Raw genomic sequence first — 57,671 nt, forward strand, 5'->3', positions numbered from 1 at the left:
ACTTTTCATTGTAACGTTGGCGGGATTCACTCATCTCGGACACCTCGTAATTTGGATAGATCTATTATCTAACTCCCCAATTCGTTGTGTCCACTATTAAGTCTAAATGCATTTCCGCGCTTATCCCCGTCACCATTCGCCGAAAGCTCCGTTTCGGAGCTTATTCTCCTTCGATACCCTTACTCCCTAACCTGAAATCTCCGAAATCAGTCTTTCATCCTTCAAATGCCAATCTCATCGCGGCTCTTGCCTAACTTAAGCGCGGTTTTCGCGCTTATTTCCGTCACCTATCGCTGAAAGCGCGATTTTAGCGCTTATTCACCTTCGCTCCTTTTACTCCCTTTCCTGTAAGCTCCGAAATCAGCCTCTCAGCCTTCAAATGCCTACTTCACCGCGGCTCTCGCTCAACTTAAGCTCGATTTCCGAACCTATTTCCGTCACCACTCGCCGAAAGCTCGATTTTCGAGCTTATTGTGTCATCATAGTATTTCAACATGAGAATGCCCTTTAAAGGATTAACATAGAACTTTTACGCATATTAATGCCGAAAAAGGCGCTCTACCCCTTAACGGGATAAGCGCCTTTATTTCTTACCTTGTTACATTTTTATCGTTTTCACTAAGCGTTTTGCATCGCCGTTTGGTGTTGCAATCACTTCGTACACGTTGATGCTGACATCGGAACTCAATTGTTCGGATTTGATATTGCCGAAATCAATGAATTGAACGCCGGACATGATCTTCTGCTGCCCTGTGAAGGTCATTGTTTTGGAGCTTAATAGTCGCCCTTCCGAGTCAACAACTTCAAAAGCAAGTGTTGAGAAGTTCGTATCCGTAATTACCTGCTCCTGCCTCTTCACGTCCAAATCCAAACGTAACCTGTAAGCATAGGATGAATCTTTGCTATATGTAGCACTCACAGAGTAATCCTTCAAGTCGATGGTATAAGGGTACAAGGAGATAGCGCCTGTACTTGGTATTGGTTGAATAGCTGTTTTGTATGACCCTACCGCTAGACGATTGGCATCATACACATTAAGTGCAAGCTGGTCGGCTTTCTCGCCGGCAGGCAGCATGTAAGAATAACTCATCACATAGCTAGTGTTTGGTGCGATGGTCTTCGCTATAGCTGACTGTCGAACGCCAGAGTATGTGTATCCTTCAGCGCTTGTCAAATCCGTTTGGAAATCCGGCATTGTCAATGACGTTGTTCCTTTATTCGTCAGCTTATACTTCGCAACAACCGTCTTAAACCCGAAGTCCGAATTCTCACTCATCCCAAACTCCACAAGGGATACATCGACATTCGAATCAATGAGATTACTTGCCGTAAGCTTGAATGGTGTACCTAAGGTGTATGCTTGAGCAGCTGCGTAAGAGGAAACCTCTCCACCGTTTCCTGCACCGGCAAGTGTCGTAACCGAAACCGGCAAAGTTGCCGCTTGCTTACTGCTGTTTGTGTCCGCATTCCCGGTTCCTGTACTCGGCTGAGTCGTCGTAGAAGCAACCGCCTGCTTCTCAAGCACAACCAACTGCAATGCATCTGTGTTCAGCCCTGCAGGCAAAATGCCAGAGAAACGGAATGTCGTAGACTCATTCGGAGATAAATACGACGTGCGTACGGCGTTATCACTAGAGGTAACAGCTACACTGCCTCGAAGTGCTTGGAACTCCGCCGATAAAGTTGGTATGGTCACAATTCCATCGCTTTGATTCGTTAAAGTCACGTTGGCTTGCAAATGCAGTCCGTCCGATTGCTTACTTGCCGCTGCCCATGAGGTTGAGATCGCTAGGCCGTTAACATCCAAGTTCGGGTACTCCGTCTTGTCACCGATTTTACCAATTGAAAAAGACTTCGCAACATTAAGTGAACCCAAAACGGTTGTCTTCACCTTGCCTTTTGGAGAGAATATCAACGCCAAATCTTTGGTCTCAAGCGCTGCTGGAACCGCAGCTTGTAAGGTAGCTTTAACAGGCTGCTGAGGAAGCAAGGATTGCCCTTCCACTTTGGCAAACTGGGCACTGTATGTCAGCCCTTTACTGTCCTGGAAATTGTATTCAAGTCCATCTGGCAGCTTAAGCGTTGAACTACTTAGATTTTCAAGCAGTAAGTCGGTATACACCATCCATGCCCCGTCTTTATATACTTTATAACTTTTGCCTAATTGGGCTGTTACTAACGCATCATCAGCAAGTGTTGAGTCCAGTTCCTTCAAATTAAGAACCGCTTGTTGAAGCACCGATTGTCCCGACTCCGCCAAAGCAGCCTCTACAGACAAAGCACCAATATCTTCCATCGCGTTATAGTTCCATTCGAAAATATCGACCTTTAACTGGGACGGAGTCAAATTCGCAGGAATTTCAGAAGTAAATTTGAACGTGCCGGTTTCTCCTGCTTTCACACGCGCCGTTACTTTCTCACTCAGCTTCGCCGTGTAAGACACTCCATTCGTGTCTATAACTTTGACCCCATAGTTGTTGAAATCAACCGGGGAGCTGCTGTTATTGTTCAGGCCTAATGAGAAGCGAAGTGAGCCATCCTCAGCACCCGCAGACAAGGTAACTTTGTCCAATGTAAAGTAGACGGAATCACTGAGAAACACGCCTTCCTTCCCAGCAAAAGCCGATGTTGCAAAGGGGAATGTTAGGAAGCTTGCTGCAGTTAGCATTAAAGCCGAACGACTGAGCAAGCGTTTCATCTTTCGTTGTTGGTTCACAGGTAGTCCTCCTTAGAGTTTTGCTTTAGCAAAACTGGCATCGTAAGCATAGTCTTTAGTTTTCGTTCGTTAGCATAATCTTGCATTTCTCAAATCAATCAGACCGTAACGCGTCAATTGGTCGCAATTTGGACGCTTTATTTGCCGGATACAAGCCAAAAATAACACCGACAAGCACCGAAAATAAAAAGGCATATAAACTAATATCAAATGACAAACTGGTTGTTTGCTTGGGGCTAAAATAAGGCAGCGCATAGGATAATCCGATTCCGAGCGCAAGTCCGATTAATCCGCCCATACCGCTGATGACGACGGCTTCGACGAGAAATTGCAGCAAAATATTTCTGCGCTTGGCACCAATCGATTTACGGATCCCGATTTCACGCGTTCGTTCACTCACCGTAACCAACATAATATTCATGATTCCGATGCCGCCGACGAGTAGAGAGATTAGCGCAACAGCCACTAATTGATTCGTAAGGGTATTCGTTGCTTCAGTCCGTGCTTTAAGCAGCTCATCTTGATTCGTTAAGACGAAGCCCGTATCGCTTTTGAATTTGTACGTCAAATACTGCTTCATCGTATCTTGAGCGGTATAAATATCATCCTTCGTCGGCGCTTCTACGTAGGTTGTGCGAATTTGTCCCAGCTTGAATTGTCGTCTAGCAGTTTCCAAAGGAACAATCACTGCACTATCGACTGAGGCTCCGCCAATGTTGGAGCCCTTCTCTTTCAGAGTTCCAATAACATTGAACACGACACCGTCGATATTGATATCTTCACCTACAGGGTTTAACTGTCCAAAGAACGTTTTTGCCACTTCACTACCTAGTATGGCGACATTCGAGCGAAACTCTAGATCAGCTGGAGCGAGATTCCGCCCCTTGTCAATATTTGCTTTGATAATGTTAAAATAGCGATCGTTCGTTCCAATAACATTGTATTTCTCCTGCGTACGATCATATTTAACGTTGGATCCGTTCTTCGTCATCGTTGGCGCAATCGACTGGAACTCCGGAAAATTCTCGAAATTCATCAGCTCATCATAATTCAATTGCGTTGCACGTCCGTTTCCGGTCGCGGTGACAACAAGCAGATTCGTCCCCATGTTCTCGTATTGCTTGGCGATTTGTTCTGAAGTGCCTTGACCTATCGATACCAAAGTTACGACTGAGCTCACACCAATAATAACTCCTAGCATGGTCAAAAACGTTCGCAGTGGACTAGATATGATCGTGCGAAGCGACATTCGAATGAGTTCACTTAACTTCATACACTCACCTCATGCTGTGCGCTCATCTGAATGTTATTCCGATAGTCATCAATAATGACGCCATCCTTTAGGGAGACGACACGCTTGGCATTGTCAGCAATGTGATGATCATGCGTAATCAATACGATGGTATTTCCTTGTGCATTCAGCTGTAGGATTAACTCCAATACTTCTTCACCCGTTCTGGAGTCCAGCGCACCGGTTGGTTCATCCGCTAAGATGAGCGAAGGTGATATCGCAAGCGCCCGCGCAATGGCTACACGCTGCTGCTGGCCGCCTGATAGTTCACTCGGCTTATGATGACCACGCTCCCCCATCCCGAGCATCTTCAACATATTATTAGCCCGCTCCCGCCGTTCCTTCCTTGGTATGCCAGCATAGATCATCGGAAGCTCTACATTTTCCATAGCTGACAAACGAGGCAATAAATTAAATTGTTGGAAAATGAAGCCGATCTTCTGGTTTCGAAGTTCAGCAAGGGCATTATCACCCATATTCTCGGTCACAACGCCGTCCAGCGTATAACTGCCTGTCGTAGGCACATCCAATAAGCCAATCGTGTTCATGAGTGTCGATTTCCCTGATCCACTCGGTCCGATAATGGCGACAAAATCACCCTCGGCAACGGAAAGCGATATGCTGCGCAGAACATGAAGATCTTCTTCCCCGCGTTTATATGTTTTGGTAATCTCTTTCAGTTCAATGATATTCATACCGCAATAACTCCTTTCCCTGCCGCATTATCTGGTACCGCCACCGCCGTTAGTCCGAGTAGCCCCCGTATTGCCGTTACCGCCAGCACCTGCTCCACCAGCTCCGCCTTGGAATCCAGCTCCACCCGCACCGCCACCAAATCCACCAGCGCCTCCAGCGCCACCGTTTTGCTGGAACTGCTGTCTCAAACGATTAATTTCATCTTGGCTTAAATTTTGCTGTCTCTTCACGACAGGCAGAACAACTTTATCGCCTTCTTTAAGACCTTCAGTGATTTCGATTTGTGTTTTGGAACGAATACCAATTTTAACCTCGTGTTCATTATCCACTGTACCATCGGCTTTCTTCAAAGAAACAACACGCTTCCCTTTTTGCGATTGCAGTGCTTCTGGCGGTAAATAAATAACATCTTTTTTATCTTGAATTAAAATTTCGCCAGTTGCCGTCATCCCATATTTCAACATATTGTCTTTATTTTCAGCGGCTAGAACAACATCATAGAAGGTTACGCCATTCGTTGTCGTTCCCACCGAAGAGATTTGCGTCACTTCAGCCGGGAATATGCGTCCAGGGTAAGAATCAACTTTGATTTCAGCTTTCATCCCCGTCTTAATATTGGGTAAATCCAGCTCATCCACTTGAACCGGCAGCTGCATTTTCGCTAAGCTAGCGACAGCTCCGAACTGCGTTCCATTGGTTACCTTACTGCCGACCCTGAAATTACTCAAAATATCATTTTTCTTATTCACAAAGTCGGTTGAAAATACGCCGTCAAAGGGAGCAACGATTTTGAGGGCATCCACCTTGTCCTTAGCCGAGTCCACTTTAAGCTTCTGCCGTTCAAGAGCAGACTGTTTCGTCAGAATATCATCGCCCAGCGTATCATTCACGAAGGTTGCGATCGTATCGCCTTGATGTACCATGTTCCCAGTTTTGAAAGGTAATACGGATATACTCCCCGTCGTCCCAGCCAAAATCGTCGTCACCTTCAGATACTGCAAGGCACTCTTGCCTTGTGAATCGACGGTTCGCCCACCAATGGTTACTGAACCCGACACATTCGTTCCTGCATCCATGGAGTTGTCATTCGGGACAACAACTTCGATGTCGATCAGTTTACCGCCTTTTCCATCCGATTTTGGATCTTTGGAGATACTTTGAATCGATCCTGTTTTCGTGATCATAAATCCATCTAATGTAATATCCACCGGATCTCCCTTATGAAGCTGCGAAGCATCTTCCACAAAGAAAGGAAGTGTTACGGTTAAAGTACTTAAATCACCAATCGTGGCAATTTTGGTCGATTTATTGATTGTTGACCCTAAATCGATGTTATTCGCGTATGTAAGTTTACCGGAAATAGGTGCTTTAACACCCATTAATCCTTGCTGCTGCTGTAAGGCATTCAGATCTTTCTCAAGCTGTTCATAAGTCAGCTGGGCATCTTGCAAATCGCTTTCCAAGCTTGTACTCGTTAGTTCAATTAGCACATCTCCAGCTTTAACCGCTTGGTTTCGTGTTAAATTAATGGACTTAATATTCGCATTTTCTGTGGATGAGATCGTTTGTGTATCTTTGGGCTCGAACTGTGCCGTGCCGGAGACGGAGAAGCGGATATTCCCTTTTTTGGCATCGACCGTCACCTCTTTAACGGCAGCAGCTTTTGCTTTCTTCCCTTTTCCACCGAAGTAAGCATACGAACCACCTGCACAAACGCTTACTGCGACAATCACAATGAACCACTTACTGCGATACCATTTCATGAAGTGACTAACCCCCTTAGAATTTTCACCAGAAAACTGGCTTCGAAAGCATATGCTTAACTTTTTTGCTCAACCAAACCTTGCAACGTAAGCTTAAAAGTGTTCCTACATCGCTTGCCACTTAAATTTTAATTATGTTTGGACGTAAGCAGCTCCATTAGCTGCTGTTCTACACTGATTCCCATACTTCTTTGGTCAAAAAGCTGAAATTCACCGTTCCCACGGTCCGTCATGCCTGCTTCAACCTGGCGCTCCGCCTTTCTTTTTTGAATAAATGCATTGATTCGCTTTTCCCGTTCTTCTGAGGATACCTCTTCACCCAGATTGTCCATCCGCTCCGCCATACGTTTCTTCATTTGCTTGGATTGTTCATCCAGAAATGTTCGCTGCGAAAGCGTTAAGCCATTAATGACTTGTTTTTGTTCGGACTCGGTAATGCTTCCTTCATCCATACTTTTGCGAACATAAGGCAGAATAGCCTCAGCTTGCTTGGCCGTAATGGTTAGGGAGTCAAGCCGATCCATTCGAATTAAACCCTGAAACAGCATAACGAGCTGCATCTCTCTAAGGCTTTGGACATCTTCAGCGAGGGGGGCTTCCTGCGGAGTTTTCCCAGATGATGGAGAAGGCGATGTCAATGCCGAAGTGCTGTCAAGCAAAGGCATGTGCCCACTGCAGCCACTTAGCAGGAAGGAAATGAGCGTTAAACGCAGCACCATTTTCCGTATGTATTTCACCTTACATACACCTCCAAAACAAAAAATCCTGTCCAACAGCAACAGGATACGAAATAATGATGAATTAAGTTTGCTTTAGATGTAAAATTATTGTGAATTATCTACGAAATACGAGGAAAAGTAACACGAAATTCGGTCCCTTCGCCTACCCGACTGCGAACATGTATCGTTCCATTCATACCAGTAACCAAATGCTTCACAATCGTAAGTCCAAGACCAGTTCCTGTCTTAACGTCTGACCGCGAAGTTCTTGCTTCATCTGCTTTGTAGAAACGATCCCAAATGCGTTCTAACTCGGCATCTGTCATCCCTTCCCCTGTGTCACGAACATACATATGGACCTCACTCTCCTGCTCTTCTAGAGCTACCGTTAGCGTTCCGCCCTTTGGTGTGAATTTCAACGAATTATAGATTAAATTTTGTACAATTTGCGCAAATCGATCAGGGTCTAAATGAACCTTGGAGGGAACCTTATCCGGCTCAGGAAGAATGAGGTGAAAAGTTATTTCCTTCGCTGCTATCGGTGCCTTCAGCAGTTCCAACGATTCTTCAAGTGTTTCTGCGATGGATACAGGCCTAAGTCGGAACACATCGACCCCATTTTGAATCTGCGCCAAATCTAATAGATCGGTCACAAGACGCTGCAGCCGCTGAACTTCTTGGTCACAGATACGCAGGTAATGCGAATATTTCTCTTCCGGAATGACCTTATCATTCATTGCCACAATAAAACCGCGAAGTGTCGTTAACGGAGAACGAAGCTCATGGGATACATTCGTCAAAAACTCCTGCCTTGTTCCTTCCCATTCCTCCAACTGTTCGACCATGAAGTTGAAGCTAGCAGCAAGCTGCCCTACCTCATCCTGTGAAGTTACCGGAACCCGTGTAGTGAAATCACCATGTGCGAGCTCAAGTGCAGCTCTATTCATCTGTTGAAGCGGACCTGCGAGTTTGCGAGAAATGAAAAACAGAATGAAACCAACAGCTACCAGTGAAAATAAGAGAGGAACCAGAATGTTAACGCGAACTGCGGAAATGGCTTCACTGATATCTCCAGCCGGAAAATGGAGAATGATGACCATAGGTTGTCCGTTTAGTTGGTACGGGGCGTGATACGTAAACAAATTTATAGTCCGTCCATCAGGTGTAGTTAAGCCAACCATTCCATAGCCGGTATGACCGTGAAGGCCATCGATAAAGAGCGTATCCATCTGTTTAGGAATAGCTCTCCCTTCACTATCCGAGGAGCCATTCAGAATGTTACCTTTGTCGTCTACAAGCCAAACTTGTCCATTAATGCTTCTAGCCAAAATTCGTACCGTATATTTCAGCTCTCGAGTTGAGATCGTCCCATCCTGCAAAGAATTCATTAAGCGCGTGACTTCCACATTACGCTTCTCCATCAGTTCGATCTTATCTTTATAAAACAAATCCGTAAAATAGTAGTTCCAGAACAGGAAAAGACCAGCAAAAAAAAGCACACAAGTCGCAAGAAAAGACAGGAAAATTTTCAAATATAAGCTGTTGCTCTTTCCCGTCAACCACCGCTTAAACATGCTGAACCACCTCAAAGGAGTAGCCAATTCCCCACAGGGTCTGGATGCACCACATGTCATGCTGTCCTAGTTTTTTACGCAAATTTTTCACATGGGCATCGACCGTGCGTGTACCGCCTGTAAAATCAAAATTCCACACATAGCCAAGAAGATCTTCTCGTGTAAATACACGGCTTGGATGGCTCGTCAGGAAATACAGCAGCTCAATCTCCTTCGGCGTAAGCTCAACCCGTTTCCCACCGACCGTGACCCGATACTGCTCAAGATCGATAACAATATTGCCGATCTCCAGCCATTTACGGGATGAATTCTGGGTTTGAGACTGTTCCATAGGGACTTGAATCGTGCGGCGCAGCACGGCCTTAATACGGGCAATGAGCTCATTCGGATCGAAAGGCTTGACCAAATAATCGTCAACCCCCAGATTAAACCCTCTCAGCTTATCGATGGACTCCCCTTTTGCCGTGAGGAAAATAATAGGCGTTTGATGAAAAGGGGCCTCCATTTTGCGAATTTGCTCACATAACTCGTAGCCGGATATATCAGGAAGCATGATATCCAGTAGAACCAAGTTTGGTTTTTCGTTTATTATCGTACGAAGCACTTCCTGCCCTCGCGGCAATATAATTGCCTCATAGTTTGAGTGCTCCAAATACAGTCTGACGACTTCAGCAATATTCGGTTCATCATCTACAACTAGAACTTTGCCTTCCGAACTCATCTAGCGCCACCCTTTTCCTTGCGGATCTGCTGCTGCCTTGCTCTCTCATTGATTACTTCTGAACGATCTCTCCGCGTATGTTTTTGGATGAGAAGCTCATCTTCCATCAGGCTCGGCGACTGCCATATCAGCCCTCTTCTGTCGCACTCTTTTAAGCAGAAATCTATAAGTTCCGGGTCCGTAATAGGCAAATTAATATCCTTATATAGGAATTCATCTCGCTCTATAGAAGACCAAACCTGGTTAAGAAGCTCTTGTAGCTTATCGGGGTTAAGTCCCAAAGAAAGGACATGAGGAGCTTCCGCATTCCTTCCTGCGCTTTGCAGCATTTTCACAGCACCATTACGGTTACCTCTACGAATATGATACATACCTACTGCAATTTGAATAAGAGCGACATAGGTTCTGCTGCGTGCATCCCCAGGATGCTCCTTCCAGAACTCCTCCATCACTTCATGGCATTCAAAATAATCCCGTTGTGCATGGAAATAAAGTAAATAATCGATATATGCCTCCGGATACGGCTTCATGATTCGTTCCCCTCACCTTGTTGTGATCACGGTAATGCCTAATTACTTCTCATGTTACTCGAAAGTTGTGCCATCGTCCAACATCAACGAGGGATCACTAACTTTCATTCATTTTGGGCGCAACCAAACTATCATATCCTACGTCCAATTAAGTAGTTTACTAGAAAGAGGCGTGATGAATGAAAATTGGGAAATGGATGCTCACAGGCACCCTTATACTATCGATGAGCGTACCAACTGCTGTTCATGCTGCAGGTACTGTTCAATCAAGTCCGGACAAAACAACGAAATACCGCGTTTATCAGTACAATCATGTACTCATGGAATTTGCTGCTTATGGGCAAGCAGAAGCATTTGCAAAAGGTTTTACGAATAGTCATGTAGAAGAAATAAGCACTCGCAAATGGCTGTGGAACAATTTCCCCCGCTATCAAGTTTTTCAGTTGGATGTATCACTACCTGAGTGGCAATTTGCCTCACTGGACGCGGCCATCGCTGAAGCAAAAAAATGGTCCAACGCAAGTGTTCGGGACCTGCAATCCTCAGGTTGGGTGTGGAACAATTATCCTAATTTCCAAGTCTACCAAAATGAAATCTCACAGGATTCATGGAAGTTTCTAACACTGAACGAAGCCGTTGCCGAAGCGAAGAAATGGGGCGGCGCCCATATTATTGATTTAAACAGCAATAAGTGGATTTGGGACAATATCTCAAATGAGGAAAAGAAATCACTCCGCACTGGTGAGCTTATTTACAAGGTGTATCAAGGTACATTTTCAGCAGACAACTGGGCATTTGCATCCTTAGAAGACGCCATTAACGAGGCTCTCAAATGGGGAAATTCAACCGTCGTCAATAAGAATACGAAAAAAACCGTGTATAGCAATCTTAAAATTTATAAAGTATTTCAGAATGACACGTTTTTGCAGGACTTTGCTTCCTTGAATGAAGCACAAGATTACGCACGCCTATGGGGACACAGCTCTATCTTCAAGGATGGCCATAAAATTTGGAACAACTATGCCTCTTATCAAGTGTTTCAGAATACAGCTCTCATAGGCGAATTTAAGACGATTCCCGAAGCCTTAAGTTACAGTGTGCAGTACAGTAATTCTTCTGTTCAAACGCTCGATCATCGCTTCCTTTGGGATAACTTCAAAAAGCTCCAGGTATGGGGCTGGAACGGCATGGCCGGTGATGATGCGATTAAAGCGCATGTGAATAATACAGTCGGACTTGATGTTGATTCTCCAAGCTATTTCGAGCTTGCGGATTCAGCAGGTAATTTGAAGGATCAATCCAATGCCGATACCGTCAAATGGCTCCAAAAGAATGGATATACCGTGTATCCACTAGTCAGCAACCAATTTAGCTCGACCTTGACAACTCAATTCCTTGCGGATAGCGCTGCCCAAGACAAATTCGTTAAGGCCTTGGTAGACCGCTCTGTGCAGCTTGGAGTTCCGGGAATCAATGTGGATTTCGAAAGCTTGGCTAGTTCGGATCGTAACGCTTTTACAGCCTTCATAGCCAAATTAACCTCATACGCTCACTTGAACGGCCTAGCTGTATCCATTGATCTGCCGCGTGGGAGTGTCAAATGGAACCATCTTTCTGCATTCGATCATGAGAAGCTGGGAAGTCTTGTTGATTACGTCGTCATCATGGCTTACGATCAGTTCTGGCGGGGCAGTACTTCCGCGGGGTCCGTAGCCGGACTTCCTTGGACGGACGGCGGTATTCAAGAATTCCTTTCCTATGGCATTCCGCGGGACAAAATCATTCTAGGTATCCCCTACTATGTGCGCGAATGGAAGCTGGATGCAGCCGGCGCCTTGCAGAGTAATCGAACCTTGCTGATGAAAGATATCCCTGCTTTATTAGCTTCCAAATCAACCAAACAAACTTGGGACCAAACCTTCGAACAATATCGGATCGAGTACCAAGAGGATGGCTTCACCTATGTATTCTGGTTGGAAGATGAGGCTACAGTCAAAGCACGTCTGGACATGGCGAAAAAGTACGACATAGCTGGTGTCGCAGCATGGCGGCTTGGTTATGATCAAGCGGACTTATGGAAATTGATTTTGCAGAATAAATAAGAGGAAGAAAGGACTTCCGCCAATTGGGGAGGTCCTTTTGGTGTCATTGTAATTCTTAACGGAACGACAAGCCGCTAAAGTGGATGAAATGAGCTAAAGCCTACCATGGATAGATAGATGCATGTATCCATGAAGAAGCTGATCATATAAGACCCCATTCGCTAAAAATGGTTTCAGTTCCGCAGCCCGAACAGTATTTGGCGTCCGGCTTGTTAACTTTATAGCACCCTTTGTGCAGTAAGGTTTTCTCTTTGGTACACTTATTCTTAAGCGGCGCTCCACAACGAATGCAGTAGTTATCTTCTTTATCCGCGACATATTTACACCTGACACATTGTTGCAGCTCATCCTTAGCCATAGGTTCAACCCCTTGAAGTTTGTAGCTACTTCATGTATATGTGGGCAATCACTGCTGAGGTGAATAATAAACCCTTCCCCCTATGTATAAAAATAGGCCTCTTTCGCCCACCCTAAATAAAGGATGACTCTGTTCTCCGAACAAAGATTCCTATAAATAATGGAGGAGGCGAAAAAGGCATGGCTAAAGATGTTCTTTGTGAAGTGAATTCCTGCAAGTATTGGGCAACCGAAAACAAATGCAATGCAAGCTCGATTTATGTCGTTAGTCACCGCGGCAGTAACCAAGCGCGTAATTCCGAGGAAACGGATTGTAAAACGTTTGAGTCTAAGATTTAGTGCTTAGTGCGAAAGAGCTATAACGTAAAAGTTAGAGCGTAGGAGCTAGAGCGTTAGAGCGTAACATTTAGTGCGTTAGATTTAGAGCGAATATTCAGAGTGAATATTCAGAGCATAAAAAGAGGCCCTGTCGGGGGCCTCTTCTCTTTTCCCTTGCCCTTATTCTCATTGTAACCAATAATGATAATTATTATCAGTGTTTCGAGGAGAGATTTTCAAGCTCCTCCAGATCCTGCGTTGGTGCTTGGCAGGCAAAGTTCTGGCACACGTAGGCCGTTGCCTGCCCTCCAAGCGGCAGCTTGTCTTTCACAAGCGGAATGAGCTTGCGGACTTCTTCACCCGCCGCTCCCGGCGGATGAAGAATCAGCAGCGCATTCGGCAGGTACTGCCGCTGCACCGTGCGCAGCATGTGCTGCGTCTCTGGCTTCGCCGGGTCACCGGCGATAACGATTTCGCTGGCTTCGCCATATGCGAAGTCGAGCGCGGCCAGCGTAAGCGCGTGGCCCGGCGGGTAGGACGCCACAGCTCCGGCGAATGCCTGGAGCTGCCTATCTGCTGCCTGCGACAGCTTCGCGTCGTAGGTCAGCCTGGACAGCCGCAGCAGGTTCAGCGCGGCTGCACCGTTCCCCGACGGCATCGCGCCGTCGTAGATCTCTTTGGGGCGGGTGAGCAGCTGCTCGGCATCGCTGCCGTAGAAGAAGAGCCCGCCCTTCTCTTCGTCTCCGAAGAGACGAAGCATCTCTGCGTTCAGCTGGACAGCTTCACGGAGATAGCGCAGCTCGAACGTGGTTTCGTACAGCTCGATAAGACCCCAGACGAGTAACGCGTAGTCGTCCACGTAGCCGAGGAAAGCCGCTTCGCCATCGCGGTAGCGGGCGAGCAATCGCCCGTCCTCGCGGCGCAGCACGCGCAGGAGAAAGTCCGCGGCCTTCGCGGCTGCCTCCGCGTAAGCAGGCTTGTCCAAGGCACGTGCCGCCTTGGACAGCGCAGCAATCATCAGACCGTTCCACGCGGTCAGAATCTTATCATCCTTGCCCGGATGGATGCGCTGTTCGCGATGCGCGAACAGCTTGGCGCGGGCAGCCTCAATCCGCTGCTTCAGCTCATCCAGTGGGATTTGCTTACGCTTCGCAAAAGATTCGATCGTCGTTCCAATTAAATTTGGGATATTATGCCCCTCAAAATTGCCCGACTCCGTAATATCGTACAGCTCGGAATAAAGATCGCCTTCTTCAATCCCTAATATGTCCTCCAGTTCATCAGGCATCCAGACGTAGAACTTGCCTTCCTCCCCTTCTGAATCCGCATCCTCCGCTGAATAGAAGGCTCCGCCCTTATCCGTCATATCACGAAGAACGTAAGTAATAATTTGCTCAGCGACTTCTGCATACTTCTCTTTTCCAGTCACTTGATAGGCTTCTATGTAAGTCATAATTAATAAAGCATTATCGTAAAGCATCTTTTCAAAATGCGGGACTAACCACTTCTCATCCACTGAATAACGGGAAAAACCGAATCCGATGTGGTCATACATGCCTCCACGATGCATGGAATCCAGCGTTTTTTCCACAATCTCAAGCGCTCGAGCATTTCCCGTTTTTTGATAATATCTCAGGAGGAACGATAAATTGTGTGACGTTGGAAACTTTGGCGACTTACCGAATCCACCGTATTCGGGATCAAATGTCTTCTCATAAAGGCGGAACGCTTCATGCAGCGTTTCCTCCGACACCTCGCCACCCGTGCGATGCTCTAATAAGCGACTGGTCGTGTCTTGAATAACTTGATCACCAACCTCGCGAATGCGGTCAGCGTCTTCTTTCCATTTATCCGCGATCTGCGCAACAATCTCAACCATCCCTGCCCGGTTGTACTTCCGACTGCGTGGGAAATACGTCCCAGCGAAGAACGGCTTCTTCTCAGGCGTCAAGAATGCCGTAAGCGGCCATCCCCCCTGCCCTGTCATTGCCTGACAAACAGCCATGTAAATATGGTCAACATCGGGACGCTCTTCGCGGTCCACTTTGATTGAGATGAAATCTTTATTCAGCATGTCTGCAACGGTTTGATCTTCGAATGACTCGTGTGCCATGACATGACACCAATGACAAGTACTATACCCAATAGATAAGAAAATAGGCTTATTTTCTCGTTTCGCTTTGTCAAATGCTTCTTCACTCCAAGGGAACCATTCCACAGGATTATGAGCATGTTGAAGTAAGTATGGCGATTTCTCGGCGATTAATCTATTGGGTTTGTTGATCGTTGTCATGGGGCATCACCTCCTTGTTTCCTGGAATAATTTGTTGTTAATTGTTCAAGTTTAGCATACCCCAGAAAAAAGAAAAAACCCTGCTGTGATAGCAATGGTTCAAAGAAGATGACATCTGTATTCATTTCTGACTGCAATCCATTTTACATATTAAACTTCTGACATCAGCTAAATTAATGATGAAGTTGTTGATTTCAACAAAATCAGAGCCGATACGGATGAGCTTTACCCTTCCAGGATTCGGAAAAGGAGCTCTAAAATCTACATGTATCACTGCGTTTGTTTTATTGGCATTGGTTTGATTGGGTACTTTTATAAATAATAAAGCATTCACGCCAATTTGTACTCTAGTATTCCCTACAATGATAAAATCTTTCGTTACCTTTCGTAGAATGCCATCAAATTCTCTAAGGAAATTAATCCCGGAAACATGCTTTCCAATAAAAGTTCTTAGCCTTTCTACCAAGGCTATATTCGTTTGCTTTGGACATGTCGGAAATATAACGGGCTTTTTTACTTTGCAAACCAGTTGTACGACTTCATGGAGAGGATAAAAAATCCTTTCCTGAAACCCGTTTTTTAGATTCACCTCGATCAACTCGATAAAATTGGAGCCCCTGAGAACTAAAAAACGATCAATCACTACATTAGGAGGTTGTTTGGTTTTCAACTTTACTCTTACACGAATCGGAGGAAACTTCGTTCCTTTAAAGCGCATAGAAATAAACGCAAGTTGTGAAAACGGTGTGCCGTTATAAGTGGTTTCGCCACTGGGTGTTTTACCGATTGTAAGCGGAGTTGCTTCAAAGCTATTCCCTTTTGTATCTCCCCAAGAAACTTTAACTCCAATGAGGGTGCGTAACCGTTGCTTCAGTGTAATTTTTTGAGGAGGAGGACAATTCATAATTTTTGTCACTATTTACCCAACCCTTCGCTTTTACCTTGAAAATTCAACGATGTTTGTGATGCTGGATGACTCTATACCTTATTCATTTTTCGATATTGCTGCATGAGACATTTGCCTGTATACAGCAAAAAAGCCTTGCTTGACAATTAACTAGTTGGAAACACATTTCTTGGCATCCAACCAGAAACAGGAGGAAAAATAACTCGAGTTCTATTTTCTAATATATCAACAATTGCTGTAATTGCAGATGCAACTCCGACTAATACGCCTGTAACTATCAAGACTAGACAAGGAACCTTTACTGGAACTTTGGCTGTTATCATTAAAAAAGTTCGGTTTTTCAGAAATCCGAACTCTCCGTAATCGCGTTTCTGTGCTATCTTCAGAACTAATGCGTCAGTAAAATGTTTCAATGCTTAGAACTTTCAATTTGTGCTTGAATACCATGGAATAGGTTTAATTCTAAGTTAATTTAGAGTGGTATTGTTGAGAAAAACAATTTGAAAGGGATGAAGAAATTGCCACAAGAAAGAGTTCATCTAATCATCTCAAAGTCGCGTAAAGATAATGAAATTTTTTTAGATTCATGCGCAGGAGGTGGTGACTCACTTCTCATTATCCAAAATAATACTTCTGCAACACTTAGAAGGAAGGCAATAACAAAACATGTTACTATTAAAGTTCTTACATCAGACCCGGATGCTTGTGGAGAAACGTTTATAAATACATTGGAAGTTAGCCCAGCAACTGCAAAAACGTTTGGATTAAAAGCCGGATTCGTATATTTATTGAAATATAACGTTACGACTAAGACCCTGACAATTATTTTAACAAGGACTAGCCAGGTAACTCCATTCGGAATTGAAGAAACGAATATAAAAAGAAACGATATAATAGCTCTTACTAGAGCGACAGAAGATGTCCTCAATCTACCTAGTAAACCTTCCATAATAACGGTAGAAAGAACTGGAAAAATAAAAAAGATGAAACTTCAGGTAATCAAACCACCATTAAATTCATTTGCTTCAGGATTCGCAACCAGCCCCAAAATCGCCTCTTTTTTTGGGCTGATAAAAGGACAGAAGTATGTTTTAAAGTTTAATCAAGTAACTAATGTGCTTGAAATTAGAATGTTGGCGCAAAATAATTCATCCAATTAGCGTTATTCAAATCAACCTTAAACGTAAGCGTCAAACAGCCCCCACCTTGTCATCAAGTTGAGGGCTGTTCTATGTTGTAATCAAGATTTAAACATGCGACCTCTGGACCTTAATAAAGAACTTGAGAATGCCATTTTTATGATAACAACAACATCGTTACTGTCTAGGGACATTGATTTAATGATTCACACGAACATCTCACCAATGGCAAGTACTATACCCAATAGATAAGAAAATAGGCTTATTTTCTCGTTTCGCTTTGTCAAATGCTTCTTCACTCCAAGGGAACCATTCCACAGGATTATGAGCATGTTGAAGTAAGTATGGCGATTTCTCGGCGATTAATCTATTGGGTTTGTTGATCGTTGTCATGGGGCATCACCTCCTTGGTTTTTTTTGTCGATATTACGAGATTAGATCACCTTACAACAAAAAGAAAAACCCATGCCCATGTCCAGTTGGCCCTGTAGGGTCAGCCATTTGTTCTCCCCCTTCCATGCCATATGTGTCTACCTCAAATTTAACTTTTTCAGAAGGTTAGAAGCCCATTCCGATATCAATCTTCTTGAATAAAATTTATACAGAGTGGAATCGATTGGGTATCCGGTTAATTTTTCTTATCTATTAAGAATAAGAAAGGAGAAAGAAGATGAAGATCGCCATTGTCGCACCGGAAACCCGTCCTGTACCTCCCGTCAAGGGAGGCGCGGTACAACTATATATTGATGAAGTCATCCGCCGACTGTCCAGAGAACATAAAATCACCCTTTTCAGTCCAAGAGGAGGTAATTTCAACCCATACGGTCGACATATCCGCGTGGTTCGAATAACAAGGAAAAATTATCTTGCAAAAGTACGGAAGAAAATTAGAAAAAGCTTTTTCCCTATCATCCACACGTTTAATCGGCCCCATTTCGTCAGAAGTCTTCATTCGGTTTCACCAAGATCGAAGCATGTGTTAAACCTCCATAATGTGCTTGATGAAAATAAGAGGCGTGGTTGGCGTAAGGGGGCAAGAAAAACAGATTTCTTTATTGCAAACAGCAATTTTACTCGTAGGGATACACTGCGTCGGTTTCGTAAAATCAAACCCAGGAAAATAAAAACCATTCATCTCGGGATTGATCCCGGTAAATTCATTATGAAGTGGGATCAACCTCAACGAGTTTATCAGCTTAAAAGAAAATGGAGAGCGCATGGAAAAAAGGTAGTCTTGTTTGTTGGGAAAATCGATAAAAAAAAAGGGATTGAAACTTTAATCCACGCTGTCCAGAATTTAAAGAAAAACAATAAAAATCTGCTGCTTGTTATCGTTGGCGGATCTGAACATGGAATTAAAAGAAAAAACTACTATTTTAGAAAAATAGAAAAAAAGGCAATAAGATCATTAGGAAAAAAACATGTGCGCTTCTTAGGATTTGTTCCTCCAAGAAAAGTTGCAGAATTCTATGCTATTGCCGATGTATTCGTTTGTCCTTCCATTTGGAAAGAGCCTTTCGGGCGTGTCAATTTGGAGGCCATGGCATCAGGGGTCCCGGTTGTGTCAACGAAAGTAGGAGGAGTATCCGAGGTTGTTCTACACAGGAAAACGGGCTATCTCATCTCTAATCCCAGGAATGTAAAATTACTAGGAATTTATATTAGTAAATTATTGAATAACCCCACTCTCTCCCGGAAAATGGGGGTAGCCGGGCGCAGGCGTGCAGTCATCTTTTTTTCTTGGAATAGTGTTATTCGAAAGATTAATCAGGTATACCGATCTGTTGGGCGGAAGGTGAGAAAATGAACAATTCAAAAAGGGTCGTAGCCCACGTCAAGAATACCTATTTGAATCCGACGGAAACATTTATCTACGAACGAATTAAAAATATTAGGAATTTCAAAGGGTATATTTTAGCAGACAAGGTTAAGTACCGCTCCCAGTTTCCATTCCCCCGCATTTTCAGATTAAAGAGGATTTCGAATCTTCCTATCTTTCTTAAACGCAATAAAACGTCAATCATTCATGCTTACTTCGGCACTACTGCTATACGCATACTTCCATACAAGTTGAAAACGAATATTCCCATGATCACTTCTTTTCATGGAAAAGACGTCTCTTCGCGATTAAGGCAAAAGAGTTATAGACGGAAGCTGCGTTCTGTTTTTAGACATAGTTCCATAGTCATGGTTGTTTCAAATAAAATGAAAAAAAGAGTCATCGGACTCAATTGTCCCGCACGAAAAATCCGAGTCGTCAAAACGGGGATTGACCTGCGGAAGTTTCCCTTCAGGCTGTGCAAAACCCCAAAGAGTACAAAGATTACGTTTATTTCTATTGGACGATTAGTACCCAAAAAAGGAATGGATGTATTGGTAAAAGCATTTGCCAAGGTTCATCGCCGCTTTCCGGATACCCGGATGGTCATTATTGGGGATGGGCCTCTACACTCAAAGTTAAAACGATTAATTCGTAAATACGGCTTGAAATCTTCTGTCCGATTAATAGGAAGATTATCACATCAAGGTGTTCGGAAGATGCTGCGAAGGGCTCATATTTTCGTATTGGCCAGCAAAACCGCTAAAGATGGTGACCAGGAAGGAATCCCCAACTCCTTGGTGGAAGCAATGGCTTCGGGACTTCCTGTCATCTCGACAAATCACTCTGGAATCCCTGAGTTGGTTAGGCATAATAAAACCGGGTTGGTGGCTAAACAAGGCAATGTAAAAGACCTGGCTAAAAAAATGAAGAAGATGCTGAAGAATAAGAAGAGATGGAGAAAATTGACGTTGGCGGCTCGCACCTATGTGGCAAGGGAACATGATATAAAAAGGCAAGTTCGAAAGGTTGAACATCTATATAAGCAGGTGGTCAGAACGGGATAATATAAGCGGAAAGACGTCCGATCTTAGGGCGTCTTTTCTTTTTCACCTTTAATGCGGGTTCAAGGTATATCGACCTTGATGAAAAACTCATACCAGAGGGGCATGAGTTCACTAGCACTATTATTCATTGTTAAATTTTTTACTAGAAATCCAAAAGATCGTTACACTGATTGTTAATACAATCCATATAAATACCACTAAAACATTCCATATTACGTAGGGGTTGACTGCTCCTGTAATTAATACTTCCATGGCTTGTTTACTCATGCTTGCTGGATTCATTAAATCTGTAAGAGAACTCAAACCTAGTACAATTCTACAGCCCAGTAGGAATACAATTGAAATTAATGCAATAATACCTTGGCTATTAAAAATAGTACTTATCATTGTAGTGAAAGATACCATAAACAGAACCCATAACAAATAAAACAACGAAGCTATTATCGCATCCACAAAATTAACGTTTGTAAACAACAAATTAACATATACATACGAAATCAAGTAACCTAACGCTACAGAACAAGCAACAAATATGTAATTGGAAATTATTTTCCCACCTATGTACGATACTACAGTGACCGGTCTTGTAAGAATAAAAGCCAACATACCATTTACTTTATCGGTCTGTAAGACCCCCATCATCGAAATTGCAATAATGATAACCCCCAACTGATCAAATTGAGCAGCTAAAGTACTTGCGAGTACTTCCCCACCTTGCTGAGCAGCCATACTAGGGTCGATTGTGATACCTTGTGCTCCACCGAGTGATTTTAATATGGAGGGTAAATAATGGCTAACAACTGGTTGAGTTATTCCTAAAAATATAAATACTAATGGCAGCCAAATAACTTTAAATTCACGAACCATTTGAACAAATTCTTTTTTCATTAGCACATTAAAATGATTCATTTTTCCACCACCAACTTCATGAATATCTCTTCTAAGGTATCGTTATTAATTTCAAACTTTACGAGGTCAACCTGATGTTCCAGAGCACTTCTTAGTAACTTATTCTTATTCAAGCTTATATTTTCAACTTGTATTTTTATTTTATTTCCTACTGCCTCTACATCCTTTACATAGTTCAAATTTTTCAAAACTTCCATCCATTTATGATCAATAGACGTAACTTCAAAAATCATTTTATTTTGGCTATTGCTGTTTAACAAGTCGGAGATGGTTGTATCTTCAATTTTTTGCCCATTTTTGATTATAATGAATCTTTCACATATTTCTTCTGCATCACTTAATATATGCGTCGATAATAAAATTGTCGTCTCTCTCTTGATTTCTTCGATTAGATTCAGTACTTCTCTTCGACCAATTGGGTCTAATGCCGATACTGGCTCATCCATTACAATCAATGATGGTTTGTGTAACAACGCCTGTGCAATGCCAAGTCTCTGTTTCATTCCACCTGAAAATGTTCCAACTTTTGAATTCTCTTCTCCACTTAACCCTACTTTTGATAATATTTCTGGGATAGCCTTTGTTAATTCTTCTTTTCTTAATCCTGATAGTTCCCCCATAAAAGTAAGTGTTTCTTGTGCAGTCATCCAATGATAAAAGTTAGGGTACTGTGGCAAGTAGCCAATTTCCTTTTTCATTTGCGAAATTTTCTTCCCGTTAAGCAATATTTCTCCCCTTGTAGGATTAATAATATCTGAAATAACTTTGATGAGTGTCGACTTACCAGCCCCATTCGGCCCTATCAATCCCACACATTCTCCAGATTGCAGAACCATTGAAAAGTTATTTACTGCAGTTTTTTCTTTATATGTTTTAGTAACATTTTTGACTTCTAATTTCATGTTCTTTCACGGTCCTTTCTGCCAATAACAAAGTATAGAATCGGACCAAACGTGTTTAGAAAAATAATAATGAGACTCCACAGCAACACATTTTTCCTCGTTTTTCTGTGCTTGTATAAATCCATTAATGCTATTAGGATCAAAATCATTCCTACAGCAAGTACCGGTAAAATAACCGGCAACAAAGACATGAAATCAATTTCTTTTAATTCGTTCCACCCGTAATGCATTTGCAAATCAACCACTCCCCTAAAGTCATTATGAAAAACGTTATGTTATCATTATCGATAATGATAACATAAGAGCGTAAAATGTTACACTTATTTTTTTCTTTAAAGAATATTGTTTTAATTCTTATTATTATTTACAATGATAATATTATCATTATAGATAATAACGAGATCTTTTTATGATTGGGGGAGAAAAAAATGGCTAATAAAGCTGAAATTATCCTGCACCCAGTAAGGATGAAGATTTCTCAAGCTTTAATGAGAAACAAAGAAAATGGACTGACTTCACTTGAAATGGTAAAAATCATTAAAGATGTGCCTCAGGCAACTTTATATAGACATATACAAGTTTTGTTAGATGCTGGAGTTATCCGCATTATGAAAGAAAAAAAAGTGAGATCCATTTCCGAAAAATACTACACTTTAAATGAAGAAGAAGCCCGACTTAGTGCAGATGAGTGGAAAAAGTCTTCTAGTAAGGAAAAGCTGAATTATATTTCGTATTATCAATTATCGCTTATGACTCAATATCAAAATTATCTTACCAAATTAGAAGAACAAGGTTGCTTAGATGATGGTGCTACTTTTTCACTTGTAGAATTAAAGCTTGACGATGAAAATTTTATAAAGTTTCAAAGTGAATTAAACGACCTAATGATAAAATACTACAACACGACTAACGAAATTAATGATCTGGATGCACCAATTCGAACTATTGCCTTTACCATTATTCCAGAATCCTAAAACAGAAAATTCAAAATTAGCATACCTTACAACAAAAAGAAATGGCATCGTTCCATGATATATTCACAACCGGATAATACATTTGACACTCCATCTTCCTCCTTTAGCCTAGTGATGCTAAATCCTCTTATATAAATGATGAAATTACTCTAAGCGAATTACTAAATCATTTTGTCAAGTGACAGCAGAAAAGCCGGTTTTTCCCTATTATAAGGAACACCGGCTTTCATGTCGTTTCTACTCTTTTCCTATATACTTATCCATAAAGCGATCTACTCTTTGGAAATATTCAGTTGGGTAATGATTGATGGCATCGATATGCTCCGTATTATGCGGGTACCATGCTTCTGCATATGGGTCATCTTTTAATGACTCAAAAATTGCTTCTGTATTTTTATAACTAATTTGCTGATCTCCAGTTCCATGAATCAGCATAACTGGCTTGTCTTTCATCTTCTTTACTGCATCCATAGGAGATATGGAATCAAGATCAACCTTAATGACCCATTTACCCACCCATATCGATGTATAACTAAATGGAAACGCAGGTAAACCTGAAAAGAAGGGCAAACCCTCTCTCAGAAATAGACCAGCATTACGAAAAGGACTATCCGCAATTACGGCTTTGATGTCATCACTTTCACTTGCGGCTAGCAAAGAAGTAGCAGCACCCATTGAAAAGCCGATAACTCCAATGTTATCACCCGTATGGTCTCTGGATTTTAAATAGCTTACAGCTCCTAGCAAATCGTATTTTTCATTGAGGCCCAGTGTAATCAAATTACCATCGGATTTACCTTGCGAGCTGAGGTCAAATGCCAATACATTGTAGCCTTTCGGAACGAAATGCTCTACTAACTTTGGGGTCCGCCCTTTGACTAAACGATTGCTCGTATATCCATGGACGACAATAATCGTCTTATTACTTGCTTTACCAGAAAGACCACTTGCAGGAAAGAAGGAACCTCTAATCGTATTATCATTTTTCAAACTCTTGAACTCGACCTCTTCGTAGGGAGTTTTATCGATATTCAATTCGTAGCTGACATTAGTGTCTCTAGGATGGTGCAACAAGGTGTCTATTACTTTATAAGATATAAAAAATACAAGAGCCATCACAAGCAAAAGCACGATCCCTAGACTCAATAAGATCTTCCGCCATTTTTTCAAACGAATGTTAGATGTCAGATTTGGTTGTAATGATGTTTGACTCATTCAAATTCCTCCTGTTTTTCTTTATGTTGTATGGGTGCGAACAAATAAAAGGCATGCCCCTTCAAGCTTTCCCACTCGGGGTGATGAATAATACTTTCTCCTAGAGTTAAACCTACTCCGTTTAAGAAAGAGATGTAGGCACGAGAGATCATTGCCGGAGAAAAGTTTTTGTTGAATTCTCCCATTAACTGTCCCTTGGCATAGACGCATTCGATAGTATCTGTCATTACTTTTGTACTTTCAAGGACCATCTGTGTAAGTTCAGGAAATCTTATCCGTTGTCCTAAGACATATTGAACAAGCCGCAATTCATTTGTATAGCAATAGATATGATTGAATTGTTCTTCTACCATGTTCTTAATTAATACGCCCGGCGTTCCCTCTTCTTTTAGACAAGCAAGCGATTTCACCTGAATATCAGCAAGCGGCTCAAGGACAGCGGCGTTGAATAAAGCTTCTTTGCTAGGGAAATATTGAAATATGGTTCCAGGAGACACTCCCACACTCTGCGCAATGAGAGCCGTTGTGGTATTAGAATATCCACTTTCCGCGAACAGGACAACAGCTTCTTTTAGGATACGACTTCGCCGCTTCAATCTTTTTTCTTCATTGATTGGTCTTGCCAAATATATTCCCCTCCCTTTAAACTGAATTTTTTATTAATTAAATGATCAATCAATTAATTAATAATATATCTCTAATTACAAATTATAGCAAGAGTAAATTCATCTTACTCATGAGTAGGATGAAACTTCACAAATAAAGACAAGCCAGAGCGCTGCCCAACATGCGCTCCGGCTTGTTTTTTTATATTACTTTGTACGACTACCCTATAATCTAACAAACGTCAGCTATACCCAATAGATAAAAAGACGGACTTATTGTTACGTTTTGCAATTTCAAAAGCCTCCTCCGACCAAGGGAACCAATCTACCGGATTGTACGCATGTTGCAGCAAATACGGCGACTTTTCCTTGGCTAACAATAAAAAGAAAAACCCATGTCTCTTGACATAAGTTTTGATGAGCTTGAAAATACCACTTATATAGACCTGGCAAGCCGAAATCCAAGATCATCAATGGTAAATGTCGGGTGACTGCGACGACGACACGTTGCCCCACAACCTCTGGCCTCTTCAGCCCAGCTGCCACCGCGAAAAATTCGATAGGAGCCGTATACGTTCTGATCGTATAAATCCCAACACCACTCCCAAACATTCCCTAACATATCATATAGCCCCCATGCATTCGGTTCTTTTCTTCCTACTTCATGGGTCATGCCAGCTGAATTTTCATTATACCAGGCAATCTTTTCAAGCTCTCCGTATCTATACCCTATAGTTCCTGCTTTACATGCGTACTGCCATTCCGCTTCAGTAGGGAGGCGATAGCCATCTGATTCCCAATCACAGATAATATTTTCACCATCATCACTTATCAAATAGCACTCCTTCAAACCAACTTTCTGAGAAAGTAGATTACAAAAAGATATGGCATCGTTCCATGAAATATTCACAACCGGATTTTGATCTCCGTTATATGAAATAGATGATTTCTGTGAAATGGCAAAATAAAGTTCCTTAGTGACAGGATACCGAGCAAGAAGAAACGGTTGTATGTCAACCTTCCATTTAGATGTTGTTCGATCGTCCCTTAAATCTATTTCTCCACCAGGAACTTTTACCATCGGATAATCAACAAGACTCTGTAATCCATTTGGCACTCCATCTTCCTCCTAGCCTATCTTGTGTTAAACGCTGCTCAATTTATCAATAGCTTGTTGTTCATTTGACAAGAAAAAGATATCCTTTCCTTTGTTACACTCATAGATGAAATCCTTCAAGCTTTGACTTGAAAACACAGAAAAATCACCAACGATTGCAATTTTTTTCCGATAATTTATAAATTTTTGTAATATTTCTCCTGCAAGCCGTGTTTTCAAATCGAAAAAGTCCTCACATATTACCGATCTATTTAAGATTATACGATCACATCCTGCTTCGTATTGAACAGTTGCCATTAGATCTAAAGCTGACTGAACATCAGTTATCAATATTTCGTTGCTTTCAACGACAGCAATTTCTACATCGTTCTTTTTGATTGTAATTAATTTCATTTTTCGTCCTCCATCCATTGTTCAACCTTTAATTAATCTGCTGACATAATCCTCACAGATATATCGATTATCCTCATTATTCAATGGAGGAATATTCGCTACTCTAAAGAAGCTTAGTCCAACCACCATCGCCAGAAGGCCGTAAGCGGCGCTTTTGGAATCGTCCACCCTCATTTGCCCTGACATGTTACCGTAATCAAAGATCCTCGCAATGCCGTGAAGATCTTCCAAATAGCTCTTGGATACTACCTCCTGTAAATTACGATCCAATACAGCTTTGGAGAAGAACTGAAGAAAAAGCTTGGCTTGATCTTCATGCGGGATAAACATCCTCTCAATCCCATCAAGTTCCGAAACATTGATCGTCTTTTGCCTATCATCGCTATATGGCGGGAGGATGTGCTTCAGCGTGACATCGATCATTTCCTCAGCTTTCATTGTTTTCTGAATTTCTGATTGGATCTTTAAATCATAATAGGCTAAGAACGACTTGAAAGCTTCTATGATTAAGTTATCTTTATTCTTAAAATAATAAGTGACAACGCCTTTTGAGCAGTCCGCATACTCAGCAACCTTATCCAGAGTCATGCCATCAATCCCGTGTCTGCTGATACAATTTAGTGTGGCGTTAATGACGTCTGCTCGACGCTTTGGCTCCATTCCTACTTTAGGCATTTTTCTCCTCCTCGTTCATCCGAGTTTTTTTATACCGTACAGTCGGAATAAATAAAATATATACATAATATTCCTTTATGTCAAACCAGGATTCGACTAATAGGATAGAAAAGGGAGTAAATCAGCTGCACAATATAAAAAGCCACCCGAAGGTGACTTTATAAGATGATGCTTTCTTATGATGAGGGAATCTTGAACTACCCTGCTCTAAGGTACCTTAATCTCTTGACCAGGGTAAATGAGATTAGGGTTTATAAATTTGTTCAACTGCTGAAGAATTTGCCATGTTGTTTGATAAGACCTGCTGATTTTCCATAGTGAATCACCGGGTTTAACAACATAGATATTGCTGGCTGCTCCAGGAGCCGGTTCCTGTGAAGGAGTAGGAGTCGTCTTTACCGTCTTAGCGCTAATACGACCTTCGACTTTAGCCTCTACCGCTCCGCTTTTACGCATATATGTGATTAATGCTTCTTCCAAGGATGCGAAATCATTTTCAAGAGGATAAGCCTTGAACATCGTGTATTGGTCTCCGCCTGCTGCCATAAAGTCGTTCGTTGCAAGCAAATAGGATGCACCCAGATCAATCGGATACCCTTTTACGTGAATCGACGTCACACGGTTTCCTTTTGGCTGGGATGGATCAAACGATATGGTCATACCGCCAACATGTGGGAAGCCTCCCAATGACTCCGGATAAGCAGAGAGACCTAGTTCTAACGCTGCTTTAATGTCGGAGCCCTTCACTTTCTTCGTTTGGATATAGTTACCGAATGGCAATACGGTTACTATCTGCCCCTTAGTAATTGAACCCGCTTTGATCGAAGCGCGGATACCGCCTCCGTTCGTGATGGATACATCGGCGCCTGTTTCGCTGAGCATGGCGTCCGCAATTAAATTGCCCAAATTGGACTCACCTTTGCGCACGACTTCTCGTTCTCCGACTAAATCAACCTTCGAAGAACCGACAATTTCCTGTAGCACCTTATCTTGTTCTTTTTTCACATTGACAATAATGTCGAGTACGGCTTGGTCTCCTGGGGTTTTATCTTCATCGGCTGTTTTCTTAGTAATCAGGCTCGAAGTTTTACCAGTCAATTTGCCGTTCTCAAATGTCAAATCTACGCGGCCCAGGTTTTTGAGATACTCTCCCGTTTGCGCAATTAGCACATTCCCAACCAGCAGACCTGTGTTAAGCGTCGTATGGCTGTGTCCGTCGATGATGACATCAATTTCTGGAACCGCAGCTGCTACCTTTTTGCTTGTATCAATGCTGGACTCGTCGATGCCGAGATGGGTTAAGGCAATGATGGCATCTACTTTACCTTTGAGCTCGGAAACAATTTTCTTGGCTTCTTCAGCTGGATCTGTGAAAGTAAGCCCCTCGACATTGTTTGGGTGAGTTTTATAGGCAGTCTCCGGCGTAGTCAAACCGAATATACCAAGTTTAATGCCATCCACTTCTTTAATGACATAAGGCTCTAGGATTCGTGATCCGTCGGTTTTTTTCGTATTAGCGCTTAGAACGGGGAATTTGGCCCGCTTGGATAGCTCGATTAGACGCTGATAACCGTAGTTGAAATCATGATTCCCAGCCGCCATAGCGTTATAGCCTACCGCGTTCATAATATCCACAATGCTCTCCCCTCGCACCAGATTAGCGATCGGCTGACCGTGGAACGTATCTCCCGCATCAAGAATGAGAGAATTTGGAGTCGATTCCTTGTAATTCTTAATCAACGCCCTCATTTTTGCAAAACCTATTCCTTCTGCCGTAGCTTCAATTCGGGAATGCGTGTCATTGGTGTGAAAGAGAGTAATTTTTTTCGTACTGTTGGTTGCTGCTGTATTCGTTGTTCCATTTGCAGGTACAGACGGAGTACCCGGCTCAGCTGCACCTACTGTGTAAACCGAGGAAACGGTCACAAACATGGCGAGTGCACTTGCCATCCATAGCTTTGTTTTTCTCATGTACGGTTTCGCCTCCATAATAGTTGATCTTGTCCAACTACATTATATGGAAATTATATTCGTGGCGATTTTACTGCAGGTAAAGGTTTTGTAAATTTTTAAAATCGATGTAATCCTAATCATTTAGCTGCCGGATGTCTGATTATCAAATTAGAATCTATGAGGATGGCGCCTTATTATATCCTCTGTCTCCGTATGGCTGTAATTTCTCCAGCCACCGCTTTTCCATTTGCTTAAGCTCCCAGCGCACGTCATTAACTCCATCAGCTTCCTTCTCTTCTAGCACCTCATAGGTGAAAGTTTCGGCCCCCAGTTCCTTCCAATCTTTTTGCAAATGGGCATTTGCGAATCTTCCCATGTCCAATTGCATCTGTAAGGTCATCCATTTGTTTTTCAGGTTGGGAAAGCTATCTACGTAAATTTTGCCATTGGTCTTGTTTGTTATTTGTATGGCACCCATGTAGGTCTTAATCTGCTTGTATTCTTCCTGAAGTTCCTTGCGCTTGTTCTTGTCCATGCCTTTTTCTCCTTTCTTGTCCTGTAAATGATTACAACAATCACAAATACCGAGCGATAATCCGAACCAACTTAGCAGGAAACTCTGTTAGATTTGTTATATCCAAAAACTTCTCATTCCCATAGATTTGATTAATCACATCCTTGTCCTGGCCTATTGCGGCTGCAAGAAATGTAATTCCTTTCCGTTCATATTCGGCTATGGTCATCTGCATGTCTTTAATTGCATAGTTTCCGGTATAATCATCCATGGCTTTGGGTTGCCCATCACTTATACTGATCAATAATTTTGTCTGCCCAGGTGCAACAGCTATTCGGTCAGCCATAATTCTAAGTGCCATCCCATCGCGGTTATTACTTCTGGCACGAATCCCCATTAGTCTGAATCGATCATTGGGATCTGTTTTATCAAAATCGGTATAAGCATAAATCGACATTTGCTCCTGTTTGGAAGCATCCGCTGTATCTCCGTAGATCAATGTAGGAATATGACAAATTTGACAAAATTCATATACGGCTATCACTGCACGTTTTGCAGCTTCTAATCTTCCAAAAGCTGACATCGATGCTGACTCATCAACTCTTAGACCGACCACAAGGGAAGGGGATTCTGTTGGAGGACGTTTTTTAGCAAAATATCTGAAATCTCGATAAGCAACGCTATCCGCTTGAAATTTGCTACCATAATATTGATTTCTTGCAAATTCTGAAGAAGACTCATGTTCCAACAGCGGAAGTGTCTTTCTGGCAATCTCCCTTACGACAGGCATGAGTTCTTTGCTTAGACTGATATATTCCTGCTCAGATTCAATACCGTAATCCGGACGGTGAACTATGAGTTTAACCTTTTTATGAATAGAATCGGACACAACCTCCCTTGCGTCGCGATTCAGCTTTTTACGGAAATCTCGATCTTTTTGTTTCGCTTCGTCTGACATTGTTTCAGGATTTGCCTGATGATATTTGGGAGTACCCTCTTCCCCCATATCTGAACTTTCCATATCGGAAGAATCATCAGAAACATCGGATGTACTTTCATCACTATCCGCAGATTTTTTTAATGCGATTCCCTTCTCCTCTACCTTGTTGTCGTAGTCAAAATCAGAGTCGTCGATATTTCCCCATGTTCTTATCTCTACCTCATCTAAAATTCTTTTTTTTTTAATTCAATCTCAACTTGATCTAAGCCGGCTAACAAACCATAACTTTTTAGTGCTTCTTCCAATAGTTTGATTTCTTCGGAATCGGTTGTTATCTTATAGATGACTTTATGATAAAGGGATTCTTTTGCTGAGGCACCTACGGCAACCGCGTCCGCCCAATAGAAAAATGAACGCATACCCGCCACGCCTTTAATTGCATTGGCACGTGCTGTTTTGTCCAAGATAATAATGATATCCGCTAAAACGTCCAATACCTCTTGATCCCTATAATCGGTTTTGGCCATTGCCCGTTCAATCATGATTTCTTTGGTTGGCAGGTCCATCTTTTCCGTATGCTGAACTCTGTCACGCAGTGCTTCATTTAGCGGTCTAGTCCCTGCATAACTTCGGTTTGTTGTGATGACTGCTATGAAATCTGGGTGCCTGCGAATGATTTCTGTGGGAAGGTTAATGCTGCCATCCAGCTCTAAGGCAGAGTTGAGTGCCATTAGCACCGCGGCATCCCGGATAACGGTTGGCTCTTGGATTTCCAGAAGATAGCCTTTTTGATAGGCTCTGACGATTTCGGAGGGGTAAAATCGATACTCAACCACTTCGTCTTCGGTATTTTGCGTAACCATCTTCAGTAATTGCTTCATCTTTAAGGCAGCCTGTTCCTGTGTAATCCCCAGCACGTTTATCAATATTTCATTTGTACTTTGAAAGCCATCGCTCTCATATAAAACTTTCAAAACGGTTTGCTCCGCAGGCTCCATCTGTTCTAATCGCTCTGATGAAATCACCGGCAAAATAGCGCCAATGATATCTGATTTATCCATATCGGCAAAACAGGTCACTTTCGTATAGGGCAGCCCGAATTCCGCCGACAATGCTTTGGCAAGTTGTGTTTTACCGGAACCAGCGTCACCTTCTAACAAAATATTGGCGATTTTCATTTCCCCGCGATGCCAGTTGCGCTTTATTTCTTTGCAAATACGCAGTTCTTCTTCACTTACTTTATGCGATAACGGCTTTTTCCAAATAAGTTCTCTTTCTATATCCGTTAGTTGTCTTGTAGGTGACAATTTATATTCTTCTTGATTTTTCATACCTTTTCACCTTTCCTAAATTGGTTAATACCCCATTTCTTTCAGAAGACTGGATAAGACACGAAGGCGTTCTCCAATCATTTCGCCATCATCATTAAGAGCCTGAGCAAACAGTTTAATATCATTATCAATCATGGGATTTTCTGCACATACGGATACAGTCATAGCATCCCCTTGCAGCCCAATACGGTCAATCGTCGTGTTATCAGGGTCATACAGTTTTGGGAAACGATAGGCATCCTGAAAATGCAAGCTGCTTCTGCAAATTAAAATGGCAAGGTCAAGTACGCGGTGCATAGGAAGCTCTTCGGATTGACGGGACCATTTTTCCCCTGTGTATCTCCATACTTTTGCCGAGATATCAACCTTCCCCCTATCATTCCACTGGGCCAATCCCAGGGATAGACCTTTAGCATCCGTATTTTGGGCGTATCGGCCGTCAACCTGCTCATAATTTTCTGAAACGATAACTGGCTTATGTTTTAAAGTCGTTGGTATTTTCATTTTTTCCACACTCTCCATTTTATGAATTACTAATTTACTTATTTACTAAATTACTAATTTACTAAATATTGATTTCATATTACCCGTCATTTCATCATCTGTCAATCCGGTTATTTAACCAAAACTAGCTCAAACACAAAAAGAAACCGGTACACATGATTGTGTACAGGCTTCTTTAGTCTTGATTCACGATTTTTGGGACAGCCCCTTCTACTGACTGTACGGAATAAAATCAAACTCATTTTGATAACTCAACCGCTTTAAGAAACTCTTTCGCTGCAGCTGTGACTTTCCCGTAATCGCCATCTTTTTTTGCCGCCTTCGTTATGTAGCTTCCTACACCAACCGCTACACATCCGGCTTGCATCCATTCATGCACATTCTGGGGAGTAACTCCACCTGTCGGTGCATAATTTCATTGGATTATTTTATTTTTGCTAATCCTAAAGCTAAGTGCTCCCAAAGAACTCCTTCAACTAATTCTCCCTGACTCTCATCACAGTTGATAATCAGGATTACTTCTGAGTTTTTCCCTTTTAACACTCTTTTCTTCCTTTTATAAAATTTGTATATGTATAAATCAATCAAAACACCAAGGACAAATCCTGAGACCGCTCCAATCAATCCCCAATAAATAGGCCCCCACTCAAGAACAAACCCTCTGCTGGCACCTATTACTGAAAATATGACCGCAAGTCCCATTCCTTTTCCAATAAAAGAAACTCCGTCAGACTGATGGATGGTATCAAATAATTTACGTTCTACCGAGCGATTATCTAACGGAACGGCAAAAATATCTTTAATACCTTTTTCCTCTAATTTTGTTATAGCTAATTCAATGTAACTGAATGTTCAAATGTGGAATAAATTTGCACTTATTTCACCTTATTTCCTTTCACTATCATAAAACCTGATGGTTGATAATTTTTCTTCAAGTAATTCTTTTGTTCTTGTTCGAATAATTTGTTGTTTTCTACTGCGTTTGTAAAAGCATCATAAATTGTAAAAAAATAAAAAGTTGGCAAATATAAAAGCCATTGTGCATTTAATACGCTTGTGGATTTCGAAATATTCCCTAAGAGCAAATAATGAAATGCTTCAAGAAAATGTGAATAAAAAACAATGATTACGGTCATCACGAGATTGAAGAAACCAAGGACGAATCTATTGATATATAATTGTCCCACACTGGGTATTGTAAGTGAGCATAAAAAAGCGAGTAAAGGGTTCTTTTTATCAAGGTAATTGATTTCTAGTGCACCAATACTAAATGTACTAAATGGAGCGTTTTCTCTTTCAGCAAGAAGACAAATTTTATTTAAATCTACCGTTGAGCGATAACTGTCCCAGATAGCAAAAATATAAACAGGAATATATAAATGCATCATCTTTACATCTAGAACTGCTTTTGCTGATTCAATATCCCCCATAAACGAATAAACCATAGCTAAATTTAAATGTGTTATTTGATTAATAAATAGTTCCCATAAAAACAAGAGCATTCCTCGAATATATTTGGATAAAAGCAAGTGCCCGAATCCAGGGAAAGCCACAGACCAAAAAGCAACAATGTAAGGACTTTTTAAATGTAGTTGTGTAGTCCCGAAGATACTTACATGAGCTTTGTAACGTCGATTTTTATTAGTGTTTGTGAAATTATCCAATGTCTCACCCTTATCTGCACTTTCAAAACATTATTCCCAAATTATTGATACCTTAACACACGTATTGAACTGCACTGCTAATTAGTAAAAAAAGAATGTTTATATAGAGTGTTAATATTCGTCGTTTAAGAACATAAATCATAAAAAAAACCCGCGCTAGGCGCGGATCTCATTAGGTATAGCACCATATCGAGTAATGTCAAGCTTCTTTCACGGCATGCGCTTCATCCCCCCGTTAATCGGTTCCTTCTTCGTTATTGTTATGGCCTTGGTCGTGAGGCACCTTAACAGTTGCCGTTGCAATAGCTTTATTCCCCGCTACATCTGTAGCCGTATACGTTATGGTATATACCCGTCCCGAACCATTACCTGTTCTTTCAGCGCGAAGCTTAAAGGACGTATCCAACATGCCATAGTACGCATCTTGAATATCGTCTGACTCTACCTTCTCGTTGCTTGTAATAGAAGTCAGCACAATGGTGTCGATTTGGGATAAATCATCTAATGCGTAAACATTAGCGGTAACTGTAACTAGCTTTTTATTCGCAGGCCATAAAGTGGACTTATCCAATGAGATATTTAGCGTTGGTGCTGCCTTATCGACCTTCAGTGATATCGATTTTACAGCTTCTTCATTTCCAGCTTGATCGATACTCTTGTATTCAAGAGAATGGACGCCGTAAACGGACCATGTAACCGGCTGAGAATAAGTAGACCAGCTAGAGCCGTCGATTCGATATACCGTTTGGGTGACTGATGTGTTATCAGTTGCCGCAAGCGTTACCATCGGATTCGAGATATACCAGCCGTTCTTTCCGTCAATTGGACTTGTAGCAGCGGTAGTAACCGGTGCCTGTGTGTCTAATTTAATGATAGTTGACTTTACTTTACCAGGAGTTCCTTCCTCATCAACTTTGCGGTATTCAACAGTATGAGTACCATCCGTATTAACATTAATCGCCGAACTGTATGTTATCCAAGCCCCTTGATTAATACGGTATTCGATCTTGTTTTCTTCGGGTATTTCGTTCGCAGCTTCGATGGTAACGTTAACCGGATGCGTATACCACCCGTTTTGTCCATCAGGTTGCTCAGGTATCACTTTTGCCTCAAGCTCCGCGATGACAGGTTGAACATTAAATGTGGCAGTGGCAATCGCGTCGGCATTTTGGCCACCGACAGTTACTTGATACGTTCCCGGAACTTCTTGGCTGGTCTTATAAGTAAACTGAAAAGCTCCACCTGGACCACTCCTACTTTGGTTCAAATAATCCAATTGATTCAAAGGGCTTCTTACTTGAACGCTAACGATCTGCCCTTCCTCTGAACCTAAATGGCCTGAAATCGTTGCGATTCGGGTGATGTTATCAAACGATGCGCTTACTGTTAAAGATGAAGCCATCGCGAGCGGAGCCATCGTACCGAAGCACAATAGGAGCGATAGTATGATTATTGACCATCTTTTCAATCGTATTCCTCCTAATATAGGGTTCTTTGAGCGCAGCTCAAAGTCTCTCTGCTTTGGGACTAATGATCGTGTTGGAAATCGGCGTATGATCGGACATTTTTTTAAGCGCAAACGCCTTCACTTTGTATTCGGCGACATCCTTTGGCACATTCACAACCGCCTTGATTTGTTTATCCCCTTTGCCAGGAACCGTTTGAGTGACAAAGGAATATTTTACCTTCCGGTCTTGTTGGTCATAAAGTGCGATTACGAATACACCGCTTTGAGCGACTTCGGAGTTGTTATGAACGGTCGCAGTCACCATTGTATCCTGTGAACCGATTAAGCCTGAAAGTTCGTTTCCGCTCAAATCGCTAAAGATCAACCCTGAAAAAGCAAACAGTCCGCTGCCCCAATCTTGAACATAGGTTATTGAATACGTATTTGTTGAATCAATACCGTACTCATCAACAGCATAAATGACGATTTCGTTAGGACCTTCCTGCAAGCTTAACGGTACGTTAAAGGGGGCATTTGCCAACTTATTAGCTTTATCTAGCACCGTATTTCCGTTTATTTTTACCGTCACACTCGAGTTTCGGCTCACGCTAGCCGATAAGTTAAAGGAGGCGGCGTTTACAATTGCAGGTATTTCACTTGAAGGTGTAATGACAACCGCAGATTTGTTGTAAGTTACCGTGATTGTTTTGGTATTAATCACATCGCCAAGAGTATCACTCTTCGCAGAGACTGTGATCGTGTTTATTCCTTCGACAAGCTGAATTTGATGCTCAAATTCCGATCCAGCTTCTGTATGTACGGCGTTGATAACAGCTGTTCCATTATTTGCAACCGTCAATTTAGCACTATCAATCATTTTTCCTTTTACGGAATAAATAGGAATGTTTACTGTTTCGCTAACTGGATTGCTTACGGTAAATCCTGCAGATCGGTTAAAACTCACATTAGAAAATGTGGCAGCCGTTAAATAATCAGAGTTGCTTGTCGCTTTACCTGCATCAACAGCCATACCGACATAGACTTGATCTGGCAAATTAACATTTGCAGAGTCGACCAGCGCCCAGCTATTTTTGTCCGTAGAAACAAATCCGGAAACAACATTTTCATTTCTTACGATTTTCAACCAGAAAGGCGCTTTAAGTGTGCTTGATGTTACACCATTTGTGCTGTAGCTTCCACCCGCTGTGCTCCGGTTCATAAAGAGAGCTTTTCTTCCGCTCGTATCGATGGTTTCGTTCGGTTCCGGTGTTAATACGATAGCTGAAGCGGGAGAATCGGCTGCAAGGCTGTTGCGAATCATCAATCCGGCTTTAGCGGTATCATCAATCTCAGAATCAAAGTTTACATAGGCGAGCATCTCAAAGTTCCCTTGAACTGGCTGGTACACATAGTGGAATGAATCCGTGCCACTTCTCATCTCTCCGGATCCTTTTACCGTATAAGTCGTTCCTTCCAAACTAGCGCTGCCAGCAATCGCTACTTGGCCAATATCTTGTGATATCAAAGGGGCTGTGTTGTTAGGCCCGTTCACATAAATAATGCTTACGGCGGACAAAGTCATATATCCTGCGTTGTCTATCGCCTTTGTGTAAATATAATGCTCGCCCTCCGGCGCATTTTCCCAAGTGAAAGAATACGGTGCCGAATTGTCCTCACCAAGCTCTTGATCACTGGAATAAAACTTAACCTTAGCAATTCCCTCCTTATCCGCTGCTTCAGCAGCGATTGTGATGGGAGTTCCAACTTGAAACGATGTTTGGTGATTAGGACTCGATGTCGTAATAGTTGGATTTTCAGAAACCAAAACAACCAGAGAATTTATATAATTTTCCAAGTTCGTGTAACCGTTGCTTGCGATCGCTGCTCGGTCCGTACCAACACTCGGATTGAGGCCATTTTCTGTCTCCCAAGAATCCGCGATTCCGTCGTGATCGTTGTCCTGAGGTGCAGGTGCGGAATTTAATTCGGGCAATCCTCCGTCGCTCTGGATCGAATTGGTAATTCTCCCGGAACCATTTCTGACATCATTCATAATCCTAGCATCCAAAGAATCTCTTTTAGGCAAAGAGGCGCCTGCACTCTGCAGCACTTTCTCATAGGAGACTTGCGCCGTATCCGTAGTAACGGAACCGCCGATAGGGTCCGATGCGTCTGGAATAACCATAGGCTCATACTTGCGAACTAAAGGTCCTTCAGGACTGATTGCTTTCCATGACCCATTGCTGTTTGTAACCCAGTTATCTGCAGAAACATCAGGTGATCCTTCCATATAGTTACCTTCGATATACCAAGTGCCGCTGAATATTGCGCTGGACGGCGCGACAATCCGGTTTTTCACGTTACCAAATGTACTCGGACCTGGCTTATAGTAGTTGTTGATCATATTGATACCCGTTGCCTGCTCGCCGCCGTACGCTGAGTTTGCACCCCAGTTATAAACAACGTTATTGCGATAGTCGATTTTGGTCGGGTAATTGTCCGGATCTGTTTGTCGGTCAAAACGAGGGTTTCTGCTGTTATGATTGGCGATCAGATTATGGTGATAGGTCGCATTCGTTCCACCCCATATCCCCCCGTAACCGTGCGCTCCTTTGCCGTGAATCGACTGATTCAGACTGTCACTAATGATGCTCCACTGGACTGTAAAGTTTTTACGATTTTTCACCGTGAACGTCTCGTCCGAGCTCCAACTGAATGAGCAGTGATCAACAATAATATTGTTTCCCGAAATATCAGCCGTATCGCTTAACACGTTAATACCATTTCTAAAACGAATATATCGGATAATAAGATCTGTTCCTACGTCGTTATTTCCGAACTTGACCATATACCCGCTAACAGCAATACCATCACCGGGCGCAGTTTGCCCTGCTATTGTCAAGTTCCCGGAAGTAATATCCAGTCCCCTCTTCAGGTTAATCGTACCGGATACTCTAAACACTACCGTCCGATTTCCCGTGCTCACGGCATCTCTTAAAGAACCCGGAATAGCGGCTTCACCCTTTGAAGGGTCATAATCCTGTAGGCTCGTTACTTCATAAACCTGGCCCCCACGGCCACCTTTTGCATACATAGCGGCTCCTTCAGCCCCCGGAAAAGCCGGAACTCTTGTTGTGGCAGTCGGATCAATTTTGATTGTTAATGTTTTTACAGAGCTCGCATTGCCTGCTTTGTCGACAAAACGATAGTCGATCATGTTCGTACCTGTTTGGCCGACCTCGAATTCAGCCGTATAGGCACCCCAATTTCCGCCATTTATCCTATACTGAACCCGATTGTCCTCTGGAAGCGCCCCGTCCACTTCCATATAAACCATCACCGGTTTGGTATAAGCCCCATTTTGCCCGTCTGGCAACGCCGGAGAAACAGCAGGAGTAAGTTTTGGGAACAGCATTGGAATAATGACCGACTTACTCGGATCCCATCCGTCAAACATGCGCGGAATTGTTAACGCACTTGCCTCTTCAGCGGTCATTTGTGTTCCCATGACCCGCGTATCCGGATTTGCACCCGGACCGGTACTGTTATATTCTCCGTAGAAGAAAGGCGGAACTTGCATTGTCGTCCATCCTTCATGGTGTATATGACTATCCATCCAGGTATTGATGTAACGCGTTGACGGCTTATCCTGCCATGGCCTGCCCAAATAATGAAGACCATTGGTAGTACTGTCTTTCAGGAGCCTTGAATTGATAAACACAAGGCCAGGATCAGTTTCATTTTTTGTTGCAGCCGCCGTAACATAACCGCCTGAGTCCGATGCATTTAAGCTGACTGCATCAACATGATCGAATACGGCTGCACTTGCCGGACCATAAATAAAGTCTGTGCGGCCCATAATCACACTGTTGCGATAATACTGTCGGCCGAGTCGCGGACTGGCCGTTCGGATACCCGCGTACAACGTATCTTGATAGCCGACAAGCTTCACATTCTCAAACACGGCTTGGTCTGCGTTAACTGACAAGGCTAGAGCCTGACCGTCGCTTGGCTTGGAGTCATTTTCAATCGTCAGATTAGCTGCAGTAAAATAATCTCCACTTACAGCTACGGTTGCGCCATTTACAGCTTGGTTAGGCATATCAGTGTTTGAAAGGTCGTAAACGATTTTCGTATCATCCCGTCCAGCACCCACAAGGCTTACATAAGGAGCGGTTACGATAGATCTTTCTCGATATGTACCCTTTTTCAAATAAATGACCGTACGGACATTATTGTTAGCAGGAATGGTTGCGAGAGCATTAGTCACGTTTGTGAAATCGCCGCTTCCATCCTGTGCTACAGTAACAACCCTAGCAGGTGTGACAATAAGCTCATCTGTATGTTGGCTTTCACCGCTAGAATTTACAGCGGAGACGACATAATAGTACTGCTTCCCATTTGTAACCGTAGTATCCTTGTAAGTCGTTGAAGTCAGACCACTGCCAACGGCCGTATACGGTCCGCCACTTGTATCACCTCTTTTTAAAGAATAAGAAGCTGCTCCAGGAACTGCCGTCCATGATAATTCTACGCTTCCGTCATTTGCTGTGGCCGAGAAATCAACAGGAACCGCAGGAGCCCCCGAAATCGGGGTATAAGGAGCAGCTTTAGCCTGATTCGATATCATGCTCTCCATTGTTGAGCCGACAGCTGTCACCACGTAGTAGTAAAAAGTTCCATTCAAAGCCGATGTATCCGTATATGATATATCCGAAATATTGCTTGTGATCGTTTCATATGGTCCGCCGTTTATTGCGCTTCGTTTCACCTTGTACATTACGGCACCCGATACTGAATTCCAGGATAAAGTCACCAGATTATCGCCCGAAATTGCTGTCAATCCTGTCGGATTCGTGAGTACAGATGTTGACTGCGCCGTAGTCGTCATCGTTGAAGCTTCAGCATTCATAGTTAGCGGAAATACGCTTAATCCTAGCAAAAGACACATCCCTATGCTTAGGGCTTTCTTCATGTGTTAACCTCCTTAGAGTTTTCGTAAGAAAACTTTCTTCACCGCAAAGCGCCATTAGCTACTCAATAATCGATTCCTCGGATAGAGGCTTCATTCCGTCCAAACTGTCCCAAATAAACGCTTTTACATGATAGCCGTTCATTTGTGCAGGCAGCAGAAATCCAGTGCTCAACGTTTTTGTTTCTCCAGGGGCAAATTCTTCAATAAGTGTCGAATAATCAACCATTTTCATGTTCGCATCAAACAACACAACAAACAGCGTAATTGGCTTTGCATTCGGTGTTGTATTTGTTATTTGCTTCTGTGCAATCATATCCGTTGATGATACTAACGTAGTCATTTCAGTTTCGTTTAAATTGTAAAAATTCGGCTTTCCTGCCCAGAACGTGTAATCGATCGAAAAGCTTTTCATACTCGCGTTACCTGCAGCGTCAATTGCGGAAATCTCAATTTGGTTCATTCCTTCTGACAACTGCACGGGATAAGAGAATGGAACGTTACTTGTTGTGTACACGGAATCTGCAACCGATACGCCGTTGTTCTTGATCGTTACTTTTGATTCCTCATCTACAGTTCCTTGTACGTTGTAAAGAAAGTCTTTCACGGAAGTTGGTGGTACAGTCATATGAAGTACGGGTGCAACTGGATCAAAATGAACAACGCCAGAGATTTTATCCGAGTAATTGCTGCCAGCTCTTCTTGCTATTAATTCAATGTTATTTACGCCAGGAGTTAACTCGACATCCACAAAAAATTGATTTTGCTCAATCATGCTGTCATAGACAAGAGTTTGATTGTTATAGACAGCCAAGGTTACACTTGTTTCATCTAAGGAACCCTTCAATGTGTACTTGGATTTATTCGTCCAAGGTACGAATGAATCCGCTTTCAATCCAGTCGGAACCCGCTCAGCCATGACGAAGTACCCAGCGTTTTTGCCTGCATTATAATCGGTTACGTTATTGAGGCCCATTGTAACCGTCGCTCCAGAGTCAATATCTTTTTGATAGATTTTGAACGTATAGGAAAGCGCCGTGTCGGCCAATTGTATGCTATCACCTGTATCCGCCCAACCCGAGTCTGATGAAAGCCATCCAGGCGGTGTTTCCCTTTGATCCATTGCCACATAAATCGAAGCCTTATCCCGTACCGGAAAGGTAGCAATCTGCATGCCAGTAGTACTTCCTGTATATTTCATTGTGTCTGCATGCGTTTTGATCCAGTCCATGCTGCTATACTTCTCTGGAAGAATGGATATCTTGAGTGCAGACGTTCTGTCTGCAAATGGTTCGTCACCAACCTGTAAACCAGAATTGATTGACCATCTATTCGCATTATAATTGTTGTATGCTGTAACGGTTCCGATCACGTTGGTGTCGGGAGTTTCGATCGGCGTAACCGCATAGGGGGTGGCAGTAAATTCTGCAATTTCACCCTCATAATCTATTTTTGCTGTTTCATCCCTGGTAATTACGGCAACGCCTACTATGTACGTCTTGCCATTCGTTAAAGCAACAGCCGTATTGGTCACAGGGTCCCAAACTTTGCTGGCCGAAGGAGACGCATATGGCGGAATAGATGTAGGAATAGATGTGTATGTGGCTGTAGTATACCAAAGATCTTCCGCTTTCTCCTTTATTTTAATACTATACTTGGAAGCCCAGGCATCCGGTTCTATCCACAACGCGATCGATTTATCTCGCCCAACCCAATAAGCGATTTTAGGCTTTGCTGGTTGATAATTCGGAGGCGTATGCGTAACTTTTATGCTGCGGACATAAAGCTCGCCATTGCCCGCTGGAGTGCCGATCGATATCTTTTTCACATCAATGGCATCGTTTATATTTTTTCTAGCAGAGATAAGCGTACCGTCAAACCACATGTTAAATCTCTTCGTCAGTGTATTAAGTTCAACTTTTATTGTGTGCCATTTGTTCAATTGATAAGGTGTTTTGAGATCGACTGGCGCTGTATCAGGCCAATAAACCACACCTTTCGAAGAATCCAAGCCCGCAATAACTAGCGATTTGGTGCCTGCGGCATTCGTGAGGTAAATAATCTGGTCCTTGGCTTTGGAAGTACCAGGCTGCATAAAAGTTATCTCTGCTGTAACTGTACCGGTTTTTGTCTCGCTGAAGGTTTTATTGATCATAAACTGGCTGGTACCTGCACCGCTTACAGTAAGATGCAGCGCGTTTTGTTTAGTTACTGGATCAACCTCAACTACTGCGCTGCTCGTGGCACCTGATGGAATCGTGGAATAATCAAAACCAAGCTGGGAGGCCGACTGTCCCTCAACCGCACTTGAAAAATCTTTGTCCAGCAAAGTGGTTGGTTCGACAATTGAATCTGCGGCAGCTGCAGGAGCAGGTTGCCCCAGCATTTCGACTCCTAGCAGAACATTAAACAACAACGCGAAGCATAGTATTCGTTGAATTTGAATACGCAAATTTATACACCTCCAGATGCAATATAGTGAGTTTTTTGCCTAACCTTCCAATGATCTAATAGAAAATTCAATGATCCCCCCCTTCCCAATATAGTTTTTGATAACGCTTGCATTTACTTGTGAATCTTTGGTTCACATATCCGATATCTCGATGCTTTCACTAAAATGTATAATATAATAAGTGCAGCATCATAGGGCAAAGGTTCCATGATTATAGGTTGTTTAATCCATCTGTTTTTTAAAATAGAACAAAACCGGTATTTCTTAGATTATGAAATACCGGCTTTTACCGTTCTTGTCCATTTAGGCTCGAATAACCTTTAAAATCTTGCTTAAACCTCATCTGTAACGATCACGACAGGTCCATATAGACCGCCGGTGGGGAACCATTCCTGCCAACCAAGCTCATCCTCTTTTCGGTCTCGGCTCCAATAGGTTACGTCAGGATTTCCTCCCACCAGACTTGTTGGCTTGCCGATTTCGTAGTGTGTGCCGAGCGTGTTAGTCACCCGGATCCGAAGCCGATGCTTGCCTTCGGGCAATTTGGGCAGCGTGAACCGATACGGTCTCCAAAGCCTCACTCCTAAAGGCATACCGTCTACCCACACTTCCGCGGTCCCCCTGACGTGCCCCAATTCAAGTTCGGCACCAACGTGAGATGAAGTCTCAAAAACAGTTTCGTACTCCACCGCGCCACTATGATGGGGCAAACAAAGAGAGGTCCGCCAATCGCCTAACGAACCTAGTACCGGTATCGTCTCGAAGCGAATTGGCGCAAGAAGAACAGCCGCTTCCGTAATCGGTCCACAAGGTGTTATTCTTACGGCCGCTAAGGCTCCAGCTAGCTGTGGCTCAAACTCCACATTGCCGCCATTTGCTGCGACTTCTGAGCCATTAACCCAAACGCGCATCTCCCCTGCACTTTCGATACGCATTCTCTTCGCTCCTACGGGCAGCGGAAAGCGCAGCCAAACGGGTCTTCCATTGCAGGTGGGATCAGCAGAGAAAGAGAGCGGCTTCGGCTCAGGAACAGATTCAGGCATAAGCCAGCCCACCATCGAAAGCGGATGCGGCCTAGCGGAAATCCATAACGACTCCGTTTCCGCAAATTGGAGAACGGAGAAATGATGGATACCCGGAGCATTCCCTTGTTCATCGGACCAATTTTCACAAGTAGAGAAAGTAACGGATTCACCATTCTGCAGTTCAATGACTCCGTCTACAAACACTTCGCCTTTCCCTTCGGGTAAAGCAACCCTGACTTCATTCATGCCGTATTGCCATAGAGCCGTAACATCTATTTCTTCCTGGCCTTGTCGGATATAAGGGTTGAAATCCCCATGTTCTGTCACATTGACACCGTTCACATAAAGTATGGCTCTCCCGCGAGCGGCAAATACGATTCGAACCCGCTGGAATGGGTGATCGACTCTGCTTTCAATTTGTTTCTTCAAGCTGGATTGCAAATTAGGATGCTGGGTAAATAGCCATTTCGGAAGTGGCAAACGCGCGATCATATTCACTTCAATGCCTGCCCTTATGACCCCGTTTCCGATAGCTTGAGCCCTCAATAGCAGTTCATTGCTCCCTTCTTGCAACTCGATCCATGCCGTTTGCTCTTCGGGTCCCCCGCTCCATGCAATCTCCTTGCCATTGATACGTCCAGTGATGTTGGAGTTACTTTCCGACCGGATCCAGTAGCGTCCACCCGAAGGAGCGATCACAAATGTTTTTGCCCAAACGAACTCTCTTTTTTTCAATTCACCAAGATTGAGAAATCGACGAGGAACACGACCCATCCGGCCCGCCCAAGAACGCATGGTAAGATCTCCAAACACGTTGCTATACACTTTTTGAACAGCATGCAATTCGCCGAACTCTTCTCCATGGCAAACATGCCAATAAGCGGATTCGCTCCACAATCTCGTTAGCCAATTGGATTCATCCAAACCGGGTTTATGCCAGCCAGCCTTCTCTCCCTCCGTCTCTTCCCTCTCTAAGCGCACACGCATCATGCGACGTTCGATCGGTAGAAAGCCGTTATGTTCGCCATGCAAATCAAAGTCCCCATACCGGTTGTCCAAAGTGGGCTCCACTCGGATGCGCCAATCGCTGGATGCCAACTCCAGCCTTTTCCCACTCGCTTCCAATTGACCGATTTGGGCTGGAAAGGGACGAATTGGGAAGTCTTCATGATTATTTTCCAATGTCGCAATGGTTGCATTCGGCTCAGCGCATAGAATCAACGCAGCAGGCCAGGATGTGAATGGAACTTGCAATTCAATCCATTCGCCTTCGCGTTTATACGGAATCGGCTCCATAGATCCGTTGACCGGATCCCAAATCTGAGGCTCACGATCTGTTCTTAATCGGTAAACAGCAGAACCCGGTAAAACGGTATCCGGACACGCAGGTTGATGCGTGCTTAACAAAGCTCCGTTCTCTGGAAGCAGCAAGAAGATGTCGGCATCCTCGATTTTGCGATGCAAGGATTCACCTGGTCCCTCCACTCTTTTCGGAATACGGGATTCCACGAGTGCTACAGCATCCTCTGCTGTATCGACATATACAGCCCCAGCCAAATCCTGCTCATCTTCCGGTACATCGATAGCAATTACAAAACCGCCTTCTTTCAACCAAGCTTCGGTTCGTGTGCGTGCTTCCTCATCCATAACGGTTGTTCCGCACAAAAGTAAAACGGAAAACCTCTCATCCGCGATTTTAAGTTTGCCCTTTTCTGACGTTGCTTTTTGCAAAGCACTATCGTCTGCAATATCGAAATCTAGCTGCGCTTTCCTTAATGCACCAGGCTGCTTGTGATCTTTCCGGCTCCAACTGCCTGTTATTTTCCTATATACGTTTTGGATATGGGCTACTTGCTCGTTCGGCTCACGATTCGATACCCCCATCGGATGTTCATTTGTTTTCCCATCCGCCAAAGATAAATATCCGCATACGGCATAAGACGGGTAATGGACAGCAACGTCGCAAACGTGCGTACCCTCACTCAATAAATAACAAACACGGCTAATCGTGTCGGCAAAGACCGGATAATGCTCGAAATAAGGCTGGCGCCATCCCGTATCGGGCGGAGCCCACTCCCACCAACCGCCACGGGTGCTATAGTAAACGGCATGGGGACTATATAGGGTTGTTCCCGCTTGAAACCAGGGGATCAACCAATGCATCGTTTCCTCCAATGTCCCGCCCCAACCACTGGAATGGAATGCTTCTAAGAACACGCGCGAACCGCCGTGTAAATGCGCCATGGACGAATGTGGCTTAATCTCGCCATCCATGTCGCTTCCCGATGCGTTATACCATCGATGTGTCCGAAAATAATCCAAATAAAGCCGCTGCGCCCCGTTAGGATCCGCTCTTCTCGCTGGTCCGGCCTGATCGCAGCAAATGAGCATTCCGCGCTGTCGGTGCCATTCACCGAGTGGAATAAAGAACGATTGTTCCGCAAGCTCAGCAGCAAGTCGATATACACGGCGACGTACTTGTTCGGAGCCAGGAAGCGGATCGTACAAGGCGGGTAGAAGTGGCGTTAGCTCCTCCTTAAACCTTTCTTTATAACGAGCTGTCAATTCAGGTGTCCACAGAGGAAGCGGTGGAAGTTCGTCCTGGAAGCTTCCAGCAATCGTCTTGCCGAGATCATGAGGGAAGCGGCGTTCCATTTCACCGTGAATCCGGTCAATCAATTGTCCCGTTGCCTTAGGGTCGAGCCAATTGAAGCCCTGACGTACCGCAGCATACACATAATCGTTTGTTTCATAAAGGACTTCCGAGGACTTTGGCAACTCCTCTCCATGCATGAACCGGCGTAATTGATACCCGGCCATTTCCGGATTCTCTGTAACAATACGAGACGGCATGTTGGAGCCGGAAAAGCCAATTTGGTCATAAAACCAAAGATACATGCCTAATCGCTCCGCTTCACGCAAAGCAACTTCAAACATGCACCACCAATCTTCGCTTACAAACACGGGAAGATCGCTCACGGAACCGTACTGCGGTCCTGTAGGGGCCAAATTAATAATGCCGATGTTGCGCAGCCCTCCGTCGCGAAACTTTTTCATTTGCCAGCGAATACGTTCCGCCGTTACCTCTTCAGCACTCCACCACCAAAAGGGGACCGGTCCGAAACGCGGATCCGCTTGAGCAAATTTTTTTTGCAATTGGAATAAGTTCATTTACTCCTCTTCCTTTCCAACTTCGAGAAAAAACTCCAGTCCTCAAACTGGAGTTTCGACGAAAAAAGTTATTTGGCGGCTTTCTCTGTTTCAATACCTTTGGTCGATTGTTCTTCGATCATCCGCAGCGCGGTCATCGAATCTTTGGATTCTCCAAAAATCAAAGGAGAGAACACATTATGGAGCGGCACATCAATATAGGTTAAGCCTGTAGCACGAGCAGCCGGAGGCATCGCATTTTGGCCGTAGAATATCGACTGAACGTGCTTACCCTGCATTTGCGGCAGGTTTTTCCCAAACGCCTCTTGAACCGCAGGTGTCTGCAGCGAGCCGATAATACCTTCTTTGGCTAAATTGACTTGCATCTCTTCGGAAAGCATGTATTGAATAACTTGAAACGCTTGATCCTTCTTTGTAGATTGCTTCGTAATAAAAGCCGCATACATATTCGGTTGCGCTTTCGTATTAGGAGCATCGGCGAAGGAAGGCATGGCGGCGATATCGAAATTCAGGTTTTTATTTTGCTCATACCATTGAACGATTTTCTCTGAAACATGGACACTCATCGCCATCTTCCCTTTAGGGAAATCGTCCACAGATGTAAATTGATTAGCCGGTATCTCAAAGAAACGTCTTAGGTTGTCAACTTCCTTCTTCCATCCGTCCGTTGCCAACACAGCCTTGTCCTCTGTCAAACTGAACGGTGATAGCCCGAGTTGATTATAAGTCATATACAAACCGGGATGCTGCTGGTAGCCCTTATACGTATTTTCTCCTTCAACACGAGTCAACTTTTTGGCCAATTCGTAAGCTTCATCGTAAGTCATGCCGTCTTTGGGATAATCGACTCCGAATTTATCAAAAATATCCTTGTTGTAGAAAAGAACGAAATCGCTTAATTGGTAAGGTAATCCATAAATTTTCCCTTCCGGAGTTTTATTTTTCATCTTTGCCATGGCTGCTGGATTTAATTTGCTGGTATCGAAATTATATTTTTTGATCAATTCGGTCATATCGTATTGGAGATCGTTCTTAATAATACTCTTTTCAAAGTTGCCGCTCGAATTCTCGATGATGATATCGGGGATCGTACCGGCCGCTATCAGATCCTTGTACTGTCGACCTGGATTATCCCAATGCACATGTTTAAAGGAGATATCAGGGAACTTTTTCTTTAGGTATTGCCCGATTTGCTTTTCGTAATTTTCTTCTTTCGCGTAAAAGGCAGGGTACACCGTATAAATGAACAATTCGTTATCCGGCGTTTTTGTTGATTTTTCAACTGCTGGACTTTGTGCTGCAGGTGTTGATTCACAGCCGGCAATGACGGTGATTGCCGTCGCAATCAACAAGGTTGATTTAAGATACTTTTTCATTCTACTTTGAACCTCCTTAGGGTTTTGCTTAATCATTTTATTTAATCTTACTTTAATACGAAATTGTAACGCTTTCATTGGGCGGTATTTCATTTATATAGGTCCATCATACTTTCAGCTCCCGCGCTAATTTCAGTTCTTCAGGTCTCATTGCCTTCAGCTGCTTTTCGTATAACTCGCGATATAAACCATTTTGTGCAAGCAGCTCTTGGTGTTTGCCTTGCTCTACAATTCGTCCTCGGTCTACGACAAGTATCTGATCTGCACGAACAACCGTAGCCAGCCGATGCGCAATGACAAACGTAGTTCTGTTTTTCATCAATTTTTCCAAGGCTTCCGTGACCAAGGACTCCGACTCCGCATCCAATGCTGAAGTCGCCTCATCCAAAATTAGAATTCGTGGGTTCTTTAGTAGCGCCCTGGCGATTGCGATCCGTTGTTTTTGACCACCTGAGAGTCGGACCCCGCGTTCCCCAATGACAGTATCATATTGTTGCTCCCACTCTTCGATGAACTCATGGGCATTAGCTGCCTTTGCTGCCGTGTATACTTCGTCTCTGGTAGCATTGGAGTTACTATAGGCGATATTCTCATAAACCGTTCCAGAGAATAGAATATTGTCTTGGAGTACAAGAGCCATATGACTGCGTACATCCTCTAAATCGTAATCTCGCAAATCCACCCCGTCCAACAAAACCTTCCCTTTGTCCGGATCATAAAAACGAGGAATTAAATGAATAATGGTGGACTTCCCACCGCCACTTGGGCCAACAAGCGCCACGACATCCCCGCTCCTCGCATGGAAGCTAATGCGCCTCAGAGCCTTTCTTTTCTCAAGAACCATTGGAAGCGGATCAGGCTTCGTTTTAGGCGGAATCCAGTAAAAACGTTTGCCAGGCTTTATGTTCGTCATCCTATCTTGATCCCTTTGCTGAGCATCGGCTTGCTGCCCGTTTCTTTCAATGACATAATCGAAACTGACCTGATCGAATTCAATGTCGCCGTGGCAAACTTTCAAAGGAACAGGGTTTTCCTTATTTCGAATGTCCGGTTGAATGTCAAAAACTTCAAAAATTCTTTCAACGTTTGCCAACGAATTTTGGATCGTGACATTTACATCGGAGAATCGTTGAATGGGACCATATAGCTGGGACAAATAGGCTTGGAACGCAATCAGTTCCCCTACTGACATCTTTCCGCCGATCACCATACTCCCCCCTACAAACCATATAATCAAGCCCCCAGCGTCTTGAAAAGTTTGGCTGATACGACCTAGAGCATTAGACAAAAGGTGAGCAGACATCGTATAGGAATAATGAGCGGTAGCCTGCTTCTTAAATCGATTAAGTTCCATTTTTTCTCGGTTAAACGCCTGCACGACCTTCATCGCTGAGATTCGTTCCACCAATACACCGGAAATTCGCTCCATCTGACGATGTACAGACCGCCAAGCAAAACGAATCCGTACATTGAGGTTCGTAAACGTTAAGTAGTAGAATGGCAGAAGCCATAAGGATAGCAAAGCAAGTTTCCAGTCCATATTAAAAAGCATAAATCCTGCGAACAGAACAAGAAAGAGGTCTATCAACAAGTTGATAACCCCGCCGCCAACCAAGTTTTGTGCGCCGTTCACATCGTTAAGTATGCGGGACAGAATGCTCCCTACTTGACGGCTGTCGTAATATCGTTGGGAAAGTTTTTGCATATGTTGATATAACTGAAACCGGATATCTATGATCATGGAATTCCCCATTTTTGCCGTTACATATTGGCGTAAGAAGTTGGTCGCTATACTAAACATATAGACGCAAGCCAAAATCATGATCACACTTTGCAGGGTCCATAAACTGCTTTTTTGCGGAAGCACTTCGTCGACCATAATCTTCGTCATCCAGGGTACAGTCAAAGGAGCTGCAAATTGAAGGATTCCTAGAGCAACAATCGTCAAAATGTAAAAACGGTAAGGTTTCAAAAACTTTATATAGCGCCGTACAAGCTGGGGACTTCTATGATTTTGCATCCTCAATTCCTCCCTCAGCTCACAAAATCGCTCCTAACAGGCGTAGAATCATAGAGTTTGCCTTTCTCGGCAAGCCATCTATCTAAATCTGGCAGATCGAAATATCGGAGCATCCCTGGAAAAATAAAACTTAAGGAATCCGTTTCATCGTAAAACGGTTCCTTGATCCAATCGGAGATGCTGTTCATGCGGTTCTCCATGCAAACATTCTGTACGCGGTCATCAAGCAAAGCCGCCAATCCGGCGTAAATAGCATATCGCCCGCTTCCATATAGTCTAATATCCAAAGGATCGATATTTGATGATCCAGATGCAAGCTCCACTGCTCGCAGCACATCGTACGTCCGAACTGCGGCCATACTGTCGCCCAGCCACATCATCTCATCGGTATATCTGTCCATCATCCCGAATCGTTTGAACGGTTTATCTGTAGGAGAATTCAAATGTGGAAGAAGCGGTCCAATCCCTGTTGGATTGAGCACCATGGCAAGTCGACCGGAAGCGCAAGTTTCTTCAATCCACTTGGCATGCGCCCCAAGCTGGCTCGATCCACCGTCCCAAATGGCAATGGTTACCGGGAGTTTATTACCCGCAAGTTTTGAATCAAAAAATTGTAAACAATGATTTAATAAACCTGTCTGACTCCACCAGATCTTGCGGATGACCCACATATTCGCTACTTCCCCTCCCCCAGAAGGACGTGGGTTAAGATCGCAAAGCTGTCTGTCCGAAAATACACACTTTCGAAGCCATTCGATAGCGAGCTTTTTTTGTTCGTCTTCTGATAATGCTTGACGTGACCGCTCAAATATCGCTAGCCGTTCCATATTTTCAACTTGCGTACTTTGGGCATGCGCAAGCTCGCCGATGACCTGCCCGCTTTGTGTGCACCACAGCTGCTGGGCAGGGATCAGCTTAATTTCTTCACTTGAATGTACAGCCGTACCTCCGAGCAAATGCTTGGAGAAAAACTGTGCCGCCGCACGTGCCAATGGAATCGTAAATCGATGTACATTTTCATCTTCGAAAATGTCCAGATCTTCACCTCGGCCATACATTTCCCAAAATCTGCGGTTTACAGCTACCGTATGCCTGGGACCTTCTATCGGGACGGAATCATACGTGGTAGCAAGAATACGCACAGGCCTTGGAGCCATGGCCATCACAATGTCTTCATGGTCGAAACCTAGCGCAGAGAAACCCGGCCATTTCTGCTCAGCATCTTGGGCTTTGCCGGTAAGCAGAAAGTATGGCCGATTCATAATAAATCCGCCTGGCGCCGCTGCGGCAATGCGATGATCGTACATCATAACCAGCGAAGTCTGCGTTCCACCGCCTGAATGGCCTGTCACTCCTATACGGCTCGGGTCGACCTCCGGCCGGGTGCATAAATAATCTATCGCCCGTACGGCGTCATGAAGCATGTAACGGGCTAAACTATCTCCTAACGGCATGCACTGACGCCCGACATTTTCATGTTCAGTAACGCTAGTCATCGGTGCCTGTTTCGATTCTGGATCATAAAATCCGAACCGCTCCCCCTGTCCGACTGGGTCAAGCGACATCACGACAAGACCGGAATGGACCATATAATGACAAACCGTTTGATATTCGTCACAATGTTTAGCCTGTTCACGATGCCCGCATAGAAGCAGTACCGCTCCACGTGGTTCAGTTAACCCGTCGGGAACATACAAATTGGCAGTCGCGTATACATGAGGCCTTGGTTCGAAAATGACTTTTTCAACGTGGAAACCGTTCCCTTCGACCGAACCTGTAACTCTCGGATTTAATGGTGCGTCCGAAGAAGGCATGCCGCCGATGCAGCGTTCCAGCCCTTCGCGAATTTCCTGCTGCCGCTGCTTAAGCATGGACTTGTCATTGATGGCTGAACGTGCTAGTTCGCCCTTCTCAGCTGCACGCATAGCGGATTCGTAAACCCAACGCGGAAGCTGACTTTTTACATCAAAGTGGGCGATTCCCACATTCTCTAAATTCTCATACATGCAGTCATGTCCCCCTTCTGTCCTATCTATCAGTTCGATGAAACCAACAGGTCGGCTATGCGAATAGGCATGCCTGTTTGCACGGACTTCCATATCGCTTCCCCTGTCAATACCGAGTTAGCTCCCGCTTCAGCTCCTGCCATAATCTCATAAGGACGGATCGGATCTGGTCCTAAGAACAAATCTTCCAAAATGAGAGGGTCTCCTCCTCCATGCCCTCCGGGACGCGGGACCACATGAATCGTTTCTTTGCCCCCGAACAAAGGGAAATAGTCGATCGTTTGCTCGGGTATCTGATGCGTTGTCCGCTTGGACATCACTTCCTGGGTTTCGATTCTCCCTTTTGTCCCGTTAATAGCCAGTCGATATCCTTCGTAAGGCAGCGAAAAGTTAACAGAATAACTCATCATTGCCCCTTTGTTATACTTGATAACCGCAACGTAAGTATCCTCAATATCGATCTCCGAATCGAAGATACAGCCGTCCGCGCGATATCCTGTATAGCTGCCTGGTTTTACATCCATATTGGTTAAATGGTCGTCTTCGGGTACAACCTGTTTGCTCCGTGTAGACCATCGCATGACATAGGCGCAATTCTGCTTGACATGGCATGTTCCGCAGTGCCTGCCGTCTTCCTTACCAGGATTGAGTTCCCCTTCAGGACCGAAATAATTCAGCGCACCGTATGAAAAAGCCTCCACCGGTTTTTGATCGATCCACCAATTAACAAGATCAATATGATGGGTGCTTTTATGTACCGACAATCCGCCGGAATGGCTTCTTTTACGGTTCCATCTTTTAAAATAGCTTGCGCCATGGTACGTATCGAGATACCAATTCAAATCGACCGAAGTGACCCTCCCGACTCTACCTTCAAGGATCAGCTCCTTAATTCTCGTGTGAATCGGAGAGTAGCGGTAATTAAAGGCTACGAACAGCTTCCCCCTGCTATTGTTCTGTGCATCCAGAACACGTTTGCAATCTACCCCGCTCGTGACCATCGGTTTTTCCGATATGACTTCAAGATGGTGCTCCAATCCTTTAACAATGTAATCCGCATGAGTATGGTCAGCGCCTGCGACAATAAGGACGTCGGGGCTCGTCTCCAGAATCATCTGTTCGAATTGATCGGGAAGGTAAACAGGCAGCCCGCTCAACGTCGGAAACTTCTTGAAACAATTCGCAAACCGTCCGGGATCCGCGTCCAGCAATCCAACAATTTCACAATGCGACTGAAAAGTTTCCAGCATGTTTTTAATAAACATGCCGTTCGCTCTAGTACTAACTCCACAGATGACATATCTTTTTCTTGCCAAAGTGTTCGCCCTCCAATCTTAGGTTAAGTATACAAATATGCGAAGCTCAAAGAATTAGTAAATACGATCTTGAATATAGGTCAATCCTGTCGAAGCAACATCAAAAAAAGAAATCCCTGCCGGTAAACCCGGCAAGGACAATACAACACTATTGTAGGACTGCAATAAACGTTTTGTACTGATCCTGCGAAGCAAAATTAATGGTGAATTGCTTAATGTTGTTTGAAGTCGTACTGCCAACTCGTGCATACGATATTTTAAAATCGTTGCCGATTGAGATCGTATCTTGCTGGGCTGTAGTCGTTCCCGTCATGTAAACAATGTCGCTAACCCACATCTTGGCTTGTAGAATGTTATTAACTGGCGTAATCTGATCTTGCGTATTTTGATTCACAAAACTGCCGTAATTGGAAACGACCTGAATTTGTCCCATCAGCTTAGTGTCCCAAACATAGAGACCGTTCAAAGACAATGCAGCGCCGCCCGTAACCGTTTTTGGAGAGGTTTGATTAATCTTAAGTTCAGACACATCCATTGGATCTGCAGAGATCGGGTATTCTATGGTGAGATCTTTCTGCCCTAGCGGAGTGTCGAAGAAAACCTTCAAGGTTGTTTTTCCCTCGTTGATACCTATGAATTTAGGATTCACAGGATCTCCGTTAAAGGCGATGATATTTGGATTGCTGACGGCTAACCACTTAACCTTAGGAGTATAAGAGACTTTATAGCCTGAGCTATCTTTGACTCCTACTACGACATCTTTGCCTGCCAACTTATAGCTGGCGTTTGCGAATAAGTAAGTCGCATCCGTAACGCTTTTCGTATTTCCCCAATCGTAATATAGTTTTCCTGCCGCATTCAAGCCATCGCCCATGTCTAACCAGTAGACCAGATCCGCTTTTTTGATGTCAACCACATTTAGCGACACAGATAGGGAGTCCACCGTCTCTAAGGTTTGCAAACTTGTGTCGACTTGAACCAATGACGCGGTCAATCGGTAGCTTCCCTTCAATGTTGCGTGTGGCGTGACTGTGATGCCTCTACCAGCTATTTGATTAACTTCTCTTAGCAGTTTCGGGACAGCATCGGAGAGAGAAACGCCTCCTGACGTGGAGGCAATAGCCCCTGTATCTCCACTTATTTTTTCAAGCTTCATTTCAACCTTATAATCGGTCAGGTCCGTACTGTATTCAATGTCATATTGATCATAAATTCTAAAGGTCGTTGAAGGTTTTACCCCATTAAACAATGTAACGCTCACAGAACTCTCGGCATCAAGTTTAATTGAGTTAGGCTTGCGAGGTTTCTCGATATTAATGGGTAGGGTTACCGTTTCATTAAGCGCATTCATTCTAACATTAATGGTCGCCGGTCCCGCTGCCTTCACCTCTTTTACACGAATTTGCCCATCCGTGGACCGAATTGCAACTTGTCTACCACCACGTGTTAGTGTATCTGCTTCCAATACGATACCTCCTGTGGCGTAAACAGATATTCTACCCGTTGTTTCTGCCTCCACAATTTCGGATGTACTGAACTCGTAACCCGTTGAATCTTTGATGACCAAACCGAACAACTTCTCGCTGTCACCTTCCGCAGCTGGTTCTGCCAACGGTTTTATTACGACGCTTGCAGGTGTTTTTAGTGCTGTTACATTAATCGTAGTAGATACCTGCTCACCAGCACTAAATAAATTCACAATTACTTCCTTATCTCCGTCTAAATCCATATTCGCTTCCATTTGCATTTCCGGAAAACCGTCATTGTCAAAGTCGACGAAATCATTTCCTCCTGTTTGATTAATGACATTCCCCGTTGCGGTAAAAGACTTATGGATTCCCATGTTTAAAATGTCGGAATCAACGACGGGATACCCATGCTGATCATAGGCTTTAAATTTGAGGTAAGCTCTGACACCAGCTTTAAATATCAACTGACCTCCAGGGATCTTCAGTTCTCCCACTTCGATTTTCGACACAATAGGAAAGTCCCCAACAGTAAACGATTTGCTGGCTGTCTTGAAGCTGCGCTTTTCTAACAACGAAACCATCACTTTACTATCTATTAATTCTTTGCTCAAATCGATGGTGAAAGCATTCTTGTCGGGATAAAAGTCCACTTTACGATTTTGAGCACCTACCATGATATTCAAATCGCTTGCGGATAAGATCTCATTCTCGCCATACTGGTTTGTCGCTTTGAACTCGATCAATACTTTGGATTTAGGAAGCTTTTCTGAAGAAGTAACAATCTCCAATTTTTGGATCTGCCCAACTTCAGAGACGAATTCTATTTTCCCCTTATCGATACTCCCAGCATCTATCCCGGATAATTCAATTGAATATTTACCATACGTTAACGCATCCGTTTCGAGCGTAGCGTTCATATTGTCATCCGACCATACGGAGCTTGATGGCATCGCCGTATCCGAACCGTATTTCGTAACGTTCAAAATGGCCTTGTTGGTGTCGACATCCCGATTAAGTCTTACGGATATTTTGCCTGTACCCATTAATTTGACTTCGGCGATGGAAGCTTTTGCAGGCTTCGCCGTTGTCAAATGCAGCTGCATGGCTTCATAAGCTGCAAGCGCAAACGCTTTTCTGGTAACAGGGACATTTCCTCCGAATTTGCCTTCCATCTGGTTCGTCATGATTTTTTGCTTAATTGCGTAGGTAACGTAGCTTTTGTATGTACTGTCTACGGTTTCATCTTTGCCAGGTGTCTCTGCCTTCGCCTTATCATCCAAACCGAGTCCCTTGATCAGCAGCATCGCGAGTTCTTGGCGGGTGACTTGCCCGGATGGATTGTACTTATCAGTCACATCGTACGTAAGAGCCGAGTTCTTCAAAGCTTCGATATAAAGACGCGCAGGGTCATCCCATTTGACGTCGGAGAAGCTTGATGTTTTTACCATTGTATCCATGCGTAAACCTAAAACGATCGCGACCGTTTTCGCCAATTGAGCACGAGTGATCTGTTGGTCTAAACCGAAAGAATCTGCTGACGATGTGTCCATCGCTTCCATTTTCAACAAAGAATTAATCTTTTTCTTGTCATCCTTCGAAACACTTTTCAAATCGCCAAACTGGTCGGCCAGATATGTGTCAGAAGTTACAGACGATGATGGAGTTGTTGCTTTTGTAGTTGCCGCTGGTGTAGTAGATGTTGACGGCGTGGCTGTCGTTTCTGAGGTTTGCGAAGCTGCATCATCCGCATAGGCCATAGGAGATAAGCAGTAACAGAACAGTAAGAGTGATAAGAAAAGAGCAATTTTTTTATTCATTTGATGCACGCACCTCCCGACAAGCAAAAACACATGAAAATAAAACGCTTACATTTCGCTTGAACACTTTTGTTTCTCTGATCACATCAACCCACTCTCCAATCTCAGTTTACTTGCATGACCTAACTATATGGCAAAAATGCGAACTTTTCATAGGGGCTTTTATGCATCTTTATAGGTTGTTTACTTCATCATTATTCGGGTGGCAGAAGTACGATTCTGCCCTCCTCCAATGTAACTTGGACTTTATTCGTGTCTTTCACTCCTATTGATTCCAAGTAGTTAGAAGGAATTTGTAACCGGCCCGCTTGGTCCAGCACCGCATATTCGACATGCGACTCTTCTTCCTGCTCTTCGATACCATGCACCGCTTCAAGCAGTTCTTGATCGAACGATTTACGCCTCACTATTTCCGAGGAAGTTTTCCCGTCTCGAATAGCTACTACGCGATCCACTTTTTTGGCAAGCAGCGGATCGTGCGTAACAATAACGACAGTGAGACCCAGACTCCGGGTCAAATGCCGGAACAAATCCAGAATTTGATTGGCCATGTTCGTATCGACAGAGCCGGTTGGTTCATCCGCAAGCAAGAGCTTCGGATGGTTTGCCAGCGCAATAGCGATGGCAACACGCTGCTGTTCACCGCCAGAGAGTTGGTTTAGTCTGTTTTTTAGCCGATGGCTAAGGCCTACGGCTTCCAGCAGTTCCATGGCTCGTTCTCGCTTGCGCTTGCCCTGAAGTAAGATGGGCAGCTCCACATTTTCCAATGCAGTCAAGTAAGGAATTAAATTCCGTGCATTGTTCTGCCATACGAAGCCTACCGTCTCTCGTTTGTAACTAACGATGTCTTTCTCCGACATGCCCAGCAAATCTTTGCCATCCACCCTTAAAC

The 57,671-nt window shown here is 43.6% G+C and carries 41 protein-coding genes and 3 pseudogenes (1 of these 44 running past the window's edge); 6 read left to right on the plus strand and 38 right to left on the minus strand.

What is annotated here, in order from left to right:
- Positions 1-598 precede the first annotated feature (598 nt).
- From AC58UU_RS13190 to AC58UU_RS13225, 8 genes are all read right to left on the minus strand, one after another.
- The gene (locus AC58UU_RS13190) at positions 599-2,716 is read right to left on the minus strand and encodes a hypothetical protein (RefSeq protein WP_497316272.1); all 2,118 of its coding nucleotides are present in this window, start codon (positions 2,714-2,716) and stop codon (positions 599-601) included.
- 94 nt (positions 2,717-2,810) lie between these two features.
- A complete protein-coding gene (locus AC58UU_RS13195; RefSeq protein WP_307604043.1) occupies positions 2,811-3,989 on the minus strand; it encodes an ABC transporter permease in 1,179 nt (392 codons plus the stop codon).
- Positions 3,986-4,702 (minus strand): ABC transporter ATP-binding protein, encoded by a 717-nt coding sequence (locus tag AC58UU_RS13200; protein WP_216625563.1) that lies wholly within the window; start codon positions 4,700-4,702, stop codon positions 3,986-3,988. The genes AC58UU_RS13195 and AC58UU_RS13200 overlap by 4 nt, the downstream gene beginning before the upstream one ends.
- A gap of 27 nt (positions 4,703-4,729) precedes the next feature.
- A complete protein-coding gene (locus tag AC58UU_RS13205) occupies positions 4,730-6,466 on the minus strand; it encodes an efflux RND transporter periplasmic adaptor subunit (RefSeq protein ID WP_497316275.1) in 1,737 nt (578 codons plus the stop codon).
- 128 nt (positions 6,467-6,594) lie between these two features.
- Positions 6,595-7,203 carry a hypothetical protein gene (locus AC58UU_RS13210; protein WP_497316277.1) on the minus strand — a complete coding sequence of 203 codons (609 nt, stop codon included), beginning with the start codon at positions 7,201-7,203 and terminating at the stop codon, positions 6,595-6,597.
- Between the two features lie 101 nt (positions 7,204-7,304).
- The gene (locus tag AC58UU_RS13215; protein ID WP_497316278.1) at positions 7,305-8,759 is read right to left on the minus strand and encodes a sensor histidine kinase; all 1,455 of its coding nucleotides are present in this window, start codon (positions 8,757-8,759) and stop codon (positions 7,305-7,307) included.
- Positions 8,752-9,480, minus strand: a complete 729-nt coding sequence (locus AC58UU_RS13220) for a response regulator transcription factor (protein ID WP_497316280.1) — start codon at positions 9,478-9,480, stop codon at positions 8,752-8,754. The genes AC58UU_RS13215 and AC58UU_RS13220 overlap by 8 nt, the downstream gene beginning before the upstream one ends.
- On the minus strand, positions 9,477-10,010 hold the full coding sequence (locus tag AC58UU_RS13225) for a DUF309 domain-containing protein (RefSeq protein ID WP_497316282.1): 534 nt from the start codon (positions 10,008-10,010) through the stop codon (positions 9,477-9,479). The genes AC58UU_RS13220 and AC58UU_RS13225 overlap by 4 nt, the downstream gene beginning before the upstream one ends.
- A gap of 179 nt (positions 10,011-10,189) precedes the next feature.
- Between AC58UU_RS13225 and AC58UU_RS13230 the strand changes: the two genes are divergently transcribed.
- Positions 10,190-12,112 carry a glycosyl hydrolase family 18 protein gene (locus tag AC58UU_RS13230; protein WP_497316284.1) on the plus strand — a complete coding sequence of 641 codons (1,923 nt, stop codon included), beginning with the start codon at positions 10,190-10,192 and terminating at the stop codon, positions 12,110-12,112.
- Positions 12,113-12,649: 537 nt separating this feature from the next.
- Complete coding sequence (locus AC58UU_RS13235) at positions 12,650-12,808, plus strand: DUF1540 domain-containing protein (protein WP_084159967.1); 159 nt, start codon at positions 12,650-12,652, stop codon at positions 12,806-12,808.
- 193 nt (positions 12,809-13,001) lie between these two features.
- Here the strand turns inward: AC58UU_RS13235 and AC58UU_RS13240 are convergent, their stop codons facing one another.
- Both AC58UU_RS13240 and AC58UU_RS13245 read right to left on the minus strand, forming a co-directional pair.
- A complete protein-coding gene (locus tag AC58UU_RS13240) occupies positions 13,002-15,080 on the minus strand; it encodes a thioredoxin domain-containing protein (protein WP_497316286.1) in 2,079 nt (692 codons plus the stop codon).
- A 121-nt stretch (positions 15,081-15,201) separates the two neighbouring features.
- Positions 15,202-15,996 (minus strand): hypothetical protein, encoded by a 795-nt coding sequence (locus AC58UU_RS13245; RefSeq protein WP_497316288.1) that lies wholly within the window; start codon positions 15,994-15,996, stop codon positions 15,202-15,204.
- A 500-nt stretch (positions 15,997-16,496) separates the two neighbouring features.
- On the opposite strand from AC58UU_RS13245, the gene AC58UU_RS13250 reads away from it, so the two are divergent.
- Positions 16,497-17,147, plus strand: a complete 651-nt coding sequence (locus tag AC58UU_RS13250) for a hypothetical protein (RefSeq protein ID WP_497316290.1) — start codon at positions 16,497-16,499, stop codon at positions 17,145-17,147.
- Between the two features lie 201 nt (positions 17,148-17,348).
- Here AC58UU_RS13250 and AC58UU_RS13255 read toward each other — a convergent pair.
- Positions 17,349-17,519 (minus strand): annotated as a pseudogene (locus AC58UU_RS13255) (DUF255 domain-containing protein); the annotation flags it as partial.
- A gap of 277 nt (positions 17,520-17,796) precedes the next feature.
- Between AC58UU_RS13255 and AC58UU_RS13260 the strand changes: the two are divergent.
- Together AC58UU_RS13260 and AC58UU_RS13265 are read left to right on the plus strand one after the other, a co-directional pair.
- Entirely contained in the window at positions 17,797-18,933 is a 1,137-nt protein-coding gene (locus tag AC58UU_RS13260) for a glycosyltransferase family 4 protein (protein WP_497316291.1), read from the plus strand.
- Positions 18,930-20,012: a glycosyltransferase gene (locus AC58UU_RS13265; RefSeq protein ID WP_497316292.1), complete on the plus strand. Its 1,083-nt coding sequence runs from the start codon at positions 18,930-18,932 to the stop codon at positions 20,010-20,012. The genes AC58UU_RS13260 and AC58UU_RS13265 overlap by 4 nt, the downstream gene beginning before the upstream one ends.
- A gap of 120 nt (positions 20,013-20,132) precedes the next feature.
- On the opposite strand, the gene AC58UU_RS13270 is transcribed toward AC58UU_RS13265, so the two are convergent.
- From AC58UU_RS13270 to AC58UU_RS13280, 3 genes are read right to left on the minus strand one after another with little or no spacing between them, the layout of a single operon-like run.
- Positions 20,133-20,921: an ABC transporter permease gene (locus AC58UU_RS13270; protein WP_497316294.1), complete on the minus strand. Its 789-nt coding sequence runs from the start codon at positions 20,919-20,921 to the stop codon at positions 20,133-20,135.
- On the minus strand, positions 20,918-21,823 hold the full coding sequence (locus tag AC58UU_RS13275) for an ABC transporter ATP-binding protein (RefSeq protein ID WP_497316296.1): 906 nt from the start codon (positions 21,821-21,823) through the stop codon (positions 20,918-20,920). Before AC58UU_RS13275 ends, AC58UU_RS13270 begins: the two co-directional genes overlap by 4 nt.
- Entirely contained in the window at positions 21,820-22,059 is a 240-nt protein-coding gene (locus AC58UU_RS13280) for a PLD nuclease N-terminal domain-containing protein (protein WP_497316298.1), read from the minus strand. Before AC58UU_RS13280 ends, AC58UU_RS13275 begins: the two co-directional genes overlap by 4 nt.
- Before the next feature lie 192 nt (positions 22,060-22,251).
- Between AC58UU_RS13280 and AC58UU_RS13285 the strand changes: the two genes are divergently transcribed.
- A complete protein-coding gene (locus AC58UU_RS13285; RefSeq protein ID WP_497316300.1) occupies positions 22,252-22,797 on the plus strand; it encodes a helix-turn-helix domain-containing protein in 546 nt (181 codons plus the stop codon).
- A 237-nt stretch (positions 22,798-23,034) separates the two neighbouring features.
- Here AC58UU_RS13285 and AC58UU_RS13290 read toward each other — a convergent pair whose 3' ends face one another.
- The 24 genes and pseudogenes from AC58UU_RS13290 to AC58UU_RS13405 form a co-directional block, all read right to left on the minus strand.
- Positions 23,035-24,012, minus strand: coding sequence for an alpha/beta hydrolase (locus tag AC58UU_RS13290; protein ID WP_497316302.1), 978 nt, complete (start codon positions 24,010-24,012; stop codon positions 23,035-23,037).
- Positions 24,009-24,638: a TetR/AcrR family transcriptional regulator gene (locus AC58UU_RS13295; protein ID WP_497316304.1), complete on the minus strand. Its 630-nt coding sequence runs from the start codon at positions 24,636-24,638 to the stop codon at positions 24,009-24,011. Before AC58UU_RS13295 ends, AC58UU_RS13290 begins: the two co-directional genes overlap by 4 nt.
- A 224-nt stretch (positions 24,639-24,862) precedes the next feature.
- Positions 24,863-24,997 (minus strand): annotated as a pseudogene (locus AC58UU_RS13300) (DUF255 domain-containing protein); the annotation flags it as partial.
- A gap of 56 nt (positions 24,998-25,053) precedes the next feature.
- Positions 25,054-25,698 carry a formylglycine-generating enzyme family protein gene (locus AC58UU_RS13305; protein WP_497316810.1) on the minus strand — a complete coding sequence of 215 codons (645 nt, stop codon included), beginning with the start codon at positions 25,696-25,698 and terminating at the stop codon, positions 25,054-25,056.
- A gap of 63 nt (positions 25,699-25,761) precedes the next feature.
- Positions 25,762-26,127, minus strand: a complete 366-nt coding sequence (locus AC58UU_RS13310; RefSeq protein ID WP_497316306.1) for a DUF4180 domain-containing protein — start codon at positions 26,125-26,127, stop codon at positions 25,762-25,764.
- Between the two features lie 21 nt (positions 26,128-26,148).
- Complete coding sequence (locus AC58UU_RS13315; RefSeq protein ID WP_497316308.1) at positions 26,149-26,802, minus strand: TetR/AcrR family transcriptional regulator; 654 nt, start codon at positions 26,800-26,802, stop codon at positions 26,149-26,151.
- Between the two features lie 207 nt (positions 26,803-27,009).
- Entirely contained in the window at positions 27,010-28,773 is a 1,764-nt protein-coding gene (locus AC58UU_RS13320; protein WP_497316310.1) for a 5'-nucleotidase C-terminal domain-containing protein, read from the minus strand.
- 157 nt (positions 28,774-28,930) lie between these two features.
- Positions 28,931-29,290, minus strand: a complete 360-nt coding sequence (locus AC58UU_RS13325; RefSeq protein ID WP_497316312.1) for a GIY-YIG nuclease family protein — start codon at positions 29,288-29,290, stop codon at positions 28,931-28,933.
- 40 nt (positions 29,291-29,330) lie between these two features.
- Positions 29,331-30,290, minus strand: coding sequence for a vWA domain-containing protein (locus AC58UU_RS13330; RefSeq protein WP_497316314.1), 960 nt, complete (start codon positions 30,288-30,290; stop codon positions 29,331-29,333).
- Positions 30,291-30,433: 143 nt separating this feature from the next.
- Positions 30,434-31,540 (minus strand): AAA family ATPase, encoded by a 1,107-nt coding sequence (locus AC58UU_RS13335; protein WP_497316316.1) that lies wholly within the window; start codon positions 31,538-31,540, stop codon positions 30,434-30,436.
- Between the two features lie 24 nt (positions 31,541-31,564).
- Complete coding sequence (locus AC58UU_RS13340) at positions 31,565-32,044, minus strand: DUF6530 family protein (protein WP_497316318.1); 480 nt, start codon at positions 32,042-32,044, stop codon at positions 31,565-31,567.
- Between the two features lie 238 nt (positions 32,045-32,282).
- Positions 32,283-32,444 (minus strand): annotated as a pseudogene (locus AC58UU_RS13345) (hypothetical protein); the annotation flags it as partial.
- A gap of 23 nt (positions 32,445-32,467) precedes the next feature.
- Positions 32,468-32,746: a hypothetical protein gene (locus tag AC58UU_RS13350; protein WP_497316320.1), complete on the minus strand. Its 279-nt coding sequence runs from the start codon at positions 32,744-32,746 to the stop codon at positions 32,468-32,470.
- 173 nt (positions 32,747-32,919) lie between these two features.
- Positions 32,920-33,708 carry a hypothetical protein gene (locus AC58UU_RS13355; RefSeq protein ID WP_497316322.1) on the minus strand — a complete coding sequence of 263 codons (789 nt, stop codon included), beginning with the start codon at positions 33,706-33,708 and terminating at the stop codon, positions 32,920-32,922.
- Positions 33,709-33,943: 235 nt separating this feature from the next.
- Positions 33,944-35,176, minus strand: coding sequence for an OmpL47-type beta-barrel domain-containing protein (locus tag AC58UU_RS13360; protein WP_497316324.1), 1,233 nt, complete (start codon positions 35,174-35,176; stop codon positions 33,944-33,946).
- Between the two features lie 37 nt (positions 35,177-35,213).
- Positions 35,214-40,130, minus strand: coding sequence for a pectinesterase family protein (locus AC58UU_RS13365; protein ID WP_497316326.1), 4,917 nt, complete (start codon positions 40,128-40,130; stop codon positions 35,214-35,216).
- 58 nt (positions 40,131-40,188) lie between these two features.
- Positions 40,189-42,579, minus strand: coding sequence for a hypothetical protein (locus tag AC58UU_RS13370; RefSeq protein WP_497316328.1), 2,391 nt, complete (start codon positions 42,577-42,579; stop codon positions 40,189-40,191).
- 332 nt (positions 42,580-42,911) lie between these two features.
- Positions 42,912-46,775, minus strand: a complete 3,864-nt coding sequence (locus AC58UU_RS13375) for a glycosyl hydrolase family 2 protein (protein WP_497316330.1) — start codon at positions 46,773-46,775, stop codon at positions 42,912-42,914.
- Between the two features lie 68 nt (positions 46,776-46,843).
- Entirely contained in the window at positions 46,844-48,151 is a 1,308-nt protein-coding gene (locus tag AC58UU_RS13380) for an ABC transporter substrate-binding protein (RefSeq protein WP_497316332.1), read from the minus strand.
- Positions 48,152-48,257: 106 nt separating this feature from the next.
- Positions 48,258-50,171 carry an ABC transporter ATP-binding protein gene (locus AC58UU_RS13385; RefSeq protein WP_497316333.1) on the minus strand — a complete coding sequence of 638 codons (1,914 nt, stop codon included), beginning with the start codon at positions 50,169-50,171 and terminating at the stop codon, positions 48,258-48,260.
- Positions 50,172-50,185: 14 nt separating this feature from the next.
- Complete coding sequence (locus AC58UU_RS13390; protein WP_497316335.1) at positions 50,186-52,177, minus strand: alpha/beta hydrolase family protein; 1,992 nt, start codon at positions 52,175-52,177, stop codon at positions 50,186-50,188.
- 29 nt (positions 52,178-52,206) lie between these two features.
- Entirely contained in the window at positions 52,207-53,493 is a 1,287-nt protein-coding gene (locus AC58UU_RS13395) for a Gfo/Idh/MocA family oxidoreductase (protein WP_497316337.1), read from the minus strand.
- Positions 53,494-53,641: 148 nt separating this feature from the next.
- Entirely contained in the window at positions 53,642-56,779 is a 3,138-nt protein-coding gene (locus AC58UU_RS13400; RefSeq protein ID WP_497316339.1) for a hypothetical protein, read from the minus strand.
- A gap of 194 nt (positions 56,780-56,973) precedes the next feature.
- Positions 56,974-57,671, minus strand: the 3' portion of a protein-coding gene (locus AC58UU_RS13405; protein ID WP_497316340.1) for an ABC transporter ATP-binding protein. Its footprint extends 181 nt past the window's final position; only the last 698 of its 879 coding nucleotides appear in the window; its start codon lies beyond the right edge, outside the window; it ends in the stop codon at positions 56,974-56,976.

It is taken from the genome of Paenibacillus sp. JT22N1, assembly GCF_059692155.1.

What these genes read in the sequence shown, in the direction of transcription:
- AC58UU_RS13340 (WP_497316318.1), bottom strand. Translation starts at nt 32,044, where the DNA reads ATGAAAATACCAACGACTTTAAAACATAAGCCAGTTATCGTTTCAGAA.
- AC58UU_RS13315 (WP_497316308.1), bottom strand. Translation starts at nt 26,802, where the DNA reads ATGCCTAAAGTAGGAATGGAGCCAAAGCGTCGAGCAGACGTCATTAAC.
- AC58UU_RS13350 (WP_497316320.1), bottom strand. Translation starts at nt 32,746, where the DNA reads ATGGGACTTGCGGTCATATTTTCAGTAATAGGTGCCAGCAGAGGGTTT.
- AC58UU_RS13310 (WP_497316306.1), bottom strand. Translation starts at nt 26,127, where the DNA reads ATGAAATTAATTACAATCAAAAAGAACGATGTAGAAATTGCTGTCGTT.
- AC58UU_RS13240 (WP_497316286.1), bottom strand. Translation starts at nt 15,080, where the DNA reads ATGACAACGATCAACAAACCCAATAGATTAATCGCCGAGAAATCGCCA.
- AC58UU_RS13285 (WP_497316300.1), top strand. Translation starts at nt 22,252, where the DNA reads ATGGCTAATAAAGCTGAAATTATCCTGCACCCAGTAAGGATGAAGATT.
- AC58UU_RS13270 (WP_497316294.1), bottom strand. Translation starts at nt 20,921, where the DNA reads ATGAATCATTTTAATGTGCTAATGAAAAAAGAATTTGTTCAAATGGTT.
- AC58UU_RS13305 (WP_497316810.1), bottom strand. Translation starts at nt 25,698, where the DNA reads ATGGTAAAAGTTCCTGGTGGAGAAATAGATTTAAGGGACGATCGAACA.
- AC58UU_RS13215 (WP_497316278.1), bottom strand. Translation starts at nt 8,759, where the DNA reads ATGTTTAAGCGGTGGTTGACGGGAAAGAGCAACAGCTTATATTTGAAA.
- AC58UU_RS13385 (WP_497316333.1), bottom strand. Translation starts at nt 50,171, where the DNA reads ATGCAAAATCATAGAAGTCCCCAGCTTGTACGGCGCTATATAAAGTTT.
- AC58UU_RS13225 (WP_497316282.1), bottom strand. Translation starts at nt 10,010, where the DNA reads ATGAAGCCGTATCCGGAGGCATATATCGATTATTTACTTTATTTCCAT.
- AC58UU_RS13290 (WP_497316302.1), bottom strand. Translation starts at nt 24,012, where the DNA reads ATGAGTCAAACATCATTACAACCAAATCTGACATCTAACATTCGTTTG.
- AC58UU_RS13220 (WP_497316280.1), bottom strand. Translation starts at nt 9,480, where the DNA reads ATGAGTTCGGAAGGCAAAGTTCTAGTTGTAGATGATGAACCGAATATT.
- AC58UU_RS13365 (WP_497316326.1), bottom strand. Translation starts at nt 40,130, where the DNA reads ATGAAGAAAGCCCTAAGCATAGGGATGTGTCTTTTGCTAGGATTAAGC.
- AC58UU_RS13260 (WP_497316291.1), top strand. Translation starts at nt 17,797, where the DNA reads ATGAAGATCGCCATTGTCGCACCGGAAACCCGTCCTGTACCTCCCGTC.
- AC58UU_RS13230 (WP_497316284.1), top strand. Translation starts at nt 10,190, where the DNA reads ATGAAAATTGGGAAATGGATGCTCACAGGCACCCTTATACTATCGATG.
- AC58UU_RS13200 (WP_216625563.1), bottom strand. Translation starts at nt 4,702, where the DNA reads ATGAATATCATTGAACTGAAAGAGATTACCAAAACATATAAACGCGGG.
- AC58UU_RS13195 (WP_307604043.1), bottom strand. Translation starts at nt 3,989, where the DNA reads ATGAAGTTAAGTGAACTCATTCGAATGTCGCTTCGCACGATCATATCT.
- AC58UU_RS13375 (WP_497316330.1), bottom strand. Translation starts at nt 46,775, where the DNA reads ATGAACTTATTCCAATTGCAAAAAAAATTTGCTCAAGCGGATCCGCGT.
- AC58UU_RS13380 (WP_497316332.1), bottom strand. Translation starts at nt 48,151, where the DNA reads ATGAAAAAGTATCTTAAATCAACCTTGTTGATTGCGACGGCAATCACC.
- AC58UU_RS13325 (WP_497316312.1), bottom strand. Translation starts at nt 29,290, where the DNA reads ATGGACAAGAACAAGCGCAAGGAACTTCAGGAAGAATACAAGCAGATT.
- AC58UU_RS13205 (WP_497316275.1), bottom strand. Translation starts at nt 6,466, where the DNA reads ATGAAATGGTATCGCAGTAAGTGGTTCATTGTGATTGTCGCAGTAAGC.
- AC58UU_RS13250 (WP_497316290.1), top strand. Translation starts at nt 16,497, where the DNA reads ATGAAGAAATTGCCACAAGAAAGAGTTCATCTAATCATCTCAAAGTCG.
- AC58UU_RS13320 (WP_497316310.1), bottom strand. Translation starts at nt 28,773, where the DNA reads ATGAGAAAAACAAAGCTATGGATGGCAAGTGCACTCGCCATGTTTGTG.
- AC58UU_RS13390 (WP_497316335.1), bottom strand. Translation starts at nt 52,177, where the DNA reads ATGTATGAGAATTTAGAGAATGTGGGAATCGCCCACTTTGATGTAAAA.
- AC58UU_RS13235 (WP_084159967.1), top strand. Translation starts at nt 12,650, where the DNA reads ATGGCTAAAGATGTTCTTTGTGAAGTGAATTCCTGCAAGTATTGGGCA.
- AC58UU_RS13275 (WP_497316296.1), bottom strand. Translation starts at nt 21,823, where the DNA reads ATGAAATTAGAAGTCAAAAATGTTACTAAAACATATAAAGAAAAAACT.
- AC58UU_RS13335 (WP_497316316.1), bottom strand. Translation starts at nt 31,540, where the DNA reads ATGAAAAATCAAGAAGAATATAAATTGTCACCTACAAGACAACTAACG.
- AC58UU_RS13265 (WP_497316292.1), top strand. Translation starts at nt 18,930, where the DNA reads ATGAACAATTCAAAAAGGGTCGTAGCCCACGTCAAGAATACCTATTTG.
- AC58UU_RS13330 (WP_497316314.1), bottom strand. Translation starts at nt 30,290, where the DNA reads ATGGAAAGTTCAGATATGGGGGAAGAGGGTACTCCCAAATATCATCAG.
- AC58UU_RS13400 (WP_497316339.1), bottom strand. Translation starts at nt 56,779, where the DNA reads ATGAATAAAAAAATTGCTCTTTTCTTATCACTCTTACTGTTCTGTTAC.